We start from the raw sequence: 57,671 nt of genomic DNA, 5'->3' as shown, positions 1-57,671 counted from the left end.
AATGGAATGGGAAGGAAAGACGGATGTCCAAGCCGCGTCGTCGTAAGCAGAAAAAGCAGGTCAAGGCCGAGCTCAAGCTCAGGCAGTTTGCCGCCACCGAGCTTTCCGACCAGCTTGCCGCCCAACACTCCGCCGCCGACCTGCCGCGCTTTATGGTCGACACGGTCGCCGGCGCCTATGCGCCCGCCGATGCCGAGCTCATGATCGAGGGCTTCGGCGCCGCGGCCACGCGCCCGGTCACGCTGCGCGTCAACACGCTCAAGGCAACCGCCGAGGACATCGCTGCGGCGCTCGATGCCGCCGACATCGCCCACAACCCCGTCACCTGGTACCCAGACGCCTTCATCCTGCCCGAGGCCCAGGTTTCCGATCTGTGGGATCTCGACATCTACCGCGACGGCAAAATCTACCTGCAGAGCCTGTCGTCCATGATGCCGCCGCTGGTCCTGGGCGCTCAGGCAGGCGAGGACATCCTGGACATGTGCGCAGCCCCTGGCGGCAAGACGACGCAGATCGCCGCCCTCACGCAGGGGCAGGCGCACCTTACCGCCTGCGAGATGAGCATTCCCCGCGCCGAGAAGCTCGAAGCCAACCTCCACCGCCAAGGCGCAAAAAACGTGCCCGTCATGCGCACCGACGCACGCGAGCTCGACGAGTTCTTCCGCTTTGACCGCATCCTGCTCGACGCTCCCTGCACCGGCACGGGCACCGTCATCAGCGGCAACGAGAAAAGCCTGCGCGGCCTGACCGAGCAGCTGCTCGTCAAATGCGCCCGCTCGCAGCGTGCGCTTCTGGACCGCGCCATGGGAGCCCTCAAACCGGGCGGCACGCTCGTCTATTCGACTTGTTCGATCTTGCCGCAGGAAAACGAGGACGCCCTGCAAGAGGCCCTCGACAAGCATATGGACTGCGAGCTCATCCCCCTCGACGGCACGCCAAGCGAAAGTGAGGCACGCCGCGCCCAGGAAGCTGGCGAGGAGCCGCGCATCGAGTCCAACGCCCTAACCGAGGCCATTGCCGCGGGTCAGGTATCGGCCATCGCCAACGGCCTGTCCGGCACGCTCACCATTCCGCCTAGCCGCGACTTTGAGGGCTTCTACATCGCCCTGATCCGAAAACGCAGCTAGCGCACGGATCCAAAACTCAACAAGCTATCTCCGTGCGCGTTTGCCCTGCTGGTCGCGATGCTGTTTAAGCGTCGCGCGCTCCTTGCGTTCGGCCCTTTTGCCCTTAATGGCCGTGACCACAAAGTAGATGACCGCGGCGGCAACGATTGCGCCCACGCACAGGCCAATCGAGCTAAACATTGCTGTCAATTCCATACCGCGTCACCTCTCTTTTAAACGGGACATTCAAGATAGCACCTCAATACCCGCCACCACAGCTCCTTCACGTTCGCCGGCCCTTCGGTCTAACGGATGGCGCGGCGGGGAAAAATCAACTCGTCAAACGATTTAGCATTCGCAATTCCGGCTGCATCGCGCCGGCCGTCATCACATAGAATCGAGCTTCCATGGATACCCTCAACGATCTAAATGAGCGCGTCGACGCCTTCGTCGGCACCAGCTCCTTCGACACGCCTGCCGCGGCAAACGACCAAGCCCCCATCGATGTGCCCGCCGAGGTTCACGAGGACATCGTCGCCTCGGTCGATTTCTCCGAGGTCGAGCTCGCAGACGAGTTCACCGAACCCCAGGTAGCCGTGACCCCCAACGGACTGCTTCCCATGGAGCCGCTGCCCATCGACGGGCGCCTGCGCAAGGCGGCCCTTCGCATGCCTGACGAGATTGAGGAGGCCAGCGGCTTCACGCTCTTCGGCCGTCGTATCAAATCGCTCATCTACACCACCGACGTCGCGGTCATCCGCAACTCCAACGCCGATGCCGTCTTTGCCGTTTACCCCTTCACGCCGCAGCCCGCCATTACGCAGGCGCTGCTGACCGTCGCCGAGTGCCCGGTCTTCGTAGGCGTGGGCGGTGGCACCACCACCGGCAAGCGCTCCGTTCAGATGGCAGCCGTCTCCGAGATGCAGGGCGCGGCGGGCTGTGTGGTCAACTCCCCCGCCACCGCCGAGATGGTCGAGCACATCACCAACATCGCCGACATCCCCGTCATCGCTACGGTCGTTCGCTGCGACGACGATGCCCACGCCAAGGTGCGCGCTGGAGCCAAGATTCTCAACATCGCCGCCGGCAAGAACACGCCCCAGGTCCTACGCGAGCTGCGCGAGCACTATCCCAACCTGCCGCTCATCGCGCCGGGCGGCAAGACGCCCGAGAGCATCCGTGAAACCATCGCCGCAGGCGCCAACGCCATCATCTGGACGCCGCCTTCGGCCCAGCAGCTACAGACCGACATGATGCAGCGTTATCGCAAGATGAAGGAAGACGCCACGCCCGTTATCTCGCGCGACGACGTGCCCATTATCGACCAGGTCGCCGCCGCCGAGGTCAGCCAGGTCGAGAACATGAATCCCGACGTGCCGATTCCCGACGAGGTCATCGAGCGCGTCGCTTCGATCCACGAGCGCGTCGAGGAGCGTCGCGCCAACCGCGGCCTCAAGCCGTCACTGCACGGTTTCTTCTTCCGCGGAAAGAAACGCTAACAAAACATCTTGGCCCGCCCCACAAACGTGAGGCGGGCCGTTTTCGTCTGAGCAATCATGCAGCGATGTGATGGGGCAAATTAATCCACGCGTTTGTCGCCCATAAAGAAGAGCGCCACCGTGCCAGGTCCGGTATGCGAGCCAATCAGAGTACCGATGTTATTGATCTCAATCTTGCCTTTAAGCTGAGGAACCTGTTCCTCAATCAGCGCCGCAACTGCCTCGGCATCCTCGCGGCACGCCGAGTGCGACATGACGCACTTACCCGAATAATCCGCACCGTCCTGCACGTGTGCCATCATGGTCTTAGCCATCTCGGAAATCGCGCGCTTCTTAGTGCGAATCTTCTCACGTGGCGACAGCCCACCTTCGCAATCGACCGTCATAAGCGGGCAAATCTTAAGCGCCGTGCCGATGATCGCGCTCGCAGCCGAAATGCGACCGCCGCGCAGGTAGCTCGACAGATCGGTCGAGAAGAACCAGTGGTGCAGGTTGAGCTTGTGCTCCTCGATCCAGGCAGCCGTCTCGTCGAGTGAAGCCCCGCTATCGCGCACGTCGGCGGCACATTCCGCCAGCAGGCCAAAGCCCGAAGACGCCGCCAGCGAATCGATGACGCGCACCTTGCCGCCCTGGGGATAGCGATCCGCGAGCATCTGCGCCGCAACGCAAGCCGAGCCATACGTACCCGAAATACCCGACGACAACGTCAGGTGCAGCACGTCTTTACCCTCGGCAACAAGCGGCTCCCAAAACTCCTCGTACTCACCCACGCTCACCTGAGACGTCTTGGGCATGGCGCCTGCGGCAATCTGGGCAAAAAACTCGTCCGGCGTAATCGACTGATACAGATCGTCCGTATAGACAACATCGTCGATCCCGTAATGAAAACACACGACAGGGATATTGCGCGATTCAAAGAACTCCCGAGTTCGATCGGCGGCGGATTCACAGGTCAGGACAAAATCACTCATATGAGGCTCCTTACTCATTGCTGCGCAAATTATCGCACAGTGAGCCTACATACGGTACATATGTCCACTATTTACCAAATCGAACCAAAAATAGCGAACATCTTTACCACCATCGTTTCCACCGACCCCACGCATAAATATCTGAGAAAACACCCTCTATCGTCTCCACTCAACCGCCATATCTACCTCCACTAAATCGATTTACCAAACCGTTCGGCTAACAATTCGGCCGCCCATCCCCAATCGAAACAAAAGCGGCGCATACTGATAAACGTTTTACGCTGTTTATCAGTTTTACCAGCCCTATCGGAAGGTGTTTCATGGTCGCATTCGATCGCAATCCGCAAGACTTCAAGTATCTGCGCCTGCTGTCGAGACAGTTTCCCACCGAGCAATCCGCGTTTACCGAGATCATCAACCTCTCGGCCATCCTCAACCTGCCCAAAGGCACTGAGCATTTTATGAGCGACGTGCATGGCGAGTACGAAGCCTTTATGCACATCCTCAACAACTGCTCGGGCGTCGTGCGCGAGCATGTCGACGAAATCTTTGGCGAAACGCTCTCCTTTGACGAGAAGGGCGAGCTGTGCACGCTCATCTACTACCCGCGCGAGAAGATCGAGCTGGTCCGCAGCCAGCGCGAGGACTCGCCCACCTGGTACAAGACGATGCTTGACCAGCTCATCATGGTCGCCCGCTCGCTTTCGAGCCGCTATACGCGCTCCAAGGTGCGTAAGGCCATCCCACGCGATTACGCCTACATCATCGACGAGCTGCTACACACGCATCCGGACGAGAACAACTATCGCGTGCGCTATCACGAGCGCATCGTGGAGTCCATCCTAGAGACCGCCAGCGCCGACGACTTTATCGAGTCGCTCGCCTCGCTCATCAAGCGCCTGGCCGTCGACCACCTGCACCTGGTGGGCGATATCTTCGACCGCGGTGGCGGCGCGGCCAAGATTATGGACCGCCTGCTCACCTACCATTCACTCGACATCCAGTGGGGCAACCACGACCTGCTGTGGATGGGCGCTGCGGCCGGTGAACCTGCCTGCATCGCCACGGTGCTGCGCAACAACCTACGCTACGACAACTACGAGATCCTGGAGAACGACTACGGCATCTCGCTGCGTGAACTTGTCGCCTTTGCTGATGCCACCTACACCGCCGGCGAGTCCATCACCCCGCTGATCAAGGCCATCAACGTGCTGCTCTTTAAGCTCGAGGGCCAGATTATCCAGCGCCATCCCGAGTTCGACATGACCGACCGCCTGTTACTCGACAAGATCGAACACGACACCGGCACGGTCACGCTCGCCGACGGCAGCGTGTGGCCGCTCACGACCAACGACTTCCCCACCGTCGACCCGGCGGACCCCTATACGCTCACGTCTCAGGAGCAGCACATCATCGACAAGCTCGTGTCCGAGTTTGTCACCGCCGATCACCTGCATCGCCATATCGATTTCCTCTATTCCCACGGCTCGATGTACAAGGTTGCCAACGGCAACCTGCTGTTCCATGGCTGCGTGCCACTCAACGAAGACGGCACCATTAGCAGCATGAACTGCCTGGGCACCTGGCACACTGGCCGCGATTATCTCGATTTTTGCGACTACATCGCCCGCCGCGCCTGGCGTGTGGGCGACCGCGACGCTCTCGACTGGATGTGGTACCTGTGGATTGGCTTTAACTCACCCGCCAGCGGACGCCTGGTGCGTACCTTTGAGCGCGCCTATATCGCCGATAAGAGCACCTGGGTCGAGCCGATGGACCCGTACTTTACGCTTACCAAGTCGCCCTCGGTCTGCGACGACATCATGCGCGAGTTTGGCGTCACGCCCATGGCATGTTCACCGACTGGCCACATCATCAACGGCCACACGCCCGTTAAAACCACCAAGGGCGAGCAGCCCATCCGCGCCGAGGGCAAGCTGCTGGTCATCGATGGCGGCTTCTGCCGCGCTTACCATCCCAAGACGGGTATCGCCGGCTATACGCTCATCTCGAGCTCGCGCGGCTGCCGCCTCAAGTCGCACCGGGCCTTTACGACGGTTGCCGAGGCACTCACCCGCAACGTCGATATCGAAAGCGAGACCAACCGCTTTGACGAGGCCGACCGTCGCCGCATGGTGAGCGACACCGATTCCGGTGCCAAGATCCGCAGCCAGATCCAGGACCTGCGCCAGCTGCTCGATGCATATAGAAACGGTGCTATCGAGGAGCGCGCCTAGCACCACCCGTGGGGATTGGCTAAACTTGCTGAGTTTGTCATCCCCGCGGCGCCCCGGCGCCACCATAAGGCAGGTACCATGCAAAAGCTCCTTGCGCAGATCATGAAGTTTGGCGTCGTCGGCGTCATTGCCACGGTCATCGACTTTGGCATTATGAATCTGCTCCACTACGGTCTGGGCCTCAACATCCTAATCGCCAACACCAGCGGCTTTATCATCTCACTCATCTTTAACTACCTCGCCAGCATGAAGTACGTGTTTGCGCACAAGGAGGGCATGAGCCGCCGCCGCGAGTTCATTATCTTTGTCGTGCTGTCTGTGATCGGTTTGGGACTCAACGACGGCATCGTGCTGGCGCTCAACGCCGGCCTGGGGCTCGAGGCCAATATCGCCAAGATTTGCGCCACCGCGCTTGTCATGGTCTACAACTTTGTGACCCGAAAGATCTTCCTGGAAGGCGACGAGACCAAGTAACTCGCAACCTTACAGCTTTACAATGCCCACAGATGACGCGCGTCGAGCGCTGTGTTGTTCGTGGGCATTGCTCGTTTACGGGCAAATTTTCAACGTTTGCGGATTAGCACTTGATAATTTGGCGAGTTCGTATAGTTCTTGGCAAAGACCTTACGTTTCCCTTGCAAAAGCTCTAAAGTATCCTCTGCTCGATTCATCAACGCATTGGATGTGATTACGTGCGCAAGGCACTGGCACAACCTCATACCAAGCAGTTCCTCAAGTTCGCTGTCGTGGGTCTTGTCTCCTTTGGCATCGACTGGGGTATGCTCATTGCGCTCGTCGAGCTGTTTCACCTCGACTTTTTGATGAGCACCACGGTTTCGTTCATCACGTCCGTCGTGGTCAACTACTGGCTCAGCATGAAGTACGTGTTCGACCACCGCGAGGGCATGAGCCGCAAGCGCGAGTTCACGATCTTCACCATCCTGTCGGTGATCGGCCTGGGCCTCAACGACCTGTACATGTTTGTGGGCGTCACGTTTTTGAGCATCGGCTACCAGGCCATGAAGGCCATCGCCACGTTCCTCGTCACCTGGTACAACTACTTCAGCCGCCGCTTCTTCCTCGAGGGCGCACGGTCGTAGTCGATTCACTATTTGCTTGAATGTAAAACCGGTTGGAATTCCCGTTCCAACCGGTTTTTTTGTTTGCCGAGAGACCCGGCGACCCAGTCCCATTCGCATGAAAAACGGGCGGCCCGGATGTTTGTCCGAACCGCCCGTCTGGGGCACTATGTCGAGGTCCCTAGCCTGTAACGTAATACCAGACCACGTTGTCGCCATTGGAGAGAACGTAGTTACTGCAGGCCGTCATGGGCGTTGTGCCGTTGACGGAGTACATCCAGCCGCTCGTGCCACCGTACTGTTTCTCGGCCAAACCACCAATCGCGGAGACATACGTGCCGTACGACGAGCCATGTGCGTTAACGGAAAGGCCCAGCGCGCACAGGGCATCATAGACGGTAGCGCCTTCGTTAAAGGTAAAGGTGCCACCAGAAGACACAGGATTGCCCACAGCGCTCGATGTGACCGAAACCGTCACTGTTACGTAGCTGGACTCCTGCGAGCCGCTCTGGCCGCCCGAGGGAGCGCTGCCGCCATTAGAGCTGGAGGCTCCATCAGACGACTGACCGCCGCCCGAAGAAGCACCGCCAGACACATTGGAAGTATCACCGGCTCCCGTATTTTGGGCAGCGGATTTATCGCCAGACTTCTTGCCGTCCTGACCATCGGACTTCTTGCTATCCGAGTTCTTGTCCGATTCCTTGTTTGAAGACTCGGAATCGTCCTTGCCGTCGTTCGAACCCTTGGACTCGTCTTTTGCATCATTCGATGACTTGGAGTCCTCGGAACTGGCCTCGCCCGAAGTCATAGTCGAGCCAGACGCCTTGGTATCCTTGGTGACGACGCTCTCCCCCGTCACGGCCTGAATGATCCAGTCGATGGACCAGGCGCCGCTCTCGGAAGGATGGACGAAGCCCAGCGAGACGACGATCAGAATGGTGCACGCGGCAGTCAGGACGCCGAGAAGAGCCTTGCGACGAGGGGCGGACGCCGCCGAAGCGGCGCCCTGTTGCTTTGTATCGTCGAACTGAATGAACGAGGAATCTGGTTGCTTGGGGTCAGCGTCCTTGGATTTATTGGACACAGCCCTCACCTACCGACGTTTGGTGAACACGAACACGCCGACGATGGCGAGACCGATGACGCCAGCGGCAACGCCAACAATAGCGAGCGGGTTGGTGCCAGCCTCCTGCTCGGAGGCACTAGAGGACTTCTTAGCAGTGGTCGTGGAAGCAGCACCCGTATCGGACTTGCTGTCCTTCTTGTCAGACTTCTTCTCGTCCTTCTTATCGGACTTATCGGTGTCCTTCTTGTCGGACTTGTTGTCCTTGGTCTCGGTCTTGGTCGACACCGTCGTCTTGGTCACCGGCTTCTGACCCGGGGCGATAGCGCCGCCGGCCTGCTGGCCCTTAGAGCCGGAGCCGGAACCCGTGCCAGTGCCAGCGCCAGCGCCAGCGCCGGAACCGTTGCCAGCGCCACCGTTGCCACCATTAGTGCCAGAACCGCCATTGCCGCCAGGGTTAACAGCATTCTTGGTCCACTTGGCATACAGCGTCAGATCGGCCGTCACCGGCGCGCTAAAGTCATACGCCTGCGTGCAAGCCTCATCGGTATACCAACCGCCGAAAGTATAGCCATCGCGCGTCGGATCGGCCGGCTTGACCAGCTTGCCATCGGCCGTAGTCTGGAAGTCGACCTTAGAACCCTCGCCAGTCTCAAACGAGACCTTAACGCCACCACTCAGCTTGAAAAGCGTGCCGGAATCGTTGATGTAGTAGAGGTTACCCTTGGCATCGCAGGCAATCGGCGAGTCACAGTAATTGTTGTGTCCCGCCGCGCTAAACGCACCGGTCGCCTGTGCGTCACCCATCTTGTAGCGATACACGCCACCGCCCGAGGTGTAGTTCACATAGTCGGAAGTCGCACCATAGTTGACAGTGAAATAAACGTACGTGTCATCCGCCTGGACACTCACGAGCGGTGCGCCCTTAATGCCACCGGCAGGAAGCACGGAGCCATCGGCAGACGAAACCAACGTCGTAGCAAAGTCATTATCAAGGTCGACAATCGCCAGCGCCGAACCGCCAGAAACCTCGCCACCGACAATCAGCTTATTGCCATACAGCGTGGGCATGCAGGCACAACCCGTAAGACCAAGATCGATGACGCGTTCTTCGGAAATGCGCGAAGAGGCCCTTGCGTTTGCGTCCGACAGTGCCAGCACGTGGAGCTTGCCGTCACGCGAGATCACATAGGCATGCTTGCCGTCTTTGGACAGTACACAGCTGGAGTTGACGATGGCACCAACCGAAACGCTGCCGAGCACATCACCCGTCGACTTGCTCAGCATCTCAACGGTACCTGCACTCGTCGGAACCAGAATATAGCCGTCGCCCACTGTAGCGCTCGTCCAGTAGTAGCCCTCATCAGCATTAACATGCTGCCAAGAAACAGCGCCGGTCAGTATATTAATACGCGTCAGATGACCGTTATTGTACGTACTCGTTCCATAGTCGACATCAACGGTGCCAACGTAGAGATAGTTGCCATCGACCGTCAACTGGGAATTTGACTGGGCAGATTTGCTCACAGAGTCAGTGACCCAAACCGTCGTCAGCGTATCGGCCGTCAGAGCCTGGACCGCACCGCCGTCGAGCGGGACGATGACCAAGCCTTTCGTATAAATCGGACGCGTGGTGTAGCCAATCGCAGTCTGAAGGTTCGACTCGGCAAGCACCTTGCCCGACTCGGCGTCGATCTTAAGCAAACGCTTGTTCACGGCAAGGTAAACGTTGCCGTTCACGACAATAGGCTCGCTCGCATTGGGATACGTGGCACCCGAGTAGGCCCTCCAATCGAACGTCCAAGAGCTTGCCAGCGTGCCCGTAGGCGTGGACACGTTCTTGACCACCGCATTGGAATTGCCGCTCCAGTCGGCTTTCCAATCGGTCGGGCGCGAAGCGCTCGGATCGACTACGACTTCATCGGGATTAGGAACGGTGTCGCCAGGGGCGTAAGCCCAGACGATTTTGTCGCCCGACTTGAGCACGTAATCGCTATCGAGCTGAGGCCCGGGAACGCCATTAACAAAGAACGACCATGCACCCGACAGCTCGGTGCCATCAAGCGGGGAGACAAGACTATGAACACCCCAATAACCAAATTGGTCGTACATCTTGGACTCAATGCCAATGGCATCGAAGTAGGCAGCGGAAGCGTCCTTGATCGTCGTGCCCTCGACAAACACCTGCGTCGAAGGATCGGTCCAGCGCTGCGCCTTCTCATCCTTCTTACCGATGATCTCCATTGAAACGGAAACCTGGCCGGGCATGGTTCCATCAAAGCCATAGACCCAGGTAACCTTGTCCCCGGCCTTGAGTGTGTAATTGCCCGCGCCGACATTGGCCGCCTGACCGTTAACGAAGAACTGCCAGAATTTCCAAGTGTTTTCGTTAACTTTCTCGCTCGAAAGCGTCACGGTCTTGTTGAACGGTGAAGTCAGCGACTCGAGATACCAGCCGTACGTGCCTTTCCCCGTTTTGGCGCCAATGCCGGCCTTTTTAAAGGCCTGCTCGGAAAGATCAGCAGCGGTCGTGCCCTCTTCCACCAAAGCTGTCGTGGGCTGCGCCCATGTCTGCTGAGCGCCCGAGGCGTCCTGACCGACAACGGTGCAGCTAACGGAAATCTGATTGGCGGGCGCGGGGTCACCGTACTTCGAGTAGCACCAGACGACGGAGTCGCCGTCCTTGAGCGTGTAGCCGCCGGCGCCGACCGCGGAGGCGCTGCCGTTGACGAACAACTGCCAGTACGCGCCGGTCGCCGGGTCGTAGGCGAGCGTGCGGCCCGCGTCGAAGGGCGACGTGATCGAGTTGAGCGCCCAGCCCCAGGAGCCGTTGGGGTCGTAGTCGGCCTTGAGGCCGGCCTGCCTGAAGAGCTGCTCGGAGAGGTCGGCCGCGGTCGAGCCCTCCTTCAGAGCGATCTGCTGCGCGGCGGCCCAGGTCTGCTGGGCGCCCTTGGCGTCGGTGCCGACGACGGAGCACGTGGCCGCGACCTCTTGGCTTGCGGCTTCGGTAGGCTGAGATTCAGCCTCATCGGAAGCGGCTACAACACTTTTGACGTTCTGTTCGGATGAATCCGGCGAAGCAGTAGGAGCCTCGACTGCGGCAGAATCGTCCGACGCTACGCCGTTGCTATCTGCGGCATTCGCCGAAGCGCCATCGTTAACCGACGCATCGCTCGCGTTAGAGCCGGTTTCAGAAACGACACCGTCGGCAGCACCATCCGCAGGCGCTGCACCCTCGTCCGGCGTCGTAGCCTGAGCCACAGCCTCGGCAATGCCCTCGGCGCCCTCGGCCCACAGCTGAGCCGGCGTGGTGCCAAAGGCCATCGCGAAGGCCAGGAATGCCACCAGGCCGCGCTTGGCTACGCCGCGCGCAATTGCGCCTCGGCGATGCGAGACGCGCTGGCGCTCGTCCACAAACATATCCATTTGTCCCCCATTGTCTGTACTTGGAGCGTTGCCTTGAGGCTGCCCCACGTCATCGCGCATGTTGCGCTCGAGTTCCCCCATCGGGGTCCTCCTTCCCTCCAGAGCCCTATGCACACCGGCGGCATACGCCGCAGCCGCACGCAAGATGGGAGGCGATCCGACTTAACCTTAACGACTCGGGCGCGCCGTCCGATCTGCGACGCGAACATCCCGAGCCAAGAGGAATTACGGTTACTGGTACAGCCGGGGACTTGCACCCCGATTCTCCCAAACGCGCAGGAAAACCGCGCATTCGTGCGTCTCCGCACCACCATCTAGGCCATCGATTATTACCGTCAAAATGGTATCACGCAAAAGGGCCTCGCACGCAGGCGAAGCCCAAGGTAAAAGCTATTGTTTGCGATAGGAAAATGCGGTGACGGTCGCAGCCTCTAGTGCTTGCCGCCGTGGCTGTTGAGCCAGATATTGCGGCCCAGCATAAGCGCCAGCACCAGCGCGCTCACGTAGCCAAAGAAGCCGATGACCGGAATGCCGAGGACAACCGGCTCGATGCGCGCGTAGTACACCACCGACGAACCGATAAACAGACCGGCGATCACGATAGCCATCGACATGCGGTCGATAATTCCGCCCAGCTGTCGCAGCGCCTTATCGCTGCTCATGATCTGCGTGTTCACCTTAAGCTGGCCGCGCGTGAGCATACGCGAAGCCAAGCCCAAATACTCGGCCGCCTCGAGCGAGCCTTTTGCCGCGCGATAGCTGCTCGCGGCCAGATCGCGTCCCATATCACGCATGCGGGCATAGGTGCTCTTCTCGTTTTTGATGTGCGTCTGGATGATCTGGATCATGTTGACGTTGGGCATGTACTCGGTCAACAGGCCCTCGAGCGTCACCATGCCGCGGGCGAACATCGTCACCACGCTCGGCAGCTCAACGTCATTTTTGCGCGCCAGATTGAGCAGCGAGGTCAAAAACTCGCCGATATCCAGGTCTTTAAGGTCGAGCCCGGCAAAGTCGGCAACGATAAAGTCCAAATCGGACAAAAAGGCCGAATGATCGAGCTCAGCCGAGTCGCCACGCGTCACGGCGAAGCGCATGAGCGAATCCTTGAGCTTGGGCACGTCACCCTCGGCCACGGCGAAAATCATGTCCTTTACGATACCGCGATCGTGGCTCGACATGCGTCCGACCATGCCCAGGTCAATAAAGTAGACGATGCCATCCTTGAGGATGATGTTTCCCGCATGCGGGTCGGCATGGAAAAAGCCATCGTCGAGCACCTGCGTCGAGTAGTCCTCGACGATTGCGGCACCGATCTTTTCCAAGTCATAGCCCTCGGCCACCAAGCGTTCAGGATCGGCGATCGAAATGCCGTCGACGTAGTCCATAACCACCACGTGCTCGGTGCACAGGTCCAGATAGGATTTAGGGCACGTCACGCCATGAACGCTCTTATGGAACTCGTAGAAGTCGTTGAGGTTTTTGGCCTCGGCCAAAAAGTTGGTCTCCTCGCGAAACGAGGTCCACAACTCCTCGACTACACCGTGCAGGTCAACGAATTGATCGGTGTTGACGAACTTGGAAACGATACGCACCACCGAGCGGATGATATCGATGTCCTGTGCCATAACCTGCTGCGCACCGGGGCGCTGCACCTTGACGGCCACGTCCTCGCCCGTCACCAGACGTGCGCGGTGCACCTGCGCAAGCGATGCGCTACCAAGCGGATTGGGGTCGATCGCATCGAACATCTCCCCCAGGCGCGGGCCGTATTCTTCTTCCAGACAACTGAGTACGACCTCGTACGGCACCGGCTCCACGTCGGAGCGCAGACGACGCAGCTCGTCGCAAAAGCGTTGCGGCAGAATCTCGGACCGGTTGGCCAGAATCTGCCCCATCTTGACGAACATGGGGCCGAGTTCCTCGAGCAGGCGGCGCAAACGAACCGGCGTGAGGTTATCCCACACGCGGTACTTTTTGACCAGGCGAACAATCTGTCCGATGCGCTCGCGGCGACCCGCCGGCGTGAGCTGGTATTCCTCGTCCGGCGCCATCGCGTCGGGCTCCTCGGGGACCATATCGACAGCGCGCGGCTTCTTGCGAGCGCCCGAGACGACGGCATCGACCTCATCGACAACCGCCGCCTCGTCACCCAAGGGATCTAGATTGTTGTAATCGGTGGTGGAATCTGCCATCTGCGCTGCTACTCGGCCTCTTCGGTATCCTTCGCATCGTCGGGCTCAACGGACTCGACGGGCACCGAGGTCACGTTGTCCTCGACCGAATCGACGATGTCGCGCACATGGGCCAGGAAGGCCGTGCGCTCGGGGGCGGTCATGACGCGGACGCGGGCCAGGATGAGCTCGTCGAGCACGCGCTGGGCCGCGGTCTCGCCCTGCATGCCCAAGCGCTCGGTCAGATCGGAGATGGTGCCACCGGCCTGCTCGAACATGTCGGACACGCTGCGGGCGATATCGGGGGTGGCGGTGTCCTTGCGGACCTGCTCGCCTTTGGTGTTAAGGTCGTCGAGGACCTTCTTGCCGCCTTCGACAGCAACGGCGGCAGCGCCAAAGCCCACGTTGATGGCGCCGTTAACAAGCTGATCGAGTTTCATAACCATGGTTGTCTCCAATCACAAACAACTGCATTGGCGTTCTTGTACCCAAGATTGAGTGAAAGCGACAAAGCGTTTAAGCGCTATTCGATCGACGGGAAATCCCTATCTCACGTTGTCGTTCATCGCGAAAGAGTTCTTCATGGCGCAGCTCGTGGTGTAGAGCACCTTGCCCAACAGGGCATCGGTCTCCACGCGCACGAGCTCGGCAAACTCCTCGTTGGCGCGTGCAAGCTCGGCAGGCACCTCGGCCTCGGGCAGAACGGCTACGGCAGCGTCGACGTCATGAATCTGCTTGTGGCCCATGCCGCCGACCTTCTCCTGATAATCCTCGACTGCGCGGCCGCACTCATGGAAGCGGACGTCGGCCAGCGCGCCGATCAGGCGGTTGGCCCAGTAGAAGTTTTCGGACGTCACGCGAGCCTGCGTGTCGGCAAAGTACTCGGGCATGGTCTCGACGTTGGCGTACAGCGGAACCAGCGCGTTAAACGAGTTGGAGCCAAAGGCCATCCACTGCACGGCGCGGTAGGCCGGATGCGCATAGGGGCGCAGCTGCAGCACAGCGAGCTGGCTGTTGCGGTTGATGCCGATGGGGCGATAGGCGCCACGCGTGGCGGGCGTGCCCTTGCTGCCGTAGCAGTCGTACTCCGTGCCCTGGTAGTGGCTCGAGAGTACGTACTTGATGTCCTCGATGGTCACCTTGCGCTCGGGCACGCGGCTCCAGGGAATATCGTCGCTCTCGGGCGTGTAGTCGGCCTCGGGGCCATCCCACACGTCGCTGGGGTTGAGGCAGCGCTGCATGTACCAGGCGCGCGGCGTGTTGTAGACATGGTCGCTGTCGCTGTGCGAGCCAAAGGCCTCGCGCGGGTTAAAGACCACGGCCGGGCCGTCGCCATCGACGCCCAGCGTCAGGTCCAGATGCCACTCGGCCATCCAGGCACGCAGGTCGGCGGAGCACATGTGGTCGGCCTGGGCGCCCTCGGCGTCATCCAGGTCAAAGCTGTCGATACCCAGCTGGTTGGGCATGGTCACATAGGCGTCGTCAGGCACGCGCTTGGCGATCCAGTGGTGACCGCCGATGGTCTCGAGCCACCAGATCTCGTCCACATCACTAAAGGCGATGCCGTTGTTCTCGTAGGTGCCGTAGCGCTCGAGCAGGTTGCCCAGGATACGCACGCCGTCGCGGGCGGACTTGGCATACGGCAGCACCAGGGTCACCATGTCCTCCTCGCCCAGGCCACCGGGCTGCGCCGGAACATAGCCGTCCTCGCCCTCGTTGCCCTTGGCGGGCACGTAGTCGACGAGCGGGTCGGCGCCGCGAACGCGCTCGTTGGTGGTGAGCGTCTCGGTTGCGGACATGCCCACATTGAGCTCGTTGAAACCGGCCTCCGCCCAGATGCCGTGGCCCGGGACAACATCGGGGACGCTCGTGTAGCGCATGGGGTTATCGGGCAGTTCAACGGTCAGGTGACTCAGGACGCTCGTGTAGACGCGCGGCTGCTCGTCGGGATGCACCACGCGCATACGCTTGGGCTCAAACACCCCGTTGGACGAGTCCTCGTTGCGGGCAACCAACGTCGACCCGTCGTAGCTCGCGTTCTTACCAACCAAAATCGTTGTGCACGGCATGCGCATCCTCCTTGAGCGAAGAAATCAAACGATAACAGTGTATCGCTTCGGCGCAGAAAGGGCGAAACCACGGCGCTGGCAACCCCCGTGGTCAAAAAATGCCAAATATGAGTACTGTCACCAATTTAGTAACAGCAATTTTGCTACGCATGGGTGTCGAAAGTCTACATTTGTTCAAAAATTAGATGATGTAATTCCTCATAGGTCCAATAAAATAGGCTCTCTATCGATAATAAATATCGTTAGAGAGCCTATTTGGCCTAAAATATATGTGACTATCTTGGCAACAGTACTCATATTTGGCATTTTCTGTCCACGGGGTATAGAGCTAACCCCTCAAACAGCCCAAAACGCCTATTTCGATGCGCGCTCGGCCGCCTCGATCACGTGATTGGCGAGGATCGCCGTCGTCACAGCGCCCACGCCGCCCGGCACGGGCGTGATGGCGTTAACGACCGGCTCCGCAGCATCAGAATCGACGTCACCCACCAGCTTGCCAGCGGCCTCGTCCCAATTAATGCCAACATCGATGATCGTCTGGCCCTCGCGAACCGCATCCACGCCAATCGTACGCGCGCGTCCAACGGCGGCAACCACAATGTCGGCAGCACGGCACTCGGCAGCAAGGTCGCGCGTATGCGTATGGCACGTTGTCACGGTCGAATTGCGCGCCGTAAGCATGGCGGCAACAGGACGCCCGATCACCAGCGAGCGCCCGACCACCGCGACCTTGGCCCCATCCAGCTCAACGCCGTAATGATCCAGCAAAGCAAGCACGGCTTCGGCTGTGCAGGGGGCAAAACCCTCGCCGCGCCCCGAAAGCGTGGTGAGCAGCGAAGCCGGCGTCATGGAGTCAACGTCCTTGGCAGGATCGAGTGCCGCGGCAACCGCGTCCTCGTCAAGGCCGGCGGGCAGCGGGCGGAACATCAGGCAGCCATGAACAGACGAATCGGTATTGATGTCCTCGATGGCCGCCAACAGCTCGTCCCGCGAAACATCGGCGGGAAGCAAAACGCGGCGAGCTTCAATGCCAACCTTCTCGCAGCGCCTGAGCGCACCGCGCTCGTAGGATAGGTCGTCCTCGCGTTCACCCACACGCACGATAGCCAACGTCGGAACAACGCCGCGCTCGCGCAAAGCCACGCAGCGAGCAGCAAGTTCCTCAGTCAACGCGCGGGCGACGGGAGCGCCCTTCAGCAGTTCAGCCATGGCTATCCTCTCTTCCTTGCAGCGTCGGCGGCGCGGCGCGCCAGCGCATCGGCGCGCGGCAACCACGTGTCCAGCAGCTCATCGCACGCGGTCTCGAGCTCCTCGGCGCGCGCCCGGTCCTTCATAGACGTGGTGTTGGCAAAGAGCGTCAAGCTCGCGCCCTGCATAGCGGAACGGCAGAACACGGCGCCGCACGCCACATCGGACAGCAGCTGACGCGAACCCTTGTCGGCCATGTCCTCGAGCAGCGCCAGCGCACGCCCGCAGGCATCCATAATGCGATACGGCGGCATAGCGGCCACATGCAGCGCATCCTGAATCGCGGTCGCTCGAGCCGGATCGTCACGCGGAATACCGTACGCCGCGGACACCTGCCCATAGGCACGAACGTCCTCGGCAACCAACTCGACAAGCTCCTGGGCCAGCTCATCAGCATGGGCAAACGCACGCGTCAGGTCATCCGCACGATCAGCAAGCGCGGGATTGGTCGCACCGTAGCGGGCAACCATTCCGCACAGCGAGGCGCCCAGCGCGCCCACAAAGGCGCTCGCGCTGCCACCGCCGGGAACCGGCTCGCGCGCGGCCAGCGCCTCGGCAAACCCGCGGCAGGTCTTGTCCATCATCTCTTGGCTCATGCACATGCACCTTCAAGTCATATACATCGGTCGGGTGGCAACCGCCGACCGACCGCATCGATCACGTAATGGTGCTAAGTCTAGCCCATAAGCACATGGGCGTCAGCGCACCTGGCCATCGCGGATTTCTATGGCACACGATAGGCGGCAGCGACACAAACATGGGACACATGGCCCACCTTTCGAGACTCCCGGGCAGCACAAGCTGGGGCATATCTATAAGTAAGGAACCCGTTGGGGCACGGCCGGGCAACGGCCACAAGCAATGAACGGAGGCATAAGCCGCACAGCACACAGAGACATCCGCCGCCAGCGCAATCAGTACCCCAACAGCATGCGGCGCCGTGATGTCATCGGCAGACAAGGAGGACGCCACCATGAAGAAAAAGACCCTATCGATTCTTTCCCTTTGCATCGCCCTCTTTGCCGCATTTGCCCTTGTCGGCTGCGGCGGGAGCGCATCGGGCGGAAGCGGCAGCACCGCCAAGAGCGAGAGCAAGGAAAAGGCCCCCGTCGCCAAGAAGACCGACTTTATCTGGTTTAAGGTCGAGATGCCCGAGGGCGTCGGCGTAAGCGACTCCGCCGGCAAGAATGCCGACAGGGTCCAGCTCACCTTCCCCGAGAACGAGAACACCACAGTCGACCGTTTCATCCCCGTTTGGCAAGAGAAGATGACGGCCGAAGAGTCCTTTGCAGAGCAGGCCGAAAGGCACACTGGAACGTTCCAGTGGGAGGATGGCGACCCCGTCGAGTATAACGGCAGGACGTGGCTCGTCGGAACATACGAGGACAACAGCGGCATCTCAACCATGCTTTTTACCGACGTTGAGCCGGGAAGCGTCTACGTCCTCATCTCGAACTTCGACCAGCACAAGAAAGAAGCCGAGACGCTCCTCAACTCCATCGAGTTCCCCGACGACATGAAGAAAGCAGTTGACGAGGCACGCGAAGTCGAGATTTCGAGCATCGAGATCAAGTAACGGGACACCCGCACGTGCCTATGCGCACCCGCGTACACGCGCCCATTAAAACAACGGGCACCCAACCCCGGGGAGGGCCGACAGCATCGGCCCTCCCCTCTTTTGCGTCCGAGCATATTGCCACTTAACGGCGCAAATCCGGCCCTCAGAATGGGACACATGGCCCACCCTAGCGAGCCGCCCACGCGTACAGTAAAGGCAGGTAATCCATGGGCGGTTACAGATCGAGGAGGACACGACCATGAAAAAGAAGGCCTTTGCGATTCTCACCCTCTGCATGAGTCTTTTTGCCGCAGTTGCCCTGGTGGGTTGCGGTGGAAGCGGTGGCGCTGCCGGCAGTGGCGGTGGCGGCGGAGCAGAAAAGCCAGCCGTGGATATGAGGACCGACTTCATTTGGTTTAAGGTCGAGGTGCCCGAGGGCGTCGAAATCACGGACGTCGCAGACGACACCGCCGATAGGGCCCAGTTTAAGTTCACCGAGAGCGAGCACGCCAGCGATCGCTTCATCCCTGTCTTCGACTCCGACAAGAACGCCGACGAGCTGTTCGACTACGAGGCCAAATGGAAGGCCAACTTTGAGTGGACCGAGAATGACCCCGTCAAGTACAACGGCAAGACTTGGCGCAACGCTTCCTATACACACTCGGGCGGCGTGACGACTGAGTACTTCACCGAAGCAGGCGGCGGCAGCGTCTACGTGAGCATCGACAATGTCGAGGAGCACAAGGACGCCGTCAAGACCATGATGAAGTCTCTGGAATTTGCCGACGACATCGCCGAGGCCAAGACCGAGGCCATGGACGTCAAGCTCGACGATATCGAGATCAAGCGCTAAGCGACTGGCGAGCGCAACGGGAAACACGGTCGCAGTGCAAACAAGCGACGGTACCCCAGCGCTTCGTACCCAGGGAGGGCCGGTAAACCGACCCTCCCTTTCTTATGCCTGTAGCCGACGAACGCGAGGATGCCGGACGCCGGAACCGCCCCAAATGTGGCAACAGTACGAAAACGACAAACACCCCAACACGTCCGCCCACCGATTTATTGCGCCGCGCAGACAATTAAACCAGCATCTTTAAACATCTGGGCAGTATAGTGACCAAAACTATCGCATAACCGCACGCTGCGAATGGAGGAGTTATGACCGAACACCATGCCATCAGCCGCCGAGCATTTACGCTGGGCTTAGGTCTTGCGGCGCTGTCGCCACTTGCAAGCCTGCCAGAAACCGCGGCACCGGGCATTCCCCTGCGAGCGGCATTTGCAGACGACACGCCCAAACCGGCGGAGCACCTCGGTAATTTCGTCATTCGCCTTCGCCCCGCGGACTATTTTCGTACTGCAAGCGTCAACCAAGACGGCAACGTTCGCGGCAACGTCTGCCACCTGTTTAATGACGGTACGTCCAACAAGCTCATCCTTGAGAACGTAACGACCAAGAATGACGATACAAACTGGTATGCTATCCGCACCTTGCTCAATTTCGAAGAGCATAAAAAGACGGGCTACAGCATTTGGTCGGTCGACGACGACTCGGACAAAGATGGAAAGGTCATCCACGTATGGGGCGGCGAGTATGACAACAAGCCCAGCCGCGCTTTTGCGTTCGAGCGCCAATCAAACGGAACCTATATCATCCGAGACCGCACGGTCGAGAAAGAAACCGAGAAAAAAGACATTAAGTACTTGGCAATAGAATCGAACGGCAAAGACCAGGACAACAATAAGATCTGCCATAAGAGTAAGAGCATTCCGTGGGAGCTCGAACTTATCGGTTACGACATGAAAAAGAACGATGCCACGGTTAGCAGCCTCGACTGGATCACGTACAGCAGCTACGTCGATGGGCCATGTTGGATGAAATACGTCGACGACAACAAGTTCCTCGACGAGCTGAGCATCCCGGGTACGCACGATTCGGGCACCTGCAGCGTGGACAACGACACTGAGCCCCAATCCTCGCAAGTAAAATGCCAGCAGGATTACATTCCCACGCAGTTGCTCGAGGGAATCCGCTATTTTGATATCCGACTCGGAAAGGGCGACGACCCCGGTATCGACCACGGGATTTTCTACCTACTCAAAAAAGACGGGAACTATCTGCATCTCTCCGATGTCATCGGGTACTTCAAAACGTTTTTGAACGAAAACCTGTCAGAAGCGCTCATCATGCTCGTATCGCGCGGCAACGATGAGGCTACCGACGAAAGCATAACGACGGCTTTCGCCAAGGTTATGGACGATAATCCCGATCTGTTCTACACGTCGAGCCATGTCCCCACGCTGGGCGAGGTTCGCGGAAAGATCGTTCTGCTGCGTCGATTTGGGCTCGCCGGCAACAGTGCAAGCGGCCATACGTGGGGCCTCGACCTTACCGAATGGGATGACAAGATCAAGGCTCACTCCGACAGCACCACTATGTGTCTCGTCCAAGACGCGCGGGGCTTTGAAGCCGCGGGGGAAACAGGCGACAAAGAGCCCTATTGCACCAAGGTATACGCCCAGGACAAGTACAAACTCACGGGAACCGACAAGCTCAGCTGGGTCGATAATGCGCTGAAGGAAACGACCGGGCGCACGCGCAACAAGGTGGACGTCGTGGACGATGACAGGGCCAAGGTGCAAGTCCAGGAGCGTTGCTGGTCTATCAACTACACCAGCTGCACGGGCTTGTCGCACGGAGGCAATCCTTTTACCTCGGCACGAGTAGTCAACGAGCATCTGTACAAGAGCCCGTACATCAATCCCAGCGGCACCGAGGATACAAAGTCAGATTACCTCAAGCACATTGGCATCATCGCATCCGACTTTGTTGATGCGGCGCTGGCCCGGAGCATCTACCAGCGCAATTACAATTACGATACGAAGCACACGCAGTCGGCTTCGCGCTGCCTCCCGACCCGCATGCGCATGACATACGGCGACTCGCTGAGCGATGCCTCGCTCCAGGATGGCAAGACCGTTGGCGAGGGTCATTTCCGCCTTGTCGACAGCAGCAACGCGCTCAACGTGGAGGCTTCGGGAAGCGCTTTTGCCATCGAATACGTGGATGTCGATGCCCTGGGCAACGAGACCGTTACAGGACTGCAGGGCTTTGTGCCTATCGATATCGATCGACGCGCGGTGACGCCCCATTTTGAGGGACTCGAAGGCCTTAAGGCCGGCGAAGACGTGCGCGCCAAGATTGCGGCATCACTCGAGGGCAAGCTCGAAACCGATGCCTGCACAGCCCAGCTCGAGTTTGTGCACGACGCGAACGGCGCTCCGGGCACGGCAATGGCCGAGGGCGAAACATTTGCCGCAGGAACGTACTGGGTGCGCGTGAACGGTCTCTTGGGCGACGCGGCGCAGAACTACACGCTCGCCAGCGACGGAGCCGCAAGCTTTACCGTAGCGGCCTCGGGCAGTGCGGGCGGCAACGGCAGCGGCACGGGCTCCAACGCAGGTAGCGCCGACAAGAACGGCAAGGGCAACAAGAGAGACCAGGGCAAGAGCTCGGGCGGAAAGCTCGCCAACACGGGCGACGGTTCTGGCGTTGCCGCCGGGCTCGCTGCCGCCGCCGTAGCGACGACGGTCGCCGGCGCAGCAATGCTTGCAAATGACCGCGAAGACAACGGAGACGTTGACGATTAGGCCAGCCGGCCCTTTTGGACACATTGATTTAATGAGGGGCGCAGGACACCGTTCTGCGCCCCTATTTTTGTCATGAAGGAGTAGCAAAGTGTTGTTATCCATGCGTGTCACTCCCGCGGGGTTCGCTAAAACTGCCTCTATGGCCACATTTTAGTCACCGCAAGGCTCCCATGCGAAGGTGCCAGACAGCACAGCAATTCGTGTCCGCGCGAGGCTTTAAACTAGATGCGATAAAGATGCATTCCACAAGAGGAAAGTGGGGCGACAGTGATGGGCGAACTGGTAAACCGTGGAGAATCGGCAATCGTGCCCGAAGGTTTTTACAAGCAGGTTTCCTCGATTCTCAACGCCGCTCGCGACAAGGCTTATACCGCCGTTAACTTTGCGATGGTTGAGGCGTATTGGGAGATCGGCAAGAGCATTGTTGATGAGCAGGGCGGAGAGGAGCGCGCCAAGTATGGAGAGGCACTGCTCAAGGCCCTCGCAATCAAACTTACCAAAGATTTTGGTAAAGGTTTTGAAGCAAGAGAGCTGCGTAAAATGCGTCAGTTCCATCTTGCATTTCCAATTCGGGACTCACTGCGTCCCGAATTGAGCTGGACACATTACCGCAGGTTAATACGCATTCCTGACCCCGAAACTCGAACATGGTACATGAACGAATGCGCCGATTCTCGCTGGAGCACGCGTCAGCTCGAACGCCAGATCAACACCATGTTCCGAGAGCGCCTACTTGCCAGCAAGGACAAGGAGGTCGTCACCCAGGAAATCCAAAAGAGCACCCCGGCTCATCGCCCCGAGGATATCATCCGCGACCCATATGTGCTGGAGTTTTTAGGTTTCTCGGACGATACTGCGTTTCGCGAGAGCGATCTAGAGCAGGCGCTCATCACGCATCTTCAGAAGTTCCTGCTGGAGCTTGGCCGTGGCTTCGCTTTCGAGGCGCGCCAAAAGCGCATCACCTTTGATGGACGCCATTTCTATATTGACCTTGTTTTTTACAACTATCTGATGCGCTGCTTCGTGCTCATCGACCTTAAGACGGACGATCTTACGCATCAGGACCTGGGCCAGATGCAAATGTATGTGAACTACTACACGCGCGAGCTCATGAACGAAGGCGACAATCCGCCCATAGGCATCGTGCTCTGCGCGGACAAAAGCGATTCGATCGTCGAGTACACGCTGCCCGAAGACAACGACCAAGTGTTTGCCGCCAAATACCTGCCGTATCTTCCAAGCAAGGAAGAGCTGGCGCGCGAGCTGAGTGCCGAGTACCGCGCCATCAACGAAGCGACCAATGGCGAAACGCAAGGGTAGCAGCACGTTGCGACCGAAACGCCCGCACGCCTGTGAGCCGTCCCGCGCTGCGCTTCCCTACTTCCCAAAGATCGCAGCGAGCAAGCCCTTGCGTTTGGGCTTCTCTTCTCGGTAGGAACCCTCGACGGCGGCTGTAACCTGGCGCGGTTGCTCGCCGCCTCCACGGCGCACGATCTGATATAGGAAGGGTGATTTAACGTATTTGACCTCGATGGGCGTGGCATGCACAGTGCTTTCACCGGACAGATGCAGGCTCGGGTTGAGTGGCGCCACCACATGCGTCTCGCGCTTGTCGCTAAACACCACCGCGGCCGCGCGGCCCGTCTGGCCGTTTACGGCAATGCGCACCTGCTCGCCATCGCGGCTGTCTGTCGCCGGACGATCGACAAAGTAGACCGGCACCATCAGCAAACCATCCTTGTGCTTGCGGGCCTTGCGCGCCCGGGCGCGGATGCTCTTTTTATTGAGCCCCAGCACCGCCTCGGCATCGTTGCCGGCAATGTCGAGCGCCAGCTTATCAATGACCACCTGGTCCTTGGTAGATGCATCGACGGAGACAACGCGGAAGTCACCTTCCTGCATGGCCGGGTCAAACGGCCCAACCTTGGCAAAGTCCCACGGCTCCAAAATCCCCATAAGGCGAACGTCCAGGTAGTTTGCCCTGGAATACGCCCAGTCGAGCACCTCGTAGTACACCAGGGTCTCCTTGCTCAGCCCCTTGCCCGGGAAGGACGCCATCATGCGTAGATCCGCGAGCGCCATGGGGAAGTAGAAGAGCATCATGTCATTTTGAATCGCGTCTTCCACGTCGTGCCCGGCAAAGGCGTCGGGGTACTGGCGCACCAGCTGCAGCGCGTTGGCACGTGCCTGCTGCGGCGAGATTTCGCAGGGAATACCCTGCTCAGGTACATACTCCGCACCAACGCCCATAGTCAGGCGCTTGCTAAAGGTACCGGGTTTGAGCAGGTCGGCAACGCCGATCGTATTACCGCAGGACGGGCACTCAAACACGCGCTGGGTCGATGACCCCTCAAAGGACGCACCGCAGAAGGGGCAGGGAATGCTCACGTGCGCTGCCTCTTGGAACTCTTGAGCCGTGCCGCGGTCCTCCCACAGCAGATGCTCCAGAACCGACTGGTTGCGCCAGTACGAATTGAAGAAATACCAGTCCGGGTCCTCCGGGCGCTCGAGCTGCGACACATAGGTGAGCTTAAGCAGTCCATCGACAACCGTCAGTGGCGTATGGCGAATGCCCAGGGCGCTCTTGGGCTCCCCCGCATCGGCCTGCCACGGAACGACCGTGCCGCAATAGGCGCACTCAAAGCTGCGTTTAGCCTGGTGTGAGTACATAGGGCCGCCGCAGTTTTGGCATTTAATGGCAAACATCTCGTCCATGGATACGTCCTCCTTTGCGCAGGGGCTGTCGACATTAAGTATGTCGGGCGGGCAGGCACATGCCCATACCCATGTGGCCCAAAATGGAGCACCCGGTCGGACAAGAAGCCCCACTCGTTAGCACCAGCAGACCATTGCTGCATTTTCTGAGCATCGGCGCACGGTGCGCCCATGCGAGCTACACTATCCCCTTAACCATGATTGTGAGGACGATTGCCATGCTATTTGTAAATCGGCTGGTACATACGCTTGTTCCCGGCAGTGAGGACGAGCCGGTCGATACAACTTGTCGCACCAACGCGGGCTTTGCCGCAAGCCTTATCTGCATTGGCCTCAACATTGCCCTGTGCCTAGCCAAGGGCATCGCGGGCCTGCTCGCCGGCTCCGTCTCGCTCATCGCCGACGCCTTCAACAACCTCTCCGACGCCTCGAGCAACATCGTGAGCCTGCTCGGATTCCGCCTTGCCAGCCGCCCGGCAGACGAAGGCCACCCCTATGGCCACGGCCGCTACGAATACCTCGCCGGCCTGTTTGTCGCCGTCCTCGTTTGTGCCGTTGGCATCAACCTGGTGCTCGAGTCCGTTACCAAGATCATCAAGCCCTCCCCCACCGCCTACACGCTCGTTTCCCTTGCGGCACTGGCTGCGTCCATGCTCGTTAAGCTCTGGATGGCCGCGTTTAACCGCACGCTGGGCGACCGCATCGACTCGGAGACGCTCATCGCCACGGCGCAGGACTCCAAAAACGATGTCATCACCTCGGGCTCGGTCTTAGCAGCGGCGCTTATTTCGCAAACGACCGGCTTTGACCTCGACGGCTGGGCGGGCCTGGGCGTGGGCGTCTTCATTTGCATCAGCGGCATGGGCCTGGTGCGCGACGCCATCAGCCCGCTGCTGGGGCAAGCGCCCGACCCCAAGCTCGTCCAGGAAATCCGCGACAGGATCATGTCGTACCCCCAGGTCCTGGGCACGCACGACCTCATGGTACACGACTACGGCCCCGGCCGTCAGTTTGCCAGCGCACACGTGGAAATGCCCGGCGAGGGTGATGCCTTTGAGCACCACGAGATTCTGGACACCATCGAGCACGATATCAAACGCCAGATGGGCATTGGCATTACGCTGCACTGCGACCCCATCGCAACAACCGGTGATGACCTGCGCGGCTGGGTCAAGCGCGGCGTAGCGCAGATCGACCCCGCGCTTTCCATCCACGACCTGCACGAGCACGACGGGTTCGTTTCGTTTGACCTGGTGCGTCCCGACGACTTTGACATATCCGACGAGGAGCTGTTGGAGCTCGTCACGCGCATCGTGCACGAGCGCCGACCCAATGCCTCATGCGTCGTTACGTTTGACTCGGGCTTTAGCTCGCCCGACCGTCCGGCCGAGCAGCTGTAGCCCGCTTAACAGCTAGTTTCCCTGCGCGCCCGAGATGCCGTTTTGCAGTGCATTCCAGGCACCCGTCGCCATGTCGCCCAAGTTCTGCGCGGTGTCGCCCAGGTTTTGTGCCGTATCGCCCAGCTCTTGCGCCTTGTCTCCCAACTCCTGTGCCTTGTTGCTCAAGTCCTCCAGCGTATTGGAACTCGAGCTGTCGGTACCGCTTTGGCCGTCGGGCGAGTTGCCCGAGCTATTCTTGTGCGTGAGTTGAATTTCGAGGTTGCCGCTGTCGTTATAGTAAGCAGAAGTAACGACCCAGTTGGCATCGATGACGGGCGTTGAGCCATCATCAGTCAGGACCACGGCATTCGAAAGATTGGCGCCGCGCGACTTGAGAAGTTTCTTGGCGTTGGACCAGTACTGCCCCGGGATATCGCTCAGATCGACGGTGCTAGACGAGGCGGACTCGGTTTGCTCGGCAGCGGTATCAGCCGTTGAACTCCCTCGCTTGTTGAGCATGCCCGACACAATGGCAAACACAACCGACAGCGCAAAGAAGATCGCCAGCACGATGAGGATCTTCTTGATCACGCTCGACGAACGCGACGGCTTCTTCTCCTCGTCCTCGCCATATTGCGGAATCGACTTGGGGTACTCGCGATACGGCTCGCGCGACTCGTAGCGAGACTGCGCCGTGCGAGGCATATACGTCGTCTGCTGAGGCTGCGGAATGGGATTTTGCGGCAGGTCATCATAGGGATTCGGCGTCGAGGCGGCATAAGAATCCTGCGGCGCGTAATCAAACGGGTCCGGAGCTGCGTTGCCATAGGGGCCTTGCGAAGATACGGCATAAGAATCCCGCGCTGTGTCGCCATAGCCCATAACCCGGGTTGGCTCGGCAGAAGGCTGCGTCGCGGCGGGGTCGGTATAACCGGGGTTGGGAACAACGCGGGTCGCATCGGCGCTATCGCCAGCCTGCGCGGAACCGTAGCCGCCCATCACGGTTGTCTTGTCCTGATCCATGCAACGATTCCTTTCCGTCGCCCGTAAGCATCAAGTTATCCATGCATTCTACCCGCGCAAAAGCCCGTGACGGACAGAGCCCGTCCATATCTACAAGACAAGCGCGGCTAGAAAACAAAAGCCCCGCCGGGCCTTGTGGGCACGGCGGGGCGGACAAGCAGCTATGGGCAGCAGGCTTAGAACAGGCCGGTAATGTTGCCGTCGTTGTCGACGTCGATGTTTTCGGCCGCGGGAACCTTGGGCAGACCCGGCATGGTCAGAACGCTGCCAGTCAACGCAACCACAAAGTGGGCACCGGCGGAAACCTTGAGCTCGCGCACGGTGATGCGGAAGCCCTCGGGAGCGCCCAGCGCCTTGGCGTTGTCGCTAAAGCTGTACTGCGTCTTGGCGACGCACACCGGCAGGTTGCCAAAGCCGTTCTCGCGCAGCTCGGCGAGCTGACGCTTGGCAGCCGGCGTAAAGTCGACACCATCGGCGCGGTAAACCTTGGTGGCGACGGCCTCGAGGGCATCGGCCACATCGGCGCCGTCCTCGTAGGCAAACTTGAGCTCGCTCGGCTGCTCAATCAGGCGCATGACCTCATCGGCCAGGTCGAGCGCGCCCTCGCCGCCCTTGGCCCAGACCTCGGAAAGCTTAACGTTGACGCCGAGCTGCTGGCACTCGGACTCGATGAGCGCAAGCTCGGCCTCGGTGTCCGTCGGGAAGCGGTTGATGGCGACCACGCAGGGAAGACCATAGACGTTCTGGATATTGTCAACATGGCGCAGCAGGTTAGGCATGCCGGCCTTGAGGGCATCGAGGTTCTCGTCGTTGAGGTCGGCCTTGGCAACGCCACCGTTGTACTTCAGCGCACGAGCGGTCGCGACGACCACGACGGCGCTGGGGCGAACGCCCGTCATGCGGCACTTAATGTCGAGGAACTTCTCGGCACCCAGATCGGCACCGAAGCCGGCCTCGGTAATGGCGACATCGCCAAAGCGCATCGCCATACGCGTAGCCATGATGGAGTTGCAGCCGTGGGCAATGTTGGCGAAGGGACCGCCGTGGACAAACGCGGGCGTGCCCTCGAGCGTTTGCACCAGGTTGGGCTTGAGCGCGTCCTTAAGCAACGCGGCCATGGCACCCTGGGCCTTAAGGTCGCGGGCACGGACGGGCTCGCCGGCAAAGCTGTAGCCGACGACGATCTCACCCAAGCGTTCCTTGAGGTCGCTGATGCTCGTAGACAGGCACAGGATTGCCATGACCTCGGAGGCGACGGTGATATCGAAGCCGTCCTCGCGCGGCACGCCCTGGGCCTTACCGCCAATGCCGTCGATAACGTGGCGCAGCTGACGGTCGTTCATATCGACGACGCGCTTCCAAGTAATGCGCTTAACGTCAATACCGAGCTGATTGCCCTGCTGGATGTGGTTATCAAGCATGGCGGCCAGCAGGTTGTTGGCAGCACCGATAGCATGAAAGTCGCCGGTAAAGTGCAGGTTGATATCCTCCATGGGGATCACCTGAGCCCAGCCGCCACCGGCAGCACCGCCCTTAACGCCAAAGACGGGGCCGAGCGAAGGCTCGCGCAGGGCCACGGCGCTCTTGACGCCGCGGCGACGCAGGCCATCGGCCAGACCGATGGTCGTGGTGGTCTTGCCCTCGCCCGCAGGCGTTGGGTTGATAGCGGTCACGAGGACGAGCTTGGCCTGGTGATCAGTCGGCTCGTTGAGCAGTGAATAGTCGACCTTAGCCTTGTCGAAGCCGTACGGAATAAGGTGCTTAACGTCGACGCCGGCGTTCTTGGCCACCTCGGTAATAGGCAGTGGCGTGACAGAACGTGCGATTTCGATGTCAGTAGGCATGAGCGGTCCTTTCGTTACCGAATGAGAAAAAGACCAATTCAGCATAGCACGGGCGCGCAATAGTAAAACACCCGTAACCGATGAATGGCGATATGTTTATCCAATGCTCAGCGATAGCTTAACAGCCCGCCAAAACAAAGCGCCCTAAATGGTAGGGCGATAGCTTAACAGCCCGCCAAAACAAAGCGCCCTAAATGGTAGGTTCAATCCCCAAGTGCTCAAAGGTGCGAAGCGTTGCCTGGCGGCCCTGGGGCGTGCGAATCATCAAGCCGCACTGCAGCAGATAGGGCTCATAGACATCCTCGAGCGTTCCCGGGTCCTCGCCCACCGCGCTGGCAAGCGTTGTCAGGCCCACGGCACGTCCGGAGAACGTCTTAGCGAGTGTCTCCAAAATGCGAATATCCATCCAGTCCAGACCAAGCTCATCGATCTCGAAGAACTCGAGCGCCTGGCGGCAGATATCGAGCTCGATAGGGCCGTTGCCGCGCACCTGTGCGTAATCGCGCACGCGCTTGAGCAGGCGGTTGGCAAGACGTGGCGTGCCGCGCGAACGCGAGCCGATCTCGAGCGCACTGGGGTGGTCGATCGTCACGCCCAGGATGGACGCCGAGCGCGTCACAATCTGCGCGAGTTCTTCGACCGTGTAGTAATCCAGGCGATATGAAATGCCAAAGCGGTCGCGCAACGGGCCGGTCAACATGCCTGAGCGGGTCGTTGCCGCTACCAGCGTAAACTTGGGGATATCCAGGCGAATCGAGCGCGCCGCCGGACCCTTGCCAATCACGATATCGAGGGCAAAGTCCTCCATCGCGGGGTACAGGACCTCCTCGACCGAACGGTTGAGGCGGTGGATCTCGTCAATAAACAGCACATCACCCGGCTGCAGGTTGGTAAGGATAGCCGCCAGGTCACCGGTGCGCGCGATGGCAGGGCCACTCGTGGTCTTGATCTGAGCGCCCAGCTCGTTGGCGATAACGGTGGCCAGCGTGGTCTTGCCCAGGCCCGGAGGACCCGAGAAGATCACGTGGTCGAGCGTCTCGCCACGGCTCTGCGCCGCTTCGATCAACACGCGCAGGCTCTGCTTGATGTGCTCCTGGCCACAGTAGTCGTCCAGGCGCTGGGGGCGCAAAGTGCGGTCGACATCGAGGTCCTCGGCCGTCAGCTCCGAGCCCACCATGCGCTCGCCGTGCGCCATGGATGCCGCCGGCGAGTTGCCGGGCGTCGCCCACAGGTCCTGAGAGTCATCGGCTTCCCACATCACGCATCCATTCCGAGTCGCTTAAGCGCCGCGCCGAGCAGATCCTCGACACGCATGTTCTGCCCATCATACCCGCTCAGGGCAACATCGGTCTCCTGCGGGCTAAAGCCCATGGAAAGGAGCGCCGCACGGGCGTCATCGATGGCCGAGGGAGCGGCAGCGGGCACGGGCATCGCAACCTGGCCGGGAATCACGTCGACCGGCACAAAGCCCTTGTCCTTGGCAAAGGTGCTCTTGAGCTCCAGGATCAGACGCTGAGCTGTCTTTTTGCCCACACCGGGCACCTTGGCCATGCCCTTGTCGTCCTCGGCCATCACCAGCGAATACAATTGCCCCACGGTATAGGTGGAAAGCACGGCGAGCGCCAAGCGCGGGCCAACGCCCGAGACAGACACGAGCCGATCGAACATCGTGCGCTCATCCTTAGAGGAAAAACCGAAAAGTGTCATGGCGTCCTCGCGCACCTGCATACGCGTGTAGAGGCGGACCTCGCCGCCGGGCGTCGGCAACGTGGCCGCAGTGCTGCCCGAGATGCCGAGCTCAAAGCCAACGCCCGACACATCGACGACAGCAGAGCTCATCGTGGCCTCGACAAGCGTTCCGTGGAGCTGGGAGATCATCAGTATCCGGTTCCTCTCTGTTGATAGAACTCGCCGCCGGTAAGCGCCCGGGTACGGCTGAGGTTAACGTGGCAGATGGCGCAGGCCAGGGCATCGGCGGCATGGTCGGGATGCGGGTCGTGATCGAGCTGCGTGAGCGTGCGCACCATGTAGGCGACCTGCCGCTTATCTGCGGCACCGGTACCCACCACAGCCTGCTTGATCTGCATAGGCGTGTACTCGCCGATCTCGAGCGCGCACTCCGAAAGCGCCACGAGCGCGGCACCGCGGGCATGTGCCGTGGGGATTGCCGAGCGGACATTAGCGCCAAAGTAGATGCTCTCGATGGCAGCGGTATCGGGTCGATAACGCTCCACGACACCCTTGAGGTCGCGGGCGATATGCGACAGGCGCACCGCGAGCGGACTACCCGCGCTGGTCTCGATACAACCGTAGGCACGGCAGCGAACCTCGCCACGCCGCTCCTCGATAATCCCCCAACCCGTATGGGCCAAACCGGGGTCGATACCCAAAATGACCAAGCCAACCTCCCCTCGCCACAAGTACGGCGCAAGACAAGGCCTCGCGCACTATTCACGAACGTCTGTTCTAGAATAACACAACAGCGACCGTATCTAACAAGCAAGGTTGAACCATAGGTTGAGCATAAGTCAGCGAGCGAGTCCCTGCCGTGGCAAGGTGTCGCGAAAGAGGAGCGCCGCGTACTTCTGTACGCAAGCGACGGTTTGAGCGGCAGATTGCCCGACAGGGGCTCGCGCAGCGTCGACTCGTTACGCGGTTTGGCAAAACCGCGTAACCTTGGCCCCGTCCCCAGTTTAGTTCTGCGAGAAGAATGGGAACTGTCGGGGATCCACCGGCGGATGCGGCATCGGACCACCCTGGGGACCACCTTGCGAGCCGCCCTGACCGCCCATCATCTTATCGATGGCGTCCTGAACCTCGCCCTCGAACTTCTTCATTCCCTCGTGCAAACGACGCTGACCGTCCTCGGAGCGCAGCTCCTCCATCTGCTCGGGCGAAATACCCAGTAGCTCGCCCAGCACGCCCATCATCTCGTTTCGCATGCGCTCACTCGTATCCTCGTCAGCAAAACGGCGCACCTCGGCGCGCGCCAGCGAATCGACCGACATACGCTCCTTGCCATTAAGCCCCAGGTCGGACCAGGCGAGCATGTACGGCCAAGAGCGCTCGGCAAACGAGCGGGACGAGACGATCGGTGCCGTCGGCAATATGCGGCGGGCAGCCTCACCCTGTCGAACGAGCATCAGCAGCAGCGAGCAGGCCTCAGGCTTGCCAGCGGCCATCGGGATGTCGTCGAAAGATCGATTGCGGTCCACGTGCGCCTCGAGCGCACCATCGACCTCACCCGGTTCGAGCCCACCGAGCAGCTGCGCCGCGCGGTCGAGCATGTCGACCGGACCGTCGAGCGTCGAGAGCGCTTGCGCCAGCACGCGTTCCATGCAATCCTCCACCGCGTTGAGCGTCACGAGCTCTTGGGGCACCACGGCAGACGTGCGGTTGCGCACACGTGCCACAAACTCAAGCGTCGACAGATACACATCGCCAAAGGGCGCAAAGTCGCCCTGGTAGCCGCCGGAAAGGGCGGGCGCCGCCAGCGCGTACTCGGTTTTGGACAGCGGGCTCAGCGCCATCGCACCCAGCTCGAGCGCCGTGTCCTCCAGCATGAGGCCCAACGTGCGCGAGCGCAGACGCTCGGCATCGCCCGCCGACACGTCGCGATCGAGCACACGCGCCGCATCCGGTGCATCGCGCTCGACGGTGCGAATGTGCAGACGCTCGGCGATGGCGCGGACGGCGGCACAGCGGGCGGCCTCCACCTCCTCCTGCGCCGGCGTAAAAATACGGTTGCGCCCCAGCACCAGGCCAATCACATTACGCGGGCCCAGAGCGTCGACGGCCAGCGCCGCCAGCAGGGACGACGGCAAGTCACCCTCGAGTGCCACCACAGCACGCGACGCACCGTGGGCTCGGGCGTTGTCGCGCACAGCGAGCACCAGCGCCTGCCACAGCCACTCCTCGGAACGAAACTCGGGCAGTTCGTGATCTTCCAGGGCATCGAGCATCACGCCGCGCTGAATCTCCTGAACCAGCAGGCTCTCCTCAAAACACGGCGCCTGGGCCACCACGCGGCCGCAGTCGTCGAGCACAAACGAACCGCCGGTATACACCGACTCGTCATAGGCACCGACCGGCGCCATGCAGGCAAACCACACGCTGCGCTTGGATGCGATCTTGCGGTAGGCGCCGCTGCGTACGGCGGCAATGGCAGCAGTCTCGCGGTCGGTCATGTCAAACGCGTTGAATTGGAAATACGCAATGAGGTCGACGCCAGTCGGCAGCATCTCGAGTTCGCGGTCCAGGTCAAACACCACGGCGATGCGCACGCCGTCCACGTCAAACACCGGCGGCGCCCAGCGCGTATCATTGTTCTCGCCGCGCTGCAGGGCAATGCTCGAACGCGCCGGCACCACATGACCGTCCTTGAGCATCATGTAGTCGAGCAGCGGCTGACCCTCAAACGAAACCGCCGCGGGCACGATGCAGATCATGTCAAGCTCCTGGATGCGCTCGGCGACACCAGTCAAGCCGGCAAGCATGTCGTGCTCAAAGTCGGCAGCGCCCACCAGGCCCCCGGGCATGGCGCCCATAAAGAGCGGAGCCGGAACGCACAGCACGCGCGCCCCGCGCCCGTGGGCCAGACGAGCCTGGTCCTCGATGCGGCCGCAAATGCCCTCAATATCACCCAGGCGCATATCGATCTGTGCAAGCGCGAACTTCATGGCTCAGCCCTTTCCGTCGTAAACCATCGTTGTCGCAGTAAAAGCGCCGGCCGCATAATGCAGTCGGCGCTCGCATGTGCATATGCTAGCTATGATACCCCGAGCGGGGGCGCGCTCCTAGAACGTCGCGGACCACAGCCCGTGCAGGTTGCAGTAGGCATAGACGGTACCGGTCTTGGAACCGCCGGCAAAAAACGTCGCGGGCTTCATGCCGGGCTCAAGGTAATGGACCTCCAGACGGCCCTCGGCCTCAAGGGCGATCCACTCAATATAGTGCTCGGGCAGGCTGGGATGCTCGACCGAGCCAACGCGTGCGCGGATCACGTGACCGTCGCGCTCGGTCTCGACGACCGGCACGTGTTTCTCGTGCGCCGCATCCTCGGTGTTCGCGGTCAGCTCCGTGCAGCCGGCAGGGGTTGCAACGTCGTTGCCAAGGGCGGCAATGAGCTTACCGTCGGGGTCCTTAAAAAATTTCGCCATGATGTTCTCCTTTGCTGATGTGCCGATGTTCTCGATGCTTCTTATGCCCAAAGGCGCGCGAACCATCCACGGCATCGCAAATGAACACATAATGAGCGAGGCTAGCGCCCGTCGCCGCCCAGCAGCGCCAGAACATCCTCGCGGGTAAACAGCGCCGAGGAGATGCCGTCGCCGCCGAGCACGCTGTTGACCAGGTCGCGCTTGGACTCCTGCATCTGCATGATGCGCTCCTCGATCGTGTCCTTGGCGATGAGCTTGTACACGGTCACGGTATGTTGCTGGCCAATACGATGCGCGCGGTCGGTCGCTTGGTCCTGCGCCGCCACGTTCCACCACGGGTCGTAGTGGATGACCACGTCGGCCGCCGTCAGGTTAAGGCCCACGCCGCCCGCCTTGAGCGAAATCAAAAAGACCGGGACCTCGCCCGCTTGGAACTGCGCGACCATCTTGGCGCGGCTCTCCTTAGACGAAGCGCCCGTGAGCTTAAGGAAGGCGATGTCCTCCTTGGCCAAGCGCTTACCGATGATATCGAGCATACCCGTAAACTGGCTGAACAACAGGATGCGATGCCCGCCGTCGAGTGCGCCGTGCACGAGCTCCATACACGTATCGAGCTTTGCGCTCCCCGCCTTGTAATCCTCGTAGTGTAGACGTGGGTCGCAGCAGATCTGGCGCAGCTTGGTGAGCTCGGCGAGCACCTTGAGCTTGTCCTTCTTAAACTCCCCAGCCTCGCGGTGCTGCACCTGCTGGGCGATGCGGTCCTGGTTGGCCAGGTAGAGCTTGCGTTGCTCGCCGGTAAGCTGTGCCATGACGGTGTCCTCGATCTTCTCGGGCAGGTCGGCCACCACGTCTTCCTTAACACGGCGCAGCACAAACGGCGACACGAGCGCCTGCAGGCGAGCGGCGCTATCGCCCTCGGCATGCTCGACGGGGCTCTCAAAGCGCTTGGCAAACGACTCGCGCGTCCCCAAAAGGCCCGGCATCAAAAAGTCGAAGATGCTCCAGAGCTCGGACAGGCGGTTTTCGATGGGCGTGCCCGTCAGGGCAAAGCGCACGCCGGCAGGCAGGCGCTTGGCAGCGCGCGCCACCTGCGTGAGCGGATTTTTAATGTACTGTGCCTCATCGAGCACCACGCGGGCAAAATCCTGCTCGACGTACTCATCGATATCGCGCCGCATAAGGTCATACGACGTTACGACCACGCTATGCTCGGCCACGCCGGCGATCTGCACGCGGCGTTGAGCCTTGGCGCCCACAATGGCGCACACATCGAGCGACGGGGCAAAGCGCTCCAGCTCGGCAGTCCAGTTGTACACGAGTGAGGCCGGGCATACCACGAGCGTGGGCTTGGTGTCCCCCGCCTCCACGCGCGCCAGAATATGCGCAATCATCTGGAGCGTTTTGCCCAGGCCCATGTCGTCGGCCAAGATGCCGCCAAGGCCCAGGTGTTCGAGCGAGCCGAGCCACTGGTATCCGTCGACCTGGTAGCCGCGCATCGTTGCCTTGAGCGATGCCGGCACCGTAAAGTCCATCTTGCCGAGCGTATCCAGGCGCTCGACGGTACGGCGGAACGCAGCGTCGCGATCGGCCTCGAGCGCCGGCGTGCGTGCGAGCATGCTGTCGACGAACAGGGTACTCGACGCGGGAAGCGACACGCCGTCGAGCAGGTCGACGGCATCGACACCCAGGTCCTCGGCAAGGCCAAACGCGGCGCGCGCCCCCTCGTCCAGGCGAATGATGTCGCCGGACGTAAGGCGCGCAAACGTTTGATGGCGCTTGTACGAATCGAGATAGACGGCAAGGTCCGCGGCCGAAAGCCCGCTCGCGCCCAGCTCGACATCGAGCAGATTGCTCTTAACGGTCGCACGAACCGAGAGCTTGGGCGCGGGGCGGACCGAGATCTGGCGCAGACGGTCGCTAAGCATGACCTCACCCAGCTCGGACAGGGCGGACAGGCCCTCGGTCAGCAGGCAGAACAAGCGGGCGTCATCGCGCTCCTCAAACGCCAGACCGCCCTCGTAGAAATCGAAGTACAGGGCCGCCGTATCCATAACGCGAAACTCCGCCACCTCGTCGCGGGGTGGCACACCGGGGCGCTGCTCTTCGAAGGGGCTGCCCGGAGCGCCCAGGCCAAAGAGATCCGCCGACCAGTCACCGTAGGTAACCGTAATCTTGCAGGTCACGAGCCCATCGTCGACGCCGATTGCCATGGCAAAGCTCGGCTCGGGCGCCACGGTATCGAGCGCAGCGGGCGCGGTAAGGTCGGTATAGTCGCGCAAAATGGGCAGCGCCATACGGCAGAACTCCCCCACCTGCTCGGCGGCGATATGGGCGGGCGTGCGGCACGGCAGCAAGCGCGACAAAAAAGGTGCGGCATGCTGAGCAAATGCAGCGTCGGTACGGCGCGCGCGGCGCGTGTCAACCAAGTAGGCGGCATCGCCCGACGCAAAGCAGTACATATCGGCGGGCAGGCGCAGGTCATAGCTACCACCAGCCGCCGGCGCGATTTTGGCGGCAAGCAGCGGTGGACGCTTAGCGGATGCCCCGTCCTCCCCTTGCGGAGACAGCTCAACCGCCACGTCGTAGGTGCGATGCGTCGTCATCCCCCGCGACCAGGCGGGCTCAAAGGAGATGGTCTGGCCGCGCAGCAGGTCCAGCACATATACGATGCTATGCTCGGACAGCGGCAACTGACGCTCGGCAACAAAACCGCTGCGGACAAAGTCGTACGACGCCGAACGCGAGCTTGTGATGTCATCGAGATAGGCAACTGTCGTCGCAACAAGGTTGAGCAGCTTTGCCGATGTTTCGTCAAAGGCCTCAGGTGAATGGGCAAACGTGAGCTTCTTGCCATAGGAGAACGTGCCGCCGCGCACGTAGGCATCGGCCATGCCGTCGATGTCCTTGACCACGTAGGAGACCGATCCACAGCGAATGCGGAACTCGAGCGCCCAGCTAAAGCGGTCAGCGAACAGCGGATTGTAGTACGGCACCAACGAGGGCTCCAACGCCGCTTTGGGGGCGTCGGGATCAACGGCACCGGCAAGCTTGCGGCGCATGCTCGCCAGCTCATCCATGCGCGCGTCCGAAAGATCGGAAAGCGCCGCCACAAGGCTCGGGCTCGTGGGGACGGGCGCCGGGAAGGGAAAGTTGGGGTTGACGGCCGGCGCGGCGGACGCGGCGCGCGCGGGCTGTTTCGGCTGCGCCGTAAACGTGCGAACCGGCGTGCGCAAACCTTCGACGGGCTCGGCGCCGCTGGCATCCAAATACGCCAGCGCCGTGGCAATAGCGTGCTTACACATACCGGGGTAACGATAGGCGGCGGGACAATCGCAGTCGTAGTCGATCACCTCGTGCTCGTCCATGTCGAGCGCCACGTGCGTCTTGTACAGGTCGCCGCGCGAGCCGCGCACCGAGCCCTCAACCGTCACGTTTTTGGAGAAGCGCGAGCCGCTGTCCTCGATCGACAGCACGGCGCCGTTGAGCATGAGCGAACGCCCCTTCATAAAGGTGCCGCTCAACGCCGCCTCTTTGCGAAGCGCCTGCACAAACGTCCCCTGCGCCATCACTTCCTCCAATCTCACCCGGGGTAGCTTAGATCACCGTCACGCGGCCCTGGTTACCCACAATGGCCTTGGCCTCGGCCAGCAGCGGAATCGAACGCGCGTTGACCTTGGCAGGTACCTCGGCACGCAGCACGCGCCCGTCCACCTGCTCGATAAAGATCTCCACGCGGTCGCCGCCCGGGTTAGCGGTGAGCACCGTGGCCAGGCGCGCCATATTGCCCTGGCTAAAGCGGCTGTTGGGCACCATGACCTCAAACACCTTGGGCTTGTTGTTCTCCTCGTTGAGCTCGAGCGGCACGATCTCCTGCGCGATGATCTGGTCGCCGCGGTCCGAGCGCTCGAGTTTGCCCTTAATGCGCACAAAGGCATCGGACAGCTGCGCGCCGGTCTCGGGATCGACCTCGCCGTACAGGTACCCCTCGGCCTCTTTATAGGTCTTGGGGAACACGACGACGGTGGCCTCGCCTTCCATGTCCTCGAGCTGCACGATGCCCATGGGGTCACCGTTTTTGGTCACGCGTTTGGACACGCTCGAGACCATGCCGGCCCACCACAGCGCCTTGCCCTCGGGAATCTCCTGGTTGATGGTGCCGCCCGTAGGATTCTGGACTTCGTAGCCGGTATCGATCTGCGAGAACGAGAAGTCGCGCGCCTTGGCTAGTGCATACTCAAACGGGCGCAGCGGGTGGTCCGAGACATAGATGCCCAGAACCTCCTTCTCCTGGCTCAGCTTAAGGTGGCGGTCCCACTCCTGACCATCCGGATCGGGCACGCTCACCTCAAAGCCCGAGCCCTCAACGTCGCCAAACATATCAAAGAACGACGTCTGACCGCTCGCGCGATCCTTCTGGCGCTTCACCGCGGCATCGATGATGTTCTCGGGGTTGTTCTTATCCACAAAGTGCATCATCTGGCGACGCGGATACCCCGTGGAGTCGAAGGCGCCTGCCTTGATGAGCGATTCGATCACGCGGCGGTTGGCCTGGCTCGAGTCCACGCGCTCGACAAAGTCGTGCAGCGTCTTAAACGGGCCGCCCGCCTCGCGCTCGGCGATAATCGCCTGCGCCACGCCGGTGCCCACGCCGCGGATGCCGGCCAGACCAAAGCGCACGCCCTCCTTGGTAGCCGTGAACTCGGTACCGGACTCGTTGACATCTGGCGACAGCACGGGGATGCCGTCGTGACGGCATGCCGAGACGTAGTGCACGATCTTGTCGGTCTTGCCCGTATAGGACGTCAGAACGGCCGCCATGTACTCGTGCGGATAGTGCGCCTTGAGCCACGCCGTCTGCATAACCAAGATGGCGTAGCCGGCGGAGTGCGACTTGTTGAAGGCGTAGGACGCGAACTCGAGAACATCGTCCCAAATCTTCTGGGCGACCTCGCGCGTATAGTTGTTCTTGATGGCGCCGTTCATCCAGTGGTCGTAGGTGGTCTCGTCGGAGCCATCCTCCCAGTGGAGCACCGTCGACGTGAGCAGCTTGATTTTCTTCTTAGCCACGGGCTTACGGATACGCGAGTCCGATTCGCCCTTGGAGAAGCCGCACATCTCGACGGAGATGAGCATAACCTGCTCCTGGTAGACCATGGTGCCGTAGGTTTCGCCCAGGATGTCGTCCAGGCGGTCGTCGTAGGAGACCGCCGGCTCCTTGCCGTTCATACGGTTGATGTAGGACGAAACCATGCCGGCGCCCAGCGGGCCCGGGCGGTACAGGGCGATCAATGCTACGACGTGCTTGTACTCGGTGGGCTTCATGTTCTTGATCGTGGCCGTCATGCCGGCGGACTCGACTTGGAAGACGCCGGCGGTGTGGCCGGAACCCATGAGCTTAAAGATCTCGGGATCGTCAAAGGGAATCTCTTCCTCTTTGATGTCGATGCCGAAGTTCTTTTTGATGTTTGCCTTGGCCTTGGAGATAACAGTCAGCGTGCGCAGGCCCAAGAAGTCCATCTTGAGCAAGCCCATGTCGGCAACGGTATGGCCCTCGTACTGGGTAATCTCGACGCCGCCCTTGGTGTCGAGCTTGGTGGGCACGTGCTCGTTGACGGGGTCGCGGCAGATCAGAACGGCGCACGCATGCACGCCCTCGCCACGGGTGAGGCCCTCGATTGAGAGCGCCGTGTCGATGATGCGGCGGGCGTCGTCGTCCTTTTTATATGCCTCGGCAAAATCGGGGTTAAACAGGTCCTCTTTGCCGGGTTGCTTTTCGAGCACCTGCTTGAGCTTGACCTTGGGGTCGCTCGAGACCATCTTGGACAGACGCTGGCCCATGTAGACCGGGTAGTCCAGGACGCGAGCGGCGTCGTTGATGGCCTGCTTGGCCTTAATGGTCGAGTAGGTGATGACGTGGGTGACCTTCTCGGGGCCGTAGAGCTGGCGAACGTGCTCCACGACCTCGAGGCGCCGCTCATCGTCGAAGTCCATATCGATATCGGGCATCTCGGTACGCTGCGGGGACAGGAACCTCTCGAACATCAGACCGTTCTCGAGCGGGTCGAACGCGGTGATGTTCATGGCGTAGGCGACGATAGCGCCGGCGGCCGAGCCACGGCCGGGGCCGACGCCGATGCCGTTGTCCTTGGCCCATTGCACGTACTCGGCAACAATCAAGAAGTAGGCGGCAAAGCCCTTGTCGCAGATGACTTTGTATTCGTACTCAAAGCGCTCTTTGATGTTGACGCCACCAATCTCGCGCGTGGCCCAGTCGTCGCCGTAGTGCTGGCGCAGGCCCTTCTCGCACTCGCGGCGGAACTGGCTCTCGTGCGTCTCGCCGGGATCGAGCAGCGGGAAGCGCGGCAGGATGATGGAGTCCCAGTCCAGCTCAACGTAGCACTTGTCGGCGATCTCGAGCGTGTTGTCGCAGGCCTCGGGGCAATACGGGAACATCGCCCGCATCTCCTCCTCGGTCTTCATGTAAAACTCCGAGCCAGTCATGCGCATGCGGTTAGGGTCGTCGACCTTGGCGTTCATGCCAATGCACATGATGACGTCCTGCACGGGCGCGTCCTCGCGGCGCAGGTAGTGGAAGTCGTTGGTGGCGATGACCTTGACGCCCACCTGCTTGGCGATATCGATGAGCGTACGGTCCATCTGCTCGTCGGTCAGACCATTGTCGGTAGTGATGCCGTGTTCCTGGATCTCGATGTAAAAGTCGCCGGGTTCGAAGGTATCGCGGAAGGTCTCGGCCCACTTGATGGCGCCCTCCATGTCACCGCGGTCGATGTATTTGGGGATGATGCCCGCGATGCAGGCGCTCGTGCAGATCATGCCCTTGGCGTGGCGGCGCAGGTTGTCGAGCGTCACGCGCGGCTTATAGTAAAAGCCCTGCACGGCGGCCTCGGAGACCGTCTGCATCAGGTTGACGTATCCCTCCTGGTCCTTGGCCAGAAGGATCATGTGGTAGAGCTCGGGCTTATGGTCGCGGGCAAGCGTCTCGTCCGGCGTAAAGTAGACCTCGCAGCCAAAGATGGGCTTGATGACCAGAGGCGGCTTGAGCTCGTCGATGTTGCCCTTCTCGTCCCACATGGCCATGTCCTTCACATACTGGGCATGCTCGCGCGGGCTGGACTCGGGATCGGGCTCCACCAGCTCGTCGCGGCGGTCCTTTTCCAAGAAGGCCTTGTCGTGGCTCCAGGTTTTGTACTCGGGCGTGTTGTGGTTGACGGCGTCGCAGGCCAGCGCCAGGTCGGGTACGCCATACATGTAGCCGTGGTCGGTAATGGCCACGGCGGGCATGCCCAGCTCAACGGCACGATTGACCATATCCTGGATACGGGTTGCGCCGTCGAGCATGGAGAAAACAGTGTGATTGTGCAGATGGACGAATGCCATGTGATGAGCTCCGATGCGGGTTCGTGTTCTGACTGAACGATTTTACCCCACGGCACGGACAGCGCCCGAACCTAGCCAAACCCACACGGCTCCTATTGAGTTGCGGTGAAATGCGGACTGTTTGGCGGCTTTTTTGGCCAAAACAGTCCGTATTCCACCGCAAGTTATTGAGGGCTAGAAGTTGTAGGTGACTACTTGAGGTTCGGCGGGGTCGACGAAGATGGCTGGATTCGCCTGCTCCACGCGGACGAACTTGACGGTCACGGCCTCAAAGCCCGCCTTGTGCAACACATCGGCGTAGACGCGCGCCTGCAGGGCGTGCTTCTCCTGCAGCTGTTCCGGCGTCTCGTCCGGTGTGCCGCCCGTCTTGTAGTCGATGACCAGCGCGCGTGACGAATCCGCCGGGTTCGTCGCCAAAGCGTCGATGGCGCCCTCGGCATATGCACCATAGCGAGCGATGTCCTCGTCCTCGCAGCCCAGCGAAAAGAACGGCACCTCGGCGCGAACGCACGGCCACGCGAGCAGGTCGGCACGAACAGCCGACTTGAGCCAGCGGTCCAGAGCAACGTCGAAGCGTTCGCGCTGCTCCGGCGTCAGGTGCCACAGACGCGCCAGTGCATCGGCACGCTCAGCGGGCAGCGCATCGGCACCCATCTCGATCAGCCACTGGCAGGCAGCATGGAAGGCCGAGCCCAGCGCCATGGGATTGCCGGTGGGCTCGACAGCAGCCACGTCCGTATCCGTCATCTCCGAGCCATCCGACTCCGCATCATCGCCAGCCTCGTCCATGGGAACACGCGTCTCGGCGGCACGGTCCTCGGCCTCGGCATGGAGCGCCGCGGCGATCGACGAATAGCTGTACGAATCACGCGCCGGATACGAGCAGGTGCCCATGCGCACGCCCACCGTCTGGGGATACACGAGCTCAAACGAATCGGGCTCGGGGTCGGCGGGGCCGGGCGCGACCGGGCGATCGGCGGCAGCATCGGCACCCTCCGCCTCCGCATCACCGCGAACGAGCCTACCCTCGGCATCCAGTGAAGCGTTGGCCTCAAACGCCTGCTCGCCAAACGTAAAGTCCGCCAGCGAGATAAGCTCGTAGTCGCCCGGCTTGGAGTTGTCGAACACCAGGCGGTCGGCATCGAGCTGCGGCATGTCCAAGCCGTCCGTCGGCAGAATACGGCGCAGCACGTCGTAAGTCAGATCGGTCTCGACGTCGAAGGTCGGCGCGCACAGCTTGCCGCGGCTCACGCCGGCATCCATCGCCAAGATCACCAGCTCACGCGCTCGCGTCATGGCGACATAGAGCAAACGAGCCCGCTCCTCGAGCGAAAGCTGCAGGTCGTCGTTGCGCAGGCGAGCAAATGCCTCGGCGGGAGAACCCGTCGCACAGACGTCCTCCATGAGCTCCGGCGGCAGCCACAGCGACGTACCCTTGCCCTTAAACGCATGCTCAAACTGCTTTTTGACGTCGTCGCCCTTCACGAACGTGCCGTCCGCGAGTTTAACGCCGTCGAAGCGTGCCGGCAGCGCCAGGACCTGCGCTCCGCCCTCGACACGCCCCATCTGAGCCGCACCGGACGATTTGCGCACGCCAAAACACTCGGCAACCGCCACGACCGGATACTCCAGACCCTTGGACGCATGCACCGTCATGATGCGCACCGCGCCGTCGCCCTCCTCGTTGAGCGCGCCCGGGGCCTCCTTGCCCGCCAAGAAGCGGTCGAAGGCGAGCGCGATGGAGCGCGGAGAATTGCCGAGCTCGGCCTCTGCCTCGGCCACGGCGTCGAGCGCCTTGAGCACGTTGGCGGCGATGGCCTTGCCCTCGGGGCCACGCTGCGCCAGACGCACGAACCAGCCGGAGGCATTGACCACGTCGCGCGCGATGGCGGCGAACGAATCGCGTCCCACGCGACGAAGCGCGTAGCGCAGCACCTCGCGGGCGCGCGTTACGAGCGGCAAGCCCTGCAAACCCGGCACATCGGAATCGCTCATGATGCCCGCATCGATGTTGCGACGCGACGTCTCGCCCGTTTGCTCGTCGAGTTTGGTCGCCAGCGCCAGGAACTCCTGGGCGCCGAGTGCAAACATCGGCGAGGCCAGCAGTGGCATAAAACCCTGCGCCGTATCGGCCGGATTGGCAAGCGCGCACACCAGGGCGCGCACCGTCTGCACCTCGGCAGCTTGGGCAAAGACTGAGCCGCCCGCGATGACGCAGTCGAGCCCCTGGTCGCGAAACGCCTGTGCGTAGACATCGGCATTGGTCATGCGCCCCAGCAGCAGTACCATGCTGCCCTGGGGCTGTTTTTTATCGGCAAGCGCGCGGAAACGTTCGGCAATCGCACGAGCTTTCGCCTGCGTTCGCTCCTGTGTGCTGCCACCGGCAACGAAGACCGCCTGGCGGCGCGATGCCTTTGCCTTGAGCTTGTCCTTGCGTTTGTCGCTCGGTTCAAGATCCAAGAACCCCTGCATCAAACCACCGGTGTCGCCGTCAAAGACGCGTGCCACATAGCGCAGCACCTCGTCGTGGCTGCGGAAGTTGCGCACAAGTTTGACGAGCTCGCCGGCGGGGGCATCGGATGCGGCAGCCGTCTCGGGCGCAGCAGAGGAGCCCACTTTGCGCTCCTGGCGGCGGAAGACCTCAACCTCGGCGCCACGGAAGCGGTAGATCGACTGCTGCGCATCGCCCACGGTACACAGCGCACGCTCACCCGCGCCGGTCAGGTAACGGATCAGGTCAACCTGCATCTGGTCGGTATCCTGGAACTCATCGATCATGACCATCTTAAAGCGGCCCTCATAGGCTGCTCGAATAGCCGGGTAGTCGCGCAGCGCCTCGTACGCCATGCGCAGCAGGTCGTTGTTATCGAGGGCAGACTGGCCGGCCTTCAGTGCGCGGTACTCAGCCTCTACAGAGCGGGCCAAGTCCACCAGTGCATCGAGCGCCGGGCCACCGCAGGCAAGCACGATATTGATAAATGCATCGGCGGCCTCGGCCTTGAGCAGCTCGACCTGCTCCTTGGGGAACGCCTTGCTCGCCCGCGGCATGGTGCACGACATCATGAGCCGCGCCGCATCCTCCATGGTTTTACCGCTCGCCTCAAACGCGTCGATGGCGTCGAGTGCCACTTGTGCCTTCTCGGTCGCGGCCTTGCTCGCACCCAACGCCGCGCGATAGGCGTCGGCAAGCGCCGAAGTGTCAGCCTGGCCGCGCGCCACGCACACATCGTCCATGCCGCCCGGCAACTGGCTCGAGAGCTCCAGCAGGTCGCGTACCAGACCCTTGATGGTCGTGCCGGCGCCAAAGGGGCCGCCCTCGCCCGCCATGGGATACCAGGCGTAGAGGGCCTTGAGCGATGCCGCGAGCTCGGGGGCGGCATCGGGTGCCGTCGCGCGACCCAGCACATGCTCAACAGCCTGGTCCATAAGCTCGTCGGTATCGATGAGCACCGTGAACTCGGGATCGATGCCCAGCTCCAACGCGTGCGCGCGCAGGATACGCGAGCACATGCCGTGAATGGTCGAGATCCATGCGTCGTCGACGGTCAGGGCCTCCTCGTCCATGCCCTCGTCGATGAGCGCGCGGCGCACGCGGTCACGGATCTCGGCCGCGGCATCTTTGGTAAAGGTAATGGCGAGCACCTGGTCCAGATGCTCAACGAACGGACCGGATTCGGGCGAGAGCGCGTAGACGATGCGGCGCGTGAGGGTAAAGGTCTTGCCCGAACCGGCGCCCGCCGAGACAAACAGCGGACGGTCGAGCGTCTTGACGATCTGCAGCTGTTGCGGCATCAAGGTCGAAAGATCCATGGTCTACACGTCCCTCCTTACAAACGTTCCTTCATGGTTATACGAGCAGCGCGCATGCGCGGCCTGCGTCGACGCCGGGTCGACAGCAGCCACGTTGCCCGCCTCGAGTTCGCGCAGGCGCTCGGCGATACCGGTCTCCACGCGATCGAGCAGCGCATCGAAGTCCATGTTGCCGCCCTCGCCGGGAAAGCCCTTCTTAAGCCCCGGGATGCGACCGTCGCCGCGCTCTTCCTCGAGCAGCTCAGCGCTCGCGGCACCGCGCAACGCCGGCTTGCCGCCCTTGGTCGAAAAGTAGAGCGCCGCGCGGGTGTCCAAATCCAGCGCCCGGCGCATGGCCTGGGCGTAGATGAGCGTTTGGGTATGTGGCGGTAGCCACCGCGGGTCGTCGATGGCAGCCTCACCCGATTCCTCGTCGCGCACCGTAGGGTCGGCGAGTTTAAACTCCTCAACGCCCGTGCGATGCTTGTAGTCGATTACCACGGCGCGATTCTCGGCGTCCACGTCCACACGGTCGATGCGCCCGCCAAGCGGCCAGCCGGCATACTCAACGTTAAGATCGTTAAAGGCAAACTCCAGGTAGCGCGGAGCAAAGGGGGCCAGCGCCTCGGCTTCATAGGCAAGCACGCCCTCCAGCTGCGGCAGAATCTCGGCCACCTGGCGCTCCTCCACCGGAGAGAGCGGCACGAGCGGGCCCTCGTTGCCACGCTTGGAGGCATGCTCGGCCAAGGTCTCGTCAAAGACCTCGCGCAGCAGCTCCTGAGCACGTGGCAGATTCTCGGGCGTCACGCGTTCCATGCCCTCCTGGGGCAGACGGGCGTGCAGGTGCTCCAACACGTCGTGGACAAAGTTGCCCTTCTCCATATTGCCAAAGCCGGCGTCAATCGACTGGGGCTTCACGCGGTACGAGACGAACCAGCATAGTGGGCAGGTCGAATAGGCCTCGATCTGCGAGGCAGACGTCAGGCGCGGCACCAGCGGTGCATCCTCGCCCTCGCCATCGCGACGGCGCAGGACCAGATACGGAATGGCTTCATCGCTCAGATGCTGAGGAGCTTCGCAGGTCACGCGCTCGCGCCTAAGACCTTCGCCTGCAGCGGGATCAAAGTCGGCGATGATATCGCCCTCGCCCACGCGCGTGGGTTTGGCAGCGCCAGCGGTATCGGCATGCGCCCGCAGCTCGGTCCATACGGCTGCCGGGTAGCACTCGCGTGCCTGGCGATCGTGCGTCACGCGGGCGAGCGCAACCGGACCGCTCGCCGCCTGCATTGCACGGCCAAAGCGCACGCGCAGCAGGGCGGCGGGCTCCAAAGACACGCCGTCGCGACGCAGTTCGGCCGTCAACGTGGCAAGCGGGCCCTCTTCGTGCGAAAGCGGGTAGCTGTCCAGGTCGACATCGGCAAACAACACGGCATCGTAGCCGCCAGGACGCAGGACCGACGCATCGGCAAGCGACGCAAAGCGTACTTGCGCCCGTGGCGGGCGATCGACCTCGTAGGTCGCGTAATCGTACGCGGTACTGCGCTTGTCCACCTTGGTTCGAACGCCGTCGAGAACCGGTACGGTCGCGGCCTGCGACACGTCGAGCGCGCGAGCATCGTTCATAAGGATGTCGATGGCATGGCGCAGCAGAGCCGTCTCCGCCTGGCGACGGGCCTGGCCGTCAAGGCCGCCTAGAGCGCGATCGGACAGCGCCTCGGCAACGGCGAGCATGGCCTTGAGCGCCGTCACGGGTTTGTCGCGCCACAGCGCCTGAAACACGTCCGAGACCACGCACGGCACGTTCTTAAACCAGTTTTCGTCGCTGGCGGCCTTGCGGGCGCCCCTCACCTGGCCCTGTACGCTCTGCAGCAGACTCTTGACGCCCGCCGCGGTCTTGCTGCGCGACAGGCGCATGTTCTTGTCGAAGCCGCGGGCGCTCGCGGCGTCGGCACCCGAAAGCGGACTGTAAATCCAGTCGGTAAGCTCTGGAGCGGGCCACCACTCGGTCTTGGAAGCGGCGCCCTCGTCGGCGGCCTTCATACGCTCAATCAGGTTGGCGAGCGCCGTAAACTGCCTGCCCGCTATGGACTGGGAAAACGCCGTGAACTCAGTCGTCTCGGCCGCAATGTGGCGCGCCGCCAAACGGGTAGCGAGTTCGCCGAACAGCTGGGGCGCCCGGGCGGAAACCACGAGCACGCGCGCGGGGTCGGCGTTCGTCGCGACGCCGTCGCACGACACGGACTCCTCGCATGCCGCGACCAGGTTCTCGAGAGCATCCACATAAGCGCGGGCGCGGGCATGGGGGCCGGCCACCTCTATAAAAATAGGCTGGGCAGCAGGCGCAGAAGCGGTCTCGGACGCGCCAGCGTTCTCCCCCAACGGGGCGACCTCAAACAGCACACCGCGGGCATCAAAGGCGGCAGCCAAATCCTCACGCATCGCCGCCTGCTCGCAAGCGAGCAGCACGACAACCTCTCCCCCATTGTTCGCCACGGCCGACAACAGCTCGAGCAGGCCATGCGTAAACGACGTGACACCACGCACGCAGACGGCGCGGGCGCACCCCGGCAGGTTGTTCGCCAGGGCTTCTGTCATCATATCGGCGGCTTCGCAGGGCTCGACCATGTCTCGACGGTCCAAGCCGCTCGCATAGGCGCTCAACAGCTCGAACACGCGGGCCTCGGCGTCGCTTTTGGGCTCGGGCTGAGTGGCGGCATTGCGGCGGCGCTCGTCGCCCGTCCCCGCCACGCCCGGCAACACGTCGCGGGCCATTCGCGCAAGCATGCGTACCGTGCCCTGACTGCGCGAGAGCGGCTGCAGGGCAGCGTCGTCGCGGCGGTCGATCATGTCCGAGAACAGCATCTGGCGCTGAAGGTTATCCACAAAGCTGCGGCCATCGCCCATAAGCTCCCACAGCGAGCGGAGCCACGATGCAGGCGTCTTGTAGTCGATGCCCAGCGAAGCCCCGACTTCTGCCGCATCATGGCGGCACAGGTCGAGCTCGGCAAATGTTGGCGCCAACAGAACAGCGCGCCCGTGGCGGGCAACCAGGTCGGCCAGCAGCGCCGCCTCGGCATCGCTCAAATCCGTGCCGGCATTAGTGGTATAGATTCGAACAGGCATGGTCCTCCACTCAAACTGTTCGCAATGTTCAACGCATCTATCCTACCCGCCCGCGCGGACAACCTGACCCCAATGCACCAGATCCCCTCGATGATCCGTTTTCCTCCGTCCCCAAGAAATCGATTTCGACACACAAAAACCGCCCCCGAAGGGGCGGCTCCAGCTGATTCGTTTGTTGCCGCTGGCCTACTCGCCATCCTCCAGTTTGATGAGGATCTTGCGATAGCCGCCGTACTCGCCGTTGAGTGCCTTTGAAACGCGGCTCACCGTAGTGGACGAAGCGCCGGTGCGGGCCTGAACCTCAACATAAGGCTCGCCCTCATCCAGATAACGCGCAACCTGCAGACGCTGCGATAGATCGCAGATCTCGCGCGGCGTGCAGATATCGGTCAAAAACGCTTGGATATCCTTCTCGTCATCCAAAAGACTAAATGCGTGGACCAGCTGCTTGACATCAGGCTTGTCAAACATGTTCTCGATATTCATCGATCACCGCCAAACCCGCCAAAAGGCATCGAAGTTGATACTGACATCGGGCATCGTTCGCCCGTTCTATGCAATAGGGCAACGCGTGTGGCTTTTGCCCGTAGCAGTTTAGCACACCACCAAACTAAAGCGACAAAACTCTCTGCCAGCGGCGCATTTTCTAGGACGAACGCCGTTTTGAAACCGAATGCGCACGTAAGCTCCACGAATATCTGAGACAATGGGCGGCCGAACAAGGCGGCACACCCGAGCGGCCGTCCAAGCTGCCGCAGCAAACCGCTTCACGCGACACCGACGCACCCTGCGCAAGAAAGGATTCACACCATGCGCTTTATGCTTAACTGGCTCTTTACCTCGATCGCCATCGCGATTGCCACGTTCCTCGTTCCCGGCATCCAGCCCTTCGGTTTTGCCGAGGCCTGGGTCTGTTTCGCCTTCGTGGGACTGTTCCTGAACATCGTCGATTCGCTCGTCAAGCCGTTCCTGACGGTCATCTCGCTGCCGCTCACGATCATTACGCTGGGTATTTTTCAGCTCGTAGTCAACAGCTTTATGCTCGAGCTGGCCAGCTATCTGTCGGTCAATCTGCTGGGCGCGGGTATCTCCATCGCCAGCTTTGGATCGGCCTTTATGGGCAGCATCCTGGTGTCCATCATGCGCAGCATCCTCGACAGCATCGCCGAGGGCTAAAACGGCCATTCCGGCCGCGCCCGTCTCAACAGCCCAAAACGAAGGCCGCCCATCGCAAAAATGGGCGGCCTTCTTATTTGCCAAGTCTCAAAGGGCGAGAGAATCTGCCATTTCCACCCCGTCCCCAAATGGCAGGTGGGCTAGATCACGTAGTCGTAGCCTTCGTTGGGAGCGACAAGTTGATCAAGCGTCACACCGTCGAGGTAGTCGTTGATGAGCTTGTCCAGGTTCTTCCACACGTCGAGCGTGGGGCACTCGTCAGAGCGCGAACAACCCTTGCAGTCGCCATCCAGGCAGGCGACCGGCGCCAGGCTGCCCTCGGTCAGGCGCAAGATCTCGCCCACCGTGTACTGCTCGGGCGGGCGCGTGAGCACATAGCCGCCGCCCTTGCCGCGCATGCCCGAGAGCATGTTGGCGCGCACGAGCGTAGCCAGAATAGTCTCGAGGTACTTCTCCGAAATCCCCTGGCGCGCCGCGATCTCTTTGAGCGGGATGCGACCGGCCGCCTGATGCTCGGCCAGGTCGACCATAACGCGCAGGGCATATCTGCCCTTTGTGGAAACCAACATATATAGTGCTGCCTTTCGGTCTTTTAGTCCGTTGAAATTCTAGCCGAAAAATTGGCTTTGAAAATACCCGTTCCGGTCAAGATGGTTAATCAACTTGCAATAATCTCCTATTTCCTATTGCATTACTAGGCTTTGGTGTCTACTATGCTTCCCAACAGCTAAACGAACAACCTATAAGGTTTATGGGTTTAGCTGCTAGACACACCGTAAAACCACACGGTATCCAGTCATTTGAACACTTTGGAGGTTCATCATGAGCAAGGTTTACACGTCCATCGATCAGCTTATCGGCCACACCCCGCTCCTGGAGCTCACCCACTTTGAGGCCGATGAGGACCTCAAGGCCCGCGTGCTCGTCAAGCTGGAATACTTCAACCCCGCCGGATCCGTTAAAGACCGCGTCGCCAAGAACATGATTGACGAGGCCGAGAAGGCAGGCAAGCTCGTGCGTGGCGGCGACTACACCATCATCGAGCCCACGAGCGGCAACACCGGCGTCGGCATCGCCTCGGTGGCGGCCGCCCGCGGCTACAAGGTGATCATCACCATGCCCGAGACCATGTCCGTCGAGCGCCGCAAGCTGATGCAGGCATACGGTGCGCAGCTCGTGCTCACCGACGGCTCCAAAGGCATGAAGGGCGCTATCGCCAAGGCCGAAGAGTTGCAGAAGGAGACCCCCAACAGCATCATCGCCGGCCAGTTTGTGAACCCCGCGAACCCGGCCATTCACAAGGCCACGACCGGCCCCGAGATCTGGGACGACACCGACGGCAAGGTCGACATCTTCGTCGCCGGCGTCGGCACCGGCGGCACCGTGACCGGCGTGGGCGAGTTCCTCAAGGAGCAAAACCCCGAGATTCAGGTCGTCGCCGTCGAGCCCGCCACCTCCCCGGTGCTCTCTAAGGGCCAGGCCGGCCCGCACAAGATCCAGGGTATCGGTGCCGGCTTTGTGCCCGACGTCCTCGACACCCAGGTCTACGACGAGATCATCCCCGTCGAGAACGACGACGCCTTTGCCACCGGCCGCGCCGTGGGCCACAAGGAGGGCGTGCTCGTGGGCATTTCGTCCGGCGCCGCCGTGTGGGCCGCACTGCAGCTGGCCAAGCGCCCCGAGAACGAGGGCAAGACCATCGTGGCGCTGCTCGCCGACACCGGCGAGCGCTACCTGTCCACGGCACTCTTCCAGGACTAGAGCTCTCGTTCTTAGAACGAGTCCAAGGCACGCCGGTCTCCCCTCTCTTCTGGCAGCCTGAGCTCATCCCAACAGGGTGTCCCACAGGACGCCCGAACTTGCTACAATGTCTGCGGCGCGGAACCAGCCTCCCGCGCCGCTTTTCTTTTTTGGCCACATGCCACCAAGGAGAACCTCCCCATGCACAACAAGCGCGTGCTCGTCGCCATGAGCGGCGGCGTCGATTCCAGCGTGACCGCGTATCTGCTCAAAAGTCAGGGTTACGAATGTGTCGGTGCCACCATGCGCCTCACCTGCCCCGCGCCCGATCCCACCACGGGCATGAGTAAGGTCGACCGCGACATCGCCGATGCAAAGGCCGTCGCCGAGCGCCTGGGGATACCCCATCACGTGCTCGACTTGCAGCAAACCTTCGACCGCAACGTTGTCGAGCGTTTTATGAACGCCTACCAGGAGGGGCTGACGCCCAATCCGTGTATCATCTGCAACCGCCATATTAAGTTTGGCGCGTTGCTGGATGCGGCGCTGGATATGGGCTGCGACTACATCGCCACAGGCCACTATGCCAAAACGAGCCAGGCGCCCGACGGCACCTGGCAGCTGCATCGCGGCGAGGACCCCAAAAAGGACCAGAGTTACTTTTTGTATTCGCTCACGCAGGAGCGCCTGGCGCACACGATCTTTCCGCTGGCAGGCCTAGACAAAGAGCGCGACGTGCGCCGCATAGCCGCCGAGCAGGGCTTTACCAACGCCCAGAAGGCCGAAAGCGAGGACATCTGCTTTATTCCAGACGGTGACTACGCGGGCTATATCGAGCGCCGTTGCGAACATCCCGCTGCACCGGGCGACATTGTGTGGCGCGACGGCAGCGTGGTCGGGCGCCACAACGGCGCGCTGCGCTACACCATCGGCCAGCGCAAGGGCCTGGGCGTCGCGATGGCGCATCCCGTGTACGTAACGGGTGTCGACGCCGTCAACAACACCGTACATCTGGGCGAGGCAGAGGACCTGACGGCCACGGCGCTCACGGCCAACGACTGGATCTGGAGCGCCCCTGCCGACCGCATGGAGGCCGAGCTGGATGCCGGCGGCATCCGCGTGGGCGCCAAGTACCGCTACCGACAGAAAGACCAGGCAGCGATCCTTACGTGCGACGAAGACGGGCAAATGTTGCTGACCTTTGACGAGCCGCAGCGCGCCATCGCCCCCGGCCAGGCTGTCGTTATATACCGCGGCGACATCGTCCTGGGCGGCGGCACCGTGACCGGCGCACTTAAGTAGCCGCGGGTTTATCGCTGCACGTGTCGAAGTACCTCAACAGCGGCACCAACCTCGATTACGCGACGCTCGAAGCCGCGGCGGATGGCCTCGAGTCGACCCTCCGCCGTGGCCCATTTGCTCTGCGAAAGAATCTCGATCGCCTCATCAACAAATCCGTTGAGCCGCGATGAATCGAACCAATCGAGCAAATCCGCAAGCGCCAGCTGGACGGAAGGGTCGGGCCCAAACGGCTTAGCGGAAAACCCAAACTCCCCAGCTGCGAGCACGGCAGTTGGTACGTTGTACCACAGGCAGTTGCCGCTATCGAACAGCGGAGCAGGTTTTATCTCCAGGGTGTCGACATTGCGGATGATGCCGAAGTTTCGCCAATGGCGATCGCTGTTGGCCAAAAGGGCATCGCAAACGATCATCTGCGACATAGACCTTCTCACGGCAGCCTCGTCTGCTCCATGCTTACCAAGAAAGCGGCAGTACCGGTCGTACGTCGAACTTCCTCGCTGGCCACCAAGGGCGTTCTTAACGTAAACAGCCGGAACATATTCCTCGCGGCCGTCAAGAAAGTCGTCGCACAGACACACAGGGCCATCGAACATGCGCTCAACCGTGTAAGGAACAAACTCCCCCTTGGAAAGCAAGCGACGATGCAGAGCCGTTGCAACCGCCTCGTTAAAGGGCCGTTGGTCGTCCATGCCGCACCCCTTGACCAGAACGCGAACACCGTTGCGAATCATCCACGATTTAGGAAGCTCGCCCTCGGATGTGTTGTCGGGATTTTTAAGACCGATGCCCTCCAGCCAACCCGAACGCCCCTCGGGCGCCGATCGCTCAAAATCATTCTCGAAGTAATTGAGGTTTCGCCATTCGAGCCCGTCGCATTCTGCCGGCCGCAGCCAATAGCAATCCGAAAGCGAGAGGCCCAGGCACTGAACCGGTGCCTCAACGCCGTTGACAATTCCCAGCTCGCGGTAGCGCGAGATAAGCCCGGGGCGAACATCGGGCACCGACCGATGGCTCCACCACACGTTGAGCTCCCGTTTATTCACCGTAGGAGAAGAACTCGAGCACGTGCCAAACGGCATCCTCTGCGCATCGAGCACCTCGGCGATTTCGAAGGGAAACTCACGTGTCGGATCAAATGAGACATGCGCGACCTCATGGTCGGCCGACATCAGCGTAAACTTGCGCCCCACATCGGCCGCAGGACGGCGTCCACGTTTGCGGACCTTTTGATAAGCGAGCGCAGAATCATACTCAACCATCTTCCGTCCGCCCACAATATCGCACGCGAGCGTTCCCGATGCGGCAAGTTGCGATATGCGGGCTTTCGTAACGCCCAACAGGCGGGCGGCATCACCCATAGATAAGTACTCAGATGTATTCATATGCCGCATCACCTCGTTAAGTAATTTACGCGTTTAGTTAACATATTACATACATCATAATACTAAACGACCTAAGGCGAAAAAAGGCCCGAGAAATCGGGCCTTAGCGATTGGTCAGCCGAGTCGCAAACTACTTCCCTAGCGCTGGACGTAGGCGCGGACGAGCTCGTAGGTGTTGCGCACACCGTCGATGTGGCTGCGCTCGTAGTTGTGGCTCGCGTACACGCCGGGGCCGATCAGGCCATGGCGAATGTCGTAGCCGGCCGAGAGCGTGGCCTCGACGTCGGAGCCGTAGTGCGGATACACGTCGATGGCGTAATCGAGCTCCAGCTCGCGCGCGATGTTGGACAGCGTGGTCACCAGGTCGTAGTTGTACGGACCGCCCGAATCCTTGGCGCAAATCGAAACCATGCGCTCGGTGCAACCCAGGTCGTCGCCCACGCAGCCCATGTCCACGCTGATCATCTCGCGCGTGTCGTCCGGCACAAAGGCACCGCCGTGGCCGACCTCCTCGTACACCGTAAAGAGCAGCGATACCTTGCGCGAAAGCGTCACCTCGCCGCCAGCAACGGCGCGGGCCAGGCCCAGCAGAATCGACGCCGACAGCTTGTCATCCAGGAAGCGGCTCTTGATGTAGCCGCTCTCCGTCACCGTGGTACGCGGATCCATAGCGATGATGTCGCCGGTCTGAATACCCAGCTCGAGCACATCGTCCTTGCTGTCAACGTTCTCGTCGAGCAGGATTTCCATGTTCTTCTCGATGGTCTTGACCGGCTCATCGGCCACATGCGCCGAAGGCTCGGTATTGAGGACCACGCCCGTGTAGACATTGCCATCGCGCGTGTAAACGGTGCAGTTCTCGCCATCGGCCGTAGACCACTGGTGCCCGCCGAGCGTCGTGGGGCGCAGGCGACCATTGTCCTTAATGGAGCGTACCATGGCGCCCAGGGTATCGACATGGCTCGCCAGTACGAGCGGCTCGCCCTCGCCGCCAAGCTCAACGAGCACGTTGCCCTTATTGGAACGCTCGGGCCCAAAGCCCATATCGCGCAACGTTTCCATTAGATAGTCAGTAGCCGCACGGGTATAGCCCGTAGGTGAAGCAATCGAGGTAAGCGCCTTCAACTGGTCAGTAATATAGGAGAGCGTAGAATCCATCTTGGACACCAAAGTCACCCTTTCATATCGAATTAAACCCACAGCAACAATACCACCGCGAGCCATCTTTTTACCTAGCGAGATGACCCATCGAGCTCGCCAGGACTGCGCCCGCCACGATAACGAGCCGGCGGCCCCCTGCCGTTAGCCCCACAATCTTTCCGCAGGACGGAGGAAGCCCCCGCCGCACGAAGTGCGCAGCGGGGGCTTCCGACATGTCCGAGGACGATTGTGGGGCTAACGGGCAGGGGCCCGCCGAACCAAGTTAGGCAGCCGGGCAGATCTTCTTGAAGAGCTCGATGACGTCGTCGAGCGTCGCCTCGCGCGGGTTGCCCGGGAAGCAGGCGTCGGCCATGGCGTCCTTGGCCAGAACCTCGATCTCGTCAGCCTTCATGGCCTCGCAGACATGCGGGATGTTCACGTCGGCGGAGAGCTGCTTGACGGCGGCGATGGCGGCATCGGCGGCCTCGTCAGTGCTCATGCCCGTGGTGTCAACGCCCATGGCGACGGCAACCTTGGCCAGGCGCTCGGCGCAAACCGGCTTGTTGAACTCCATGGCGATCGGCAGCAGCATGGCGCAAGCGACGCCGTGCGGGGTGTCGTAGTGAGCGGACAGGGTGTGAGCCATGGCGTGGTCGATGCCCAAGCCGACATTGGAGAAGCCCATGCCGGCGACATACTGGCCAAGAGCCATGCCCTCGCGGCCGGAGCCGGGCTGACCAGACTTGGCCTCGGCAACGGAGTCGCGCAGGTTCTCGCTGATCAGCTTAATGGCCTCGAAGTGGAACATGTCGGAGAGCTCCCAAGCACCCTTGGTGGTGTAGCCCTCGATGGCGTGAGTCAGAGCGTCCATGCCAGTGGAAGCGGTGAGGCCGGCGGGCATGGAGGCCATCATGTCGGGGTCGACGACGGCGACCTCGGGGGCGTCGTTGGTGTCGACGCACACGAACTTACGGACCTTCTCGGGGTCGGTGATGACGTAGTTGATGGTCACCTCGGCAGCAGTACCGGCGGTCGTCGGCACGGCGATGGTGAACACGGCGTGGTTCTTAGTCGGAGCAACGCCCTCGAGGCTGCGGACATCGGCAAACTCGGGGTTGTTGATGATGATGCCGATTGCCTTAGCGGTGTCCATGGAGGAGCCGCCACCGATGGTCACGATAGCGTCAGCCTCGGCGGCCTTGAAGGCCTCGACGCCGTCCTTGACGTTCTGGATGGTGGGATTGGGCTTGATCTCGGAGTAGAGGCTCCAAGCGATGCCAGCGGCGTCGAGCTCGTCGGTCACCTTGGCGGTAACGCCAAACTTGACCAGGTCGGGATCGGAGCAGACGAAGATCTTCTTGTAGCCGCGACGCTGGAGCTCGCCGGGGATCTCCTTGATGGCGCCGGAACCATGATAAGAAATGGTATTGAGAACGAAACGATTAGCCATTGATAGCCTCCCATCGTGTGCAGGGCACCTATTACGCCCCGCGCTGCAAGTTCCATCCTAACGCTTTTGAAACAAAAAATGCATGAGAACGTCAAAAGTGTTAAAGCGTTTCAACATAATAACGGAGCCCCAGTCCTTCCCTCCCGACAGCAGCGAAGGCTAGATTATAGGAGCAATCGCCCAAAGAATACGACCAACTCAGCCTATAAATTGTTTCTGTTTTAGCAATATATGTTTGACAATACGTTTATAAAAGGATACTTTATAAAAAACATCTTAGTTCACTAAATAACATTAGTGAAATGAAAGAGGCGGTAGAGATGTTAGTTCTACCCATAAAGACCCTCTTGGGCCACTACATTTATGATGCCAATCGAAACGAGATACTTGCAGTAAGCAAAGATCTATTCAATTACATCTCAGAAGTCCAAGCAGGAAAAGTTTGCCACGCTTCCTATAAATCAGACCAAGAATTCCAGTTACTACAATCATGTGGCTACTGCTGCGATTCGCCATTGCAGGATATCGCTTATCCATCAATTGACCTTTTGAAAGTTAAGCTGGAAAGAAATATACGGATGCTAACCCTTCAGCTGACTCAATCTTGTAACTTCCGATGTGATTACTGTATCTATTCCGGAAACTCCTCATACAACAGAGCCCACAGTCATAACTCCATGTCCATTTCGACGGCAAAACATGCAATCGAATTCTTTAAGATGCACTCGATCGACAACTCAAACCCGGTCGTTGCATTTTATGGAGGAGAACCTCTCCTTCGATTTAATGAAATTAAGCTAAAATTAGATGCTAAAAATTTGTAATTAAGAAGGAGTGATTACATGAACAAAAATATAAAATATTCTCAAAACTTTTTAACGAGTGAAAAAGTACTCAACCAAATAATAAAACAATTGAATTTAAAAGAAAGGTTGATTTTCAATCTCAACGCAACAGCCTGAACGGGCCC

Annotated in this window: 39 protein-coding genes and 1 pseudogene; 14 read left to right on the top strand and 26 right to left on the bottom strand. The window is 60.8% G+C overall.

What is annotated here, in order from left to right; all coding sequences use genetic code 11:
* Window positions 1-23: 23 nt before the first annotated feature.
* Complete coding sequence (locus tag DW661_RS06710; protein ID WP_118935130.1) at window positions 24-1,127, top strand: RsmB/NOP family class I SAM-dependent RNA methyltransferase; 1,104 nt, start codon at window positions 24-26, stop codon at window positions 1,125-1,127.
* A gap of 24 nt (window positions 1,128-1,151) precedes the next feature.
* Here the strand turns inward: DW661_RS06710 and DW661_RS10155 are convergent, their stop codons facing one another.
* Entirely contained in the window at window positions 1,152-1,322 is a 171-nt protein-coding gene (locus tag DW661_RS10155; protein ID WP_158568425.1) for a hypothetical protein, read from the bottom strand.
* 191 nt (window positions 1,323-1,513) lie between these two features.
* Between DW661_RS10155 and DW661_RS06705 the strand changes: the two genes are divergently transcribed.
* Window positions 1,514-2,605: a hypothetical protein gene (locus DW661_RS06705; RefSeq protein WP_117639734.1), complete on the top strand. Its 1,092-nt coding sequence runs from the start codon at window positions 1,514-1,516 to the stop codon at window positions 2,603-2,605.
* 80 nt (window positions 2,606-2,685) lie between these two features.
* On the opposite strand, the gene DW661_RS06700 is transcribed toward DW661_RS06705, so the two are convergent.
* Window positions 2,686-3,576, bottom strand: coding sequence for a DegV family protein (locus DW661_RS06700; RefSeq protein ID WP_118935129.1), 891 nt, complete (start codon window positions 3,574-3,576; stop codon window positions 2,686-2,688).
* Window positions 3,577-3,896: 320 nt separating this feature from the next.
* Between DW661_RS06700 and DW661_RS06695 the strand changes: the two genes are divergently transcribed.
* From DW661_RS06695 to DW661_RS06685, 3 genes are all read left to right on the top strand, one after another.
* Entirely contained in the window at window positions 3,897-5,813 is a 1,917-nt protein-coding gene (locus DW661_RS06695; protein WP_118935127.1) for a fructose-1,6-bisphosphatase, read from the top strand.
* A gap of 78 nt (window positions 5,814-5,891) precedes the next feature.
* Window positions 5,892-6,287 carry a GtrA family protein gene (locus tag DW661_RS06690; RefSeq protein WP_117564479.1) on the top strand — a complete coding sequence of 132 codons (396 nt, stop codon included), beginning with the start codon at window positions 5,892-5,894 and terminating at the stop codon, window positions 6,285-6,287.
* A 218-nt stretch (window positions 6,288-6,505) separates the two neighbouring features.
* Window positions 6,506-6,913 carry a GtrA family protein gene (locus DW661_RS06685; RefSeq protein ID WP_117629589.1) on the top strand — a complete coding sequence of 136 codons (408 nt, stop codon included), beginning with the start codon at window positions 6,506-6,508 and terminating at the stop codon, window positions 6,911-6,913.
* Between the two features lie 160 nt (window positions 6,914-7,073).
* On the opposite strand, the gene DW661_RS06680 is transcribed toward DW661_RS06685, so the two are convergent.
* The 7 genes from DW661_RS06680 to DW661_RS06650 all read right to left on the bottom strand — a co-directional run bounded on the left by DW661_RS06680 (window position 7,074) and on the right by DW661_RS06650 (window position 17,468).
* A complete protein-coding gene (locus DW661_RS06680) occupies window positions 7,074-7,976 on the bottom strand; it encodes a DUF4430 domain-containing protein (protein WP_233547469.1) in 903 nt (300 codons plus the stop codon).
* A 9-nt stretch (window positions 7,977-7,985) separates the two neighbouring features.
* Complete coding sequence (locus tag DW661_RS06675) at window positions 7,986-11,381, bottom strand: DUF4430 domain-containing protein (protein ID WP_158568424.1); 3,396 nt, start codon at window positions 11,379-11,381, stop codon at window positions 7,986-7,988.
* 431 nt (window positions 11,382-11,812) lie between these two features.
* Window positions 11,813-13,576, bottom strand: coding sequence for an AarF/ABC1/UbiB kinase family protein (locus DW661_RS06670; protein ID WP_118935123.1), 1,764 nt, complete (start codon window positions 13,574-13,576; stop codon window positions 11,813-11,815).
* Window positions 13,577-13,584: 8 nt separating this feature from the next.
* Window positions 13,585-14,001, bottom strand: a complete 417-nt coding sequence (locus DW661_RS06665) for a hypothetical protein (protein WP_117583986.1) — start codon at window positions 13,999-14,001, stop codon at window positions 13,585-13,587.
* A 99-nt stretch (window positions 14,002-14,100) separates the two neighbouring features.
* On the bottom strand, window positions 14,101-15,624 hold the full coding sequence (locus tag DW661_RS06660) for a C69 family dipeptidase (RefSeq protein WP_118935121.1): 1,524 nt from the start codon (window positions 15,622-15,624) through the stop codon (window positions 14,101-14,103).
* 354 nt (window positions 15,625-15,978) lie between these two features.
* A complete protein-coding gene (locus DW661_RS06655) occupies window positions 15,979-16,833 on the bottom strand; it encodes a bifunctional 5,10-methylenetetrahydrofolate dehydrogenase/5,10-methenyltetrahydrofolate cyclohydrolase (protein WP_118935119.1) in 855 nt (284 codons plus the stop codon).
* A 2-nt stretch (window positions 16,834-16,835) separates the two neighbouring features.
* Entirely contained in the window at window positions 16,836-17,468 is a 633-nt protein-coding gene (locus DW661_RS06650) for a cyclodeaminase/cyclohydrolase family protein (RefSeq protein WP_158551631.1), read from the bottom strand.
* A gap of 377 nt (window positions 17,469-17,845) precedes the next feature.
* Between DW661_RS06650 and DW661_RS06645 the strand changes: the two genes are divergently transcribed.
* From DW661_RS06645 to DW661_RS06630, 4 genes are all read left to right on the top strand, one after another.
* Window positions 17,846-18,448, top strand: coding sequence for a hypothetical protein (locus DW661_RS06645; protein WP_118335111.1), 603 nt, complete (start codon window positions 17,846-17,848; stop codon window positions 18,446-18,448).
* 241 nt (window positions 18,449-18,689) lie between these two features.
* Window positions 18,690-19,283, top strand: coding sequence for a hypothetical protein (locus DW661_RS06640; RefSeq protein ID WP_118935117.1), 594 nt, complete (start codon window positions 18,690-18,692; stop codon window positions 19,281-19,283).
* Window positions 19,284-19,588: 305 nt separating this feature from the next.
* Window positions 19,589-22,081, top strand: coding sequence for a phosphatidylinositol-specific phospholipase C (locus DW661_RS06635; RefSeq protein ID WP_118935115.1), 2,493 nt, complete (start codon window positions 19,589-19,591; stop codon window positions 22,079-22,081).
* 270 nt (window positions 22,082-22,351) lie between these two features.
* Entirely contained in the window at window positions 22,352-23,401 is a 1,050-nt protein-coding gene (locus DW661_RS06630) for a YhcG family protein (RefSeq protein WP_118935113.1), read from the top strand.
* A 57-nt stretch (window positions 23,402-23,458) separates the two neighbouring features.
* On the opposite strand, the gene DW661_RS06625 is transcribed toward DW661_RS06630, so the two are convergent.
* On the bottom strand, window positions 23,459-24,796 hold the full coding sequence (locus DW661_RS06625) for a hypothetical protein (RefSeq protein WP_118935112.1): 1,338 nt from the start codon (window positions 24,794-24,796) through the stop codon (window positions 23,459-23,461).
* A 218-nt stretch (window positions 24,797-25,014) separates the two neighbouring features.
* On the opposite strand from DW661_RS06625, the gene DW661_RS06620 reads away from it, so the two are divergent.
* Window positions 25,015-26,196: a cation diffusion facilitator family transporter gene (locus DW661_RS06620; RefSeq protein WP_117583976.1), complete on the top strand. Its 1,182-nt coding sequence runs from the start codon at window positions 25,015-25,017 to the stop codon at window positions 26,194-26,196.
* A 12-nt stretch (window positions 26,197-26,208) separates the two neighbouring features.
* On the opposite strand, the gene DW661_RS06615 is transcribed toward DW661_RS06620, so the two are convergent.
* From DW661_RS06615 to DW661_RS06560, 12 genes are all read right to left on the bottom strand, one after another.
* Window positions 26,209-27,198 (bottom strand): hypothetical protein, encoded by a 990-nt coding sequence (locus DW661_RS06615; RefSeq protein WP_089572154.1) that lies wholly within the window; start codon window positions 27,196-27,198, stop codon window positions 26,209-26,211.
* A gap of 176 nt (window positions 27,199-27,374) precedes the next feature.
* Window positions 27,375-29,042 (bottom strand): formate--tetrahydrofolate ligase, encoded by a 1,668-nt coding sequence (locus DW661_RS06610; protein WP_117629583.1) that lies wholly within the window; start codon window positions 29,040-29,042, stop codon window positions 27,375-27,377.
* A 190-nt stretch (window positions 29,043-29,232) separates the two neighbouring features.
* Complete coding sequence (gene ruvB, locus DW661_RS06605) at window positions 29,233-30,300, bottom strand: Holliday junction branch migration DNA helicase RuvB (RefSeq protein WP_117629582.1); 1,068 nt, start codon at window positions 30,298-30,300, stop codon at window positions 29,233-29,235.
* Window positions 30,300-30,920 (bottom strand): Holliday junction branch migration protein RuvA, encoded by a 621-nt coding sequence (ruvA, locus tag DW661_RS06600; protein ID WP_055310211.1) that lies wholly within the window; start codon window positions 30,918-30,920, stop codon window positions 30,300-30,302. The genes ruvB and ruvA overlap by 1 nt, the downstream gene beginning before the upstream one ends.
* Complete coding sequence (gene ruvC, locus DW661_RS06595) at window positions 30,920-31,441, bottom strand: crossover junction endodeoxyribonuclease RuvC (RefSeq protein ID WP_035137351.1); 522 nt, start codon at window positions 31,439-31,441, stop codon at window positions 30,920-30,922. Before ruvC ends, ruvA begins: the two co-directional genes overlap by 1 nt.
* A 294-nt stretch (window positions 31,442-31,735) precedes the next feature.
* Window positions 31,736-33,721 carry a hypothetical protein gene (locus DW661_RS06590; protein ID WP_117629581.1) on the bottom strand — a complete coding sequence of 662 codons (1,986 nt, stop codon included), beginning with the start codon at window positions 33,719-33,721 and terminating at the stop codon, window positions 31,736-31,738.
* A 117-nt stretch (window positions 33,722-33,838) separates the two neighbouring features.
* The gene (locus DW661_RS06585) at window positions 33,839-34,201 is read right to left on the bottom strand and encodes a desulfoferrodoxin family protein (RefSeq protein ID WP_089572163.1); all 363 of its coding nucleotides are present in this window, start codon (window positions 34,199-34,201) and stop codon (window positions 33,839-33,841) included.
* 101 nt (window positions 34,202-34,302) lie between these two features.
* Window positions 34,303-37,767, bottom strand: a complete 3,465-nt coding sequence (locus DW661_RS06580; protein WP_118935110.1) for an SNF2-related protein — start codon at window positions 37,765-37,767, stop codon at window positions 34,303-34,305.
* A 28-nt stretch (window positions 37,768-37,795) separates the two neighbouring features.
* On the bottom strand, window positions 37,796-41,599 hold the full coding sequence (dnaE, locus tag DW661_RS06575; RefSeq protein WP_118935108.1) for a DNA polymerase III subunit alpha: 3,804 nt from the start codon (window positions 41,597-41,599) through the stop codon (window positions 37,796-37,798).
* Between the two features lie 174 nt (window positions 41,600-41,773).
* Window positions 41,774-45,409 (bottom strand): UvrD-helicase domain-containing protein, encoded by a 3,636-nt coding sequence (locus tag DW661_RS06570; RefSeq protein ID WP_118935106.1) that lies wholly within the window; start codon window positions 45,407-45,409, stop codon window positions 41,774-41,776.
* A gap of 3 nt (window positions 45,410-45,412) precedes the next feature.
* Window positions 45,413-48,511, bottom strand: coding sequence for a PD-(D/E)XK nuclease family protein (locus tag DW661_RS06565; protein ID WP_118935104.1), 3,099 nt, complete (start codon window positions 48,509-48,511; stop codon window positions 45,413-45,415).
* 186 nt (window positions 48,512-48,697) lie between these two features.
* On the bottom strand, window positions 48,698-48,997 hold the full coding sequence (locus DW661_RS06560; protein ID WP_022094855.1) for a YerC/YecD family TrpR-related protein: 300 nt from the start codon (window positions 48,995-48,997) through the stop codon (window positions 48,698-48,700).
* A 324-nt stretch (window positions 48,998-49,321) separates the two neighbouring features.
* Between DW661_RS06560 and DW661_RS06555 the strand changes: the two genes are divergently transcribed.
* Window positions 49,322-49,687: a phage holin family protein gene (locus DW661_RS06555; protein WP_055250947.1), complete on the top strand. Its 366-nt coding sequence runs from the start codon at window positions 49,322-49,324 to the stop codon at window positions 49,685-49,687.
* Between the two features lie 140 nt (window positions 49,688-49,827).
* Here the strand turns inward: DW661_RS06555 and DW661_RS06550 are convergent, their stop codons facing one another.
* Window positions 49,828-50,256: an Rrf2 family transcriptional regulator gene (locus DW661_RS06550; RefSeq protein ID WP_118935102.1), complete on the bottom strand. Its 429-nt coding sequence runs from the start codon at window positions 50,254-50,256 to the stop codon at window positions 49,828-49,830.
* 253 nt (window positions 50,257-50,509) lie between these two features.
* Here DW661_RS06550 and cysK point away from each other — a divergent pair, with 253 nt between their 5' ends.
* Together cysK and mnmA are read left to right on the top strand one after the other, a co-directional pair.
* Window positions 50,510-51,448, top strand: coding sequence for a cysteine synthase A (cysK, locus tag DW661_RS06545; RefSeq protein WP_089572177.1), 939 nt, complete (start codon window positions 50,510-50,512; stop codon window positions 51,446-51,448).
* A gap of 57 nt (window positions 51,449-51,505) precedes the next feature.
* Complete coding sequence (mnmA, locus tag DW661_RS06540; protein ID WP_255413579.1) at window positions 51,506-52,729, top strand: tRNA 2-thiouridine(34) synthase MnmA; 1,224 nt, start codon at window positions 51,506-51,508, stop codon at window positions 52,727-52,729.
* An 8-nt stretch (window positions 52,730-52,737) separates the two neighbouring features.
* On the opposite strand, the gene DW661_RS06535 is transcribed toward mnmA, so the two are convergent.
* The 3 genes from DW661_RS06535 to fucO form a co-directional block, all read right to left on the bottom strand.
* Window positions 52,738-54,111, bottom strand: coding sequence for a DNA-binding protein (locus DW661_RS06535; RefSeq protein WP_147356436.1), 1,374 nt, complete (start codon window positions 54,109-54,111; stop codon window positions 52,738-52,740).
* Window positions 54,112-54,249: 138 nt separating this feature from the next.
* The gene (locus DW661_RS06530; protein WP_117797877.1) at window positions 54,250-55,269 is read right to left on the bottom strand and encodes a M42 family metallopeptidase; all 1,020 of its coding nucleotides are present in this window, start codon (window positions 55,267-55,269) and stop codon (window positions 54,250-54,252) included.
* 265 nt (window positions 55,270-55,534) lie between these two features.
* Window positions 55,535-56,701: a lactaldehyde reductase gene (gene fucO / locus DW661_RS06525; protein ID WP_022094861.1), complete on the bottom strand. Its 1,167-nt coding sequence runs from the start codon at window positions 56,699-56,701 to the stop codon at window positions 55,535-55,537.
* Between the two features lie 842 nt (window positions 56,702-57,543).
* Here fucO and DW661_RS06515 point away from each other — a divergent pair.
* A pseudogene (locus DW661_RS06515) lies at window positions 57,544-57,630 on the top strand (rRNA adenine N-6-methyltransferase family protein); the annotation flags it as partial.
* Between the last annotated feature and the right edge of the window lie 41 nt (window positions 57,631-57,671).

This window comes from Collinsella sp. AM24-1 (assembly GCF_003470325.1).
GTDB lineage: Bacteria > Actinomycetota > Coriobacteriia > Coriobacteriales > Coriobacteriaceae > Collinsella.
The sequence above is the reverse complement of the archived record's forward strand: the minus strand, read 5'-3'. Positions and strand labels throughout refer to the sequence as shown.

Bases quoted from the DNA above. Each gene is read 5' to 3' on its own strand.
- DW661_RS06710 (WP_118935130.1), top strand. From the start codon at position 24: ATGTCCAAGCCGCGTCGTCGTAAGCAGAAAAAGCAGGTCAAGGCCGAG.
- DW661_RS10155 (WP_158568425.1), bottom strand. From the start codon at position 1,322: ATGGAATTGACAGCAATGTTTAGCTCGATTGGCCTGTGCGTGGGCGCA.
- DW661_RS06705 (WP_117639734.1), top strand. From the start codon at position 1,514: ATGGATACCCTCAACGATCTAAATGAGCGCGTCGACGCCTTCGTCGGC.
- DW661_RS06700 (WP_118935129.1), bottom strand. From the start codon at position 3,576: ATGAGTGATTTTGTCCTGACCTGTGAATCCGCCGCCGATCGAACTCGG.
- DW661_RS06695 (WP_118935127.1), top strand. From the start codon at position 3,897: ATGGTCGCATTCGATCGCAATCCGCAAGACTTCAAGTATCTGCGCCTG.
- DW661_RS06690 (WP_117564479.1), top strand. From the start codon at position 5,892: ATGCAAAAGCTCCTTGCGCAGATCATGAAGTTTGGCGTCGTCGGCGTC.
- DW661_RS06675 (WP_158568424.1), bottom strand. From the start codon at position 11,381: ATGGATATGTTTGTGGACGAGCGCCAGCGCGTCTCGCATCGCCGAGGC.
- DW661_RS06670 (WP_118935123.1), bottom strand. From the start codon at position 13,576: ATGGCAGATTCCACCACCGATTACAACAATCTAGATCCCTTGGGTGAC.
- DW661_RS06665 (WP_117583986.1), bottom strand. From the start codon at position 14,001: ATGGTTATGAAACTCGATCAGCTTGTTAACGGCGCCATCAACGTGGGC.
- DW661_RS06660 (WP_118935121.1), bottom strand. From the start codon at position 15,624: ATGCCGTGCACAACGATTTTGGTTGGTAAGAACGCGAGCTACGACGGG.
- DW661_RS06655 (WP_118935119.1), bottom strand. From the start codon at position 16,833: ATGGCTGAACTGCTGAAGGGCGCTCCCGTCGCCCGCGCGTTGACTGAG.
- DW661_RS06650 (WP_158551631.1), bottom strand. From the start codon at position 17,468: ATGAGCCAAGAGATGATGGACAAGACCTGCCGCGGGTTTGCCGAGGCG.
- DW661_RS06645 (WP_118335111.1), top strand. From the start codon at position 17,846: ATGAAGAAAAAGACCCTATCGATTCTTTCCCTTTGCATCGCCCTCTTT.
- DW661_RS06640 (WP_118935117.1), top strand. From the start codon at position 18,690: ATGAAAAAGAAGGCCTTTGCGATTCTCACCCTCTGCATGAGTCTTTTT.
- DW661_RS06635 (WP_118935115.1), top strand. From the start codon at position 19,589: ATGACCGAACACCATGCCATCAGCCGCCGAGCATTTACGCTGGGCTTA.
- DW661_RS06630 (WP_118935113.1), top strand. From the start codon at position 22,352: ATGGGCGAACTGGTAAACCGTGGAGAATCGGCAATCGTGCCCGAAGGT.
- DW661_RS06625 (WP_118935112.1), bottom strand. From the start codon at position 24,796: ATGGACGAGATGTTTGCCATTAAATGCCAAAACTGCGGCGGCCCTATG.
- DW661_RS06620 (WP_117583976.1), top strand. From the start codon at position 25,015: ATGCTATTTGTAAATCGGCTGGTACATACGCTTGTTCCCGGCAGTGAG.
- DW661_RS06615 (WP_089572154.1), bottom strand. From the start codon at position 27,198: ATGGATCAGGACAAGACAACCGTGATGGGCGGCTACGGTTCCGCGCAG.
- DW661_RS06610 (WP_117629583.1), bottom strand. From the start codon at position 29,042: ATGCCTACTGACATCGAAATCGCACGTTCTGTCACGCCACTGCCTATT.
- ruvB (WP_117629582.1), bottom strand. From the start codon at position 30,300: ATGTGGGAAGCCGATGACTCTCAGGACCTGTGGGCGACGCCCGGCAAC.
- ruvA (WP_055310211.1), bottom strand. From the start codon at position 30,920: ATGATCTCCCAGCTCCACGGAACGCTTGTCGAGGCCACGATGAGCTCT.
- DW661_RS06590 (WP_117629581.1), bottom strand. From the start codon at position 33,721: ATGAAGTTCGCGCTTGCACAGATCGATATGCGCCTGGGTGATATTGAG.
- DW661_RS06585 (WP_089572163.1), bottom strand. From the start codon at position 34,201: ATGGCGAAATTTTTTAAGGACCCCGACGGTAAGCTCATTGCCGCCCTT.
- DW661_RS06580 (WP_118935110.1), bottom strand. From the start codon at position 37,767: ATGGCGCAGGGGACGTTTGTGCAGGCGCTTCGCAAAGAGGCGGCGTTG.
- dnaE (WP_118935108.1), bottom strand. From the start codon at position 41,599: ATGGCATTCGTCCATCTGCACAATCACACTGTTTTCTCCATGCTCGAC.
- DW661_RS06570 (WP_118935106.1), bottom strand. From the start codon at position 45,409: ATGGATCTTTCGACCTTGATGCCGCAACAGCTGCAGATCGTCAAGACG.
- DW661_RS06565 (WP_118935104.1), bottom strand. From the start codon at position 48,511: ATGCCTGTTCGAATCTATACCACTAATGCCGGCACGGATTTGAGCGAT.
- DW661_RS06560 (WP_022094855.1), bottom strand. From the start codon at position 48,997: ATGAATATCGAGAACATGTTTGACAAGCCTGATGTCAAGCAGCTGGTC.
- DW661_RS06555 (WP_055250947.1), top strand. From the start codon at position 49,322: ATGCGCTTTATGCTTAACTGGCTCTTTACCTCGATCGCCATCGCGATT.
- DW661_RS06550 (WP_118935102.1), bottom strand. From the start codon at position 50,256: ATGTTGGTTTCCACAAAGGGCAGATATGCCCTGCGCGTTATGGTCGAC.
- cysK (WP_089572177.1), top strand. From the start codon at position 50,510: ATGAGCAAGGTTTACACGTCCATCGATCAGCTTATCGGCCACACCCCG.
- DW661_RS06535 (WP_147356436.1), bottom strand. From the start codon at position 54,111: ATGAATACATCTGAGTACTTATCTATGGGTGATGCCGCCCGCCTGTTG.
- DW661_RS06530 (WP_117797877.1), bottom strand. From the start codon at position 55,269: ATGGATTCTACGCTCTCCTATATTACTGACCAGTTGAAGGCGCTTACC.
- fucO (WP_022094861.1), bottom strand. From the start codon at position 56,701: ATGGCTAATCGTTTCGTTCTCAATACCATTTCTTATCATGGTTCCGGC.